We start from the raw sequence: 55,896 nt of genomic DNA, 5'->3' as shown, positions 1-55,896 counted from the left end.
CGGCGCCGCCGCCAAGGACACGCTGAACCAGCAGGTGGCGGTCTGCATGGAGGTCAATGAACAGGCCAAGCAGCTCGCCAGCATCATCGGCAGCATCGCCGAGCGCGTGGTGCGGCCATGAGCAGCCCCGTCCCCCCGTCGCCGCTCAGCCTGGAGGAGCGGCAGGCGCTGAACTGGTTTCGCCTCAACGCCCCCGCCGAGGCGGACGGCGGCCCGGAGGGCTATGTCCGCGTCGCCCTGGTGCGCCGCGGGCTCGTCGGCACCCCCCCGGCGCGCCGCCGGTTCGACCCGATCCGTTACGTCATCACCGAGCGCGGCCGGGAGGTCATCAAGCATGGCTGAGCGCACCGAGGCCCCGTGGACCGACGCCCAGGTGGAGGCGCTCAACCGCTTCCAGGCCCTGCGCCTGTTCCACCCGTTCACCTGCCCGAACCACAGCGGCATGCGCGACAAGGACCGCGCTCTGGTCGCCACCCGCCATGGCTGGCGCTGCCCGCACTGCTCCTACACCCAGGGCTGGGCGCACCGCTGGATGCTGACCGTGGCCGACGAGGCCGAGCGCCTCGACAGCATGGTCCGCATCGGTGATCTGCGCGCCCTCCGAAAGAAGAACAAACAGGAGGCCGACAATGACTGACGTGCAGGAAATCGTGCGCGAGATGCTCACCGCCGAGCAGGTGCTCGCGCTCATCCCCATCAGCCGTTCGACCCTGTTCCGGCTGGAACGGGACGGACTGTTTCCGCAGGGAGAGGCGATCACGCCTCACCGCAAGCTGTGGTTCAAGGACGAAGTGATCGCGTGGCAGCGGGATTTGCGCGACCCGAAGTCGGCGCTGGCGCAAGCGGTGCGGGCTCGCGCAGCAACTCGAAAGCCGGGCCGCCCGCGTTCGCTGAAGGCGGTCTAGTTTTTCTCTCCGTTCCTGCCACCTCGTTAGCCCACGGTTAGCCCGAGACAAGACGCCCGAAAAAAGATAGATTGAAATCAAATAGTTACGGCGTTTGACTACATCAGGAGCCAAAAGTTAGGCATAATCGCGGCCGGCAAGGGCCCGTCAAGGCATCCCAAGGTATCCTATGACCGATCCTTTCGATCTAGAGCGCTTCGTCCGAGCCCAGGACCCGGTTTTTCGCGCCGTCCGGGAGGAGCTGGCCCGGGGGCGGAAGCAGAGCCACTGGATGTGGTTCGTCTTCCCGCAAATCGCCGGCCTCGGCTTCAGTGCCATGTCGCAGCGCTATGCGATCGGCTCGCGGGCGGAGGCCGAGGCCTATCTCGCCCACCCCACTCTCGGCCCGCGCCTGATCGAATGCACGCGCCTCGTCCTCGCCGTCGAGGGGCGCACCATCAACGCCATCCTCGGCGCGCCGGATGATGCCAAATTCCGCTCCTCGATGACGCTGTTCGGCGCGGTGTCCGATCAGCCCGTTTTCGGCGAGGCGCTCGGGCGGTATTTCGCAGGCCAGCGCGACGGCGCAACGCTTGAGATCCTGTCGAAGCTCGACCGGCCGGCGTAGCCGCCTGCGATCAGCGGCCCTGGAAGACGGCCGCGCGACGCTCGATGAAGGACTGGATGCCTTCCCTCGCATCGGCGCTGCCGAGCACGCGGTCGCGGATTTTCGGGATGTAGGCGATCGCAGCCGCTTCGCCGCCTTCGATATATTTCGCCGCCGCTTCCTTGGTCACCTGGATGCCGAGCGGTGCGTTGCGCGAGATGATGGCAGCGAGCGCCATCGCCCGCTCGACCTGTTCTCCCGGCGCCACGATCTCCTGGACGAGGCCGATCGCGTGGGCGCGCTCGGCCGAAAACTCGTCGCACAGGAACAGATGATACATCGCATTGCCCCAGCCGGCGCGAGAGAGGAAGCGGAAATGCGCGCCGCCCAGCGGCGCGATGCCGCGCTTCGCCTCCATCTGGCAGAAGCGCGCATCGCCGGCCGCGACCACGATGTCGCCGGCGAGCATCAGCTCGATGCCGATGGTGAAGACGATGCCCTGCACGGCTGTCACGATCGGCTTGCGGCAGCGCTTGGCCAGCCCGAACGGATCGACGTTGCCCTCTTTGATGTTGCGCTTCTCCGCGGTCGGTCCAAAGAATCTGGGCATGTCGAGACCAGCCGTAAAATCCCTCCCTTCGGCGCAGATCACGCCGACGCGGTAGGCCTCGTTGTCGTGCAGCTCGGTGAGCGCATCGGACAATTGCTCCATCATCACCGGGGTGAACGCGTTCTTCTTCGCAGCGTTGTCGATGATGATCTTGAAGACGTGGCCGTGCACCTCGGTGCGGATCTGACCTTCGCTCATGTGCTTCTCTCCGGATTGTTGATGTTGGCAGCAAGTCAGGCCGGCGACTGAATCGCCGCGCGGATCGCCTCGATCCGCGCCGGCGTGAACACGCCGGAGTCGAGGAGCTGGAGGATCGACAGCACCCCGCCCCGCGATCCCCAGCTGCCCTCGTCGATGATCTCGAAATTGACCCACCAGGTCGGCGATGGCGCCGGCATCCCGCAGGCTTCCGCAAGCCGCGCCAGCACGTTGCGGATCACCTCCGCACGCACCTCTGCAGGCCAGGCCGCATTCATCACCGCGATATTGACGGTGATGATGTCGCGCGGTTGGTCCTGGTCGGACAGCAGTCGGCCGCCGATTGCCATGCAGTCGGGCGGCAGGTCGTGGAAATGCACCTGAAAACCCATTCGCGCCGCCGGCGCGTGCTGACCGACTTCGGGCTCAAGCACGGCGTCGGTCAGGCTTTCCGCAAGAAGCCGGCGTTGCGGCAGGCCAAGCCGTCCGGCCGACGCGGTCACGGTGATGATGGTCAAGCTGGCACCTCTGCACGACTATGACGATCGTCATATTTCAGCGCGGCTTGCCTATGTCAAGCGTCATAGTCTAGATGGTGGGCAGCCAATTGTGGAACTCCCGATGACCACCGCCACCACCCGCGACAAGATGATCGCCGGCGCCGCCGACCTGATGAGCCGCCGCGGCGTCAACGCCACCAGCATGCGCGACGTCGTGCGCCATACCGCCACGCCGCGCGGATCGATCAGCCACCATTTTCCGGACGGCAAACGGCAATTGATCGCCGAGGCCGTGACCTTCGCGGGCAAGCAGGTGTCCATTCCCCTGGAGAAGGCCATGAACCAGCACGGCGTGATCGGTGGCCTCAAGGCTTTCGTCGCATCGTGGCGCCGCCGGCTGGAAGCGACCGGGTTCGAGGCCGGCTGCCCGGTGCTCGCCGTCGCCGTCGACCGCTATGTCGGCGAAGCCTCCGACAAGGACGACGAGGCGGCGCAGCAGCATCTGCTCGGTCTCGCCGACGGCGTGTTCGTCGAGTGGCGGCAGATCATGCGCGCGGCCTTGCTGCGCGAAGGGCTGGCTGCGGAGCGGGCGGAGCGGCTTGCCACGCTCGTCGTGACCTCGATCGAAGGCACGGTCGCGATGTGCCGCGCCAATCGCAGTGCTGAGGCGCTCGATCAGGTTCAGGACGAACTGGAGACAGTGCTGTCGACCGCACTCGCCCGCACAGCCGGATAGAATGGAGACGCACCGATGGATCTGTCCCGCGAACGCGAGCTCGCACGCCGTCTCGCCAGCCTGCGACGCGAGAGCCGGCAGCAAAGCGGCCTCGATGCGCATCTTGTGCCGCCGGATCCCGACACGGCGTACCGCGTCGCGCAGATGGTGGAAGAGGAGTTGGGCTGGGCCGTCGTCGGCTGGAAGATCGCCGGCATGAAGCCCGGGCTCCAGCGCCAGCTTCGCACCTCCTCGCCGATCTATGGGCGGGTGTTCGCGCCGCTGATCAAGACCTCGCCCGCGAGCGTCGCGCATGCCAGGCAGTGCAGCCCGATTCCGGAGGTCGAGTATCAGGCACGCCTCGGCGCCGACCTGCCGCCACGCTCCAAGCCCTACACTGTCGAAGAGATCGGCGATGCCGTCGCCTCGCTGCATCCCGGCATCGAGCTCGCCGAATGCCGCTTCGTCCATGACGCGGCGTTTCCACCGATGCCGGCGATCCTGGCCGACGGCGCGGGATCGGGAACGATCGTGCTCGGAGAGCCCATCGCCGACTGGCGCAGCCGCGACATCGCGAATCAGGGGGTCGTGCTCAATTGCAATGGCGTGGAAAGGCGCCGCGGCAGCGCGGCGGAGGCGATCGATCATCCGCTGGTGCCGCTAACCTGGCTCGCCAACGAGCTGTCGCGAAGCAGAATTGGTCTCAAGGCCGGACAGACCATCAGCACCGGCACACTCACCGGCATGCTGCGGCCGAAGGCGGGCGAGACGTACGTCGCCGATTTCGGCCCGTTCGGAACCGTGAGCGCGACCTACGCCTAGAGCGTTGCCATCGGAAGGGCGCATTGGACGAATGGACGCATGCGGGCCGAGCATGGCGGCCGCCAGCGTAAACCGGCGATTAAGACGGCCCGCCTATTTTTCGGAGAATATCTTTCTCCCGCTGTGCAATTGCCGGAATGCCCATGAAAATCGGTACGCTGCTGACCACCGCCATCGTCTCGTTGTCGACCGTCGGCGGCGGCCTCGCCGTCTACGTTGCCGTGACCAAATACCAGACCATGGAGCGGATCACCGAGGCGCAGGGCCGGCTTGCGATCGTCCGGGCCGTCAGCGACATCCCGCGCTATCTCAACCCCGAACGGGGCTATTCCACCAACATCCTCTACGGGCCCGCGACCATCGATCCCGCGCTGCTTGCCGAGCAGGACAAGTTGCGCAAGTCGACCGATGGGGCGCGCGACAAGATGAACGCGCTGCGCAAGGAGCTGCCCGGCCCGTTCGACGACGGCGCCACCATCGGCAGCAATATCGACGGCATCAATGCGAAGTTCACGGCACTGCGTGAGGCCATCGACAAGGCGCTGGCCGGCCCGGCCGAGGCGCGCAAGGACGCAGCCAAGAAGATCGTCGCCGACAATGCCGTGCTCAACGGCGGCGTGACTGCGCTGCTCAACGAGCAGGTCCGCCGCATGGCGATCCTCAACGGCGACGCCTATCGGCAGGCCAGCTACGCCAACATCGCCATGACGCTGCGCGACGTCGGCGGCTTCAATTCCAGCCTGCACAAGAACCTCGTCGGCGGCAAGAAGCCGGCGACCGACGCCGAGAAGGCGGACATCGGCCGCTCGCAAGGGCGCAACGACCAGATCGTGATATCGCTGCTGGAATTGCGCGGCAATCCAGCTACACCGGCGAACGTCGCCGCGGCGCTGGAGAAGTTCAACACGATCTATGTCGAGGAGTTCGGCCGCGAGCTCAAGCTGGCCAAGGAAGGTGCGGTTACCGGCAAGTACGAACACGATGTGGACACCTATTACACCGCCACCCAGCGCGGCCTCAGCACCATTATCGAGGTCCGCGATGCCTTCTACGACAACGCCGAGCAGATCCTCGCCGGCGCATCTTCCGCGGCGCGCACCAGCTTCACCATCGCCCTCGTGGGCCTCCTCGCCGTGCTGATCGCCAGCGCCGGCCTCATCGTGACGGTCCGACGCCGCGTCTGCGCCCCGATCGTCAATCTGACGACGCGGATGTCGCGGCTGGCCGACGGCGAGGTTGCCGAAGAGATCCCCGGCGCCGCGCGCTCCGACGAGATCGGGGCGATGGCGGCGGCCGTCCAGGTCTTCAAGGACAACATGATCCGCGCTGACCGCCTCGCCGCCGAGAAGCAGGCCGAGAACGACGGCAAGATGCGCCGCGCGCAGGCGCTCGACGAGCTCACGCGCTCTTTCGAGGCCAAGGTCACCGAACTCGTCGGCGGCCTCTCGCGTGCCTCCTCCACCATGGAAAGCACGGCGCAGTCGATGACCTCGACCGCAGCCCAGACCAACAGCCAGGCCGCCGTTGTCGCCGCTGCGTCGCAGCAGACCTCGACCAACGTGCAGACGGTCGCCAGCGCCACCGAAGAGCTGACCTCCTCGATCACCGAGATCGGCCGTCAGGTCGCGCAGAGCACCGAGATCGCGGCCCGCGCCGTCGACAATGCCCGCCGCACCGGCGACACCGCGCGTGCGCTCGCCGAGGGCGCGCAAAAGATCGGCGACGTCGTCACGCTGATCCAGAGCATCGCCGAGCAGACCAATCTGCTTGCTCTCAACGCCACGATCGAGGCCGCCCGCGCCGGCGATGCCGGCCGCGGCTTTGCCGTGGTAGCGTCCGAGGTGAAATCCCTGGCCGGCCAGACTGCCAAGGCGACGACCGAGATCTCCGAGCAGATCACGGCGATCCAGGCCGCGAGCGACGAGACCGTGGCCGCGATCCGCAACGTCGCCGACGTCATCGCCGAGATCGACCAGATCGGCACCGCGATTGCCGCCGCGATCGAGGAACAGGGCTCTGCGACCAAGGAGATCGCCCGCAGCGTCCAGGAGGCCGCTCGCGGCACCCAGGAGGTCAACACCAACATTTCAGGCGTGCAGCGCGCCGCCGACGACACCGGCGCGGCCGCCAGCGAAGTGCTGGGCGCCGCCGAGCAACTCTCGACCCAGTCGCGCGACCTCGCCGGCCAGTTCGACCGCTTCCTCAGCGAGGTCCGTGCGGCTTAGTAAGGCGGCGCCTTCCGAGCCCGCTGCGCTTTCGCCGCCTCGATCCACCATGTGAGATCGTCGGCAAAGCGCGGGAACGACCGTTCCAGCGCCTTGCCGCCCTCGCCGATCGGCTCGCTCTCGGCCGACAGCGTCTGCGCGATCGGGCCTACGCCGATGGTGCTCGAGATCACTACCATGCCCATCTCCGACAGCGTGCCGTGCCAGGCGGTCGAGGCGCGCGCGCCGGACAATCGGCCGGCGGAATAGCTCACGATCGCGGCCGGCCGCCAGAACCACTCCTCCAGGAAATGATCGGTGAGGTTCTTCAGGCCGGGCTGGATGCCCCAATTATACTCGCCGGTCACGAAGACAAAACCGTCGGCGCCGCGGATCTGCCCGGCCAGCTTCTCCAGCGCCTCCGGAGCCGAGCCCTTGGGATACTCCTTGTACATGCGGTCGAGCATCGGCAGGCCGATCGCCTTGGCGTCGATGAATTCGACCTCCTCGCCGCGCCCGCGCAGGCCTTCGATGACGAAATTCGCAAGGCGGACGCCCATGCGGTCGGAACGGTAGGACCCGTAGAGGACGAGAATGCGGTTGCTCATGACCGGCACGTTAGCACGAAACGGCGCGGCGGCCGCCTATCGTTTTCGTCGGAGCTCCAGCGTCTGTGACGGCGTCTCGCCGAACTGGTTGCGATAGCTTCTGGAGAAGTCGCTGAGATGCCAGAAGCCGAAGGCGAGCGCGACGGCCTTGACGCTGTCGGCTCCGCCCAGCAGCCGCTGGCGCACCAGCCACAGCCGGCGCAGGCGCAAATAGCGATGCAGGCTCATGCCGCGATAGCGGCGGACGACGTCATGCATGGTGCGGACCGGCACGCCGAGCTTGCGCGCGAGGTCCTCGGTGTAGATGGGTTGAGACAGATCGCCGGAGAGCAGCGCGCGGATATCCTGGAAGATCTTGAAGTTGCGCGTGTCATTCGGCCACACCGTCCATCGCGCCGGAACGATGTCGGCGATGGCCGCATCGACGGCAGCGAGCAAGGACTCCCTCATCGCGGCCGCCTTCATCGGCACCTCGGCGGCATCGACGGGCTCCGATGCAGCGGCGACCACCTCTGTGACGGTTCGCCGCAGCCGATGCAGGGCGCGATCACTGGTCTCGAACAGCTTGAAATTCGACTTCGCTTCCGGCCAGCCACGATCCTTCACCTCCGGCCTGAACACGACAGAGCCGATCTGACGCTGAACCTCCTCGATCGTGGTGTAGGCCGCACCGCTGCTGCCGACGACGATGACCGCGCGATCGCGCTGCGCGCCGTTGAAACGAATGGGCACGTCGAGATCGTCCATCGCGAAACCGATCGCGGTGCAATCGCCAACGAGCTGCGCATCGACGACGCGCGGAAACGCGCGCGTGACGTTCACGTCGCAGCCGGGCAGGTGCAGGATGATCTGCTCGGTCGCAATCCTTCGCACGAATGGCGTGAACTCGATGTTCAGCCCGCGTATCGAACTGCGAAACTCGTCGACGTCGAAAAACCGAAATATCTTTGGCGCTAGCAATGGCGCATCATCAATGCTGCTCATGACAAATGAAAAGTCGCGTCCTGACCGACGCGCGTCCGGCAATACCGCCGATCTGAGTTCCCCCTTTCGGTTCCCCAGTTAGAAGCGAAGGAATCATCCTACTCGTCACGCTTCAATTGGCGAGTGTCCCATCTCAAAGGACAAGTCGTCGCAACTCGCCTCGCCGAATTTCGATAGCGATTCCGGTTGCATCGACGGTGCATTAATACCCCAGCGTTCAACGTCTAAATTTCAAATTAACCGCTGTGCGGCGCAATCAGGGGCGTTGAATAGTCGAAGTTCATTTTGAGTACAGGCTCCTGCCATGATGGCAAATTCGCCTGCAGATATTCTGGTTGAATTGGAACAGGCGGTCGAAACGTGTCCGCTTGACCGTTGCGGCCGTATCCTCGCCGGCATTGTGCAGTTGCTCACTGGCAGCTGCGACCGGTCGCAGGAAGTGCTCGCCCACGTGGTCGACGGCGTTCTGCTCCGATTGACGGAGCGGGTCGAGGCCCGCGCATTGGCCGAGCTCAGCACCACGCTTGCCGAGCTGAAGGTGGCGCCGCCCGAGACGTTGCGGCGCCTTGCCGCGCACAATGATCCGGACGTGGCATGTCCCGTTCTGCTCAAATCACAGATGCTCGGCTCCTCCGATCTTGCGGCCGTCGCGGCTTCCGGCGGCGAGCGGCAGCAACGCGCGATCGCCGCCCGGGACGACATCGAGCCGGTCGTGACCGAAGCACTTGTGCAGCGCGGTGGCCCGATCTGCCTCGCGCTGATCAAGAACCCCGGAACCAAATTCTCCGACGCTGCCTACGCCGCGCTGATCGCCAAGGCTGAAGAGGACGGCGAGATTGCGAAGGCGCTGGTGCTGCGGCCCGGCACGCCCGACCTCGTCGTGCGGAAGCTGCTCTCCGCCCCACCCGGCCAGAAGGCGTCGGCCAAGCCCAACGCGTCCGCCGCGCCGCCCGCCCAAACAGCCGCGCCAGCGCGACCCTGCCCGGCCGACTATGCCGGCGCACGGCCGGAGATCGTCGCGCTCAACCGCGTCGGCAAGCTCAACGATTCCACGGTGAACCGCTTCGCGATCCGCGGCGAGACCGCCAGCCTGTTCACGGCGCTGTCGGTGCTGTCAGGCGCTCCGATCGAGGTCGTCGAGCGCATCATGGCCGACGGCGATTGCGAGGGCCTGGTGATGGCCTGCCGGGCGTCGCGGCTGAACTGGGCGACTACGCTTGCGATCCTGAGCAACCGCAACGGCACGCGGCTCTCCTTCGCCGAGCGCGAGCGCGCACACCACATCTACGAGACACTGCTTCTGTCGACCAGCCAATGGACGGTGCGCTGGGGGGAAATTGCGGCAAGCGCCAAAGCGAACGGTCGGTGAGATCGCGGCGCGACAATGGGGGAAAGCCAATGAAGTTCGACGGTCGAAAGGCGGCTCGCGTAAGGATGGATCACAAGCAACCCGTCAACCTGATGGGCTCGGATGGTACGTGGCGACGCAGCTGCGTCCTGCTCGACGTGTCGCAAACCGGCGCAAAGGTCGAGGTCGAAGGTACGCTCGACGTGCTCCAGGCCAAGGAGTTCTTCATGCTGCTGTCGTCGACCGGATTGGCTTACCGGCGCTGCGAGCTGATCTGGATCGACGGCACCACGGCCGGCGTTCACTTCATCACCGCAGATGGCAAAAGGAAGCAGAAGGCGAAGGCCGAGAGCGCGGCCCAGAGCAAGTAACCCAATCATTCATCCAGCGATTTGAAGCAAATGCGGTAACGTCCAGGTCAGACCGTGCAGAACGCGCGAACCATACAAAACCCCGTCAATCGAGACGGTATCCGGGAAACGGAGGCCGCGCGCCCTCTCGTGCAAGTGCTGGCCGACACGTCCGACAAACTGTCGGGCATTCGCTCGATCCTCGAAGAGAGATTTACCGTCGCCGGTGAACGGCTCGATGCCGACGCCAAGCTGTCGCAGGTGCCGTCCGCCATCGTCATCCGCGCGGAGCTACGCGACGTCGACAATATCGCCGCCATCAAGAAGCGCGCCGGCAAGCTCGCCAAGGCGAAGAAGCGCATCTTCCTGCTCGAGCACACCTCTCACGTCGGCATTTCACAGGCCTATGCGCTCGGCGCCACTCTCGTGCTTCCGGCGATGGTCACCCGGACCAGACTGCTGGCGGCGCTGTCCGATCCTGCCGACCCGGCCTCGGCCTTGTCGAATGATCCGGCCGGGCCGGACAACGCGGTCGAGGCCGCGGCGACCGCCATCGCCTCGATGTTCACCGCCGTCACGCTTGGCCAGCCGCTCGACGTGGACGGCACCAAGGAAGCCGGTCGCCAGATCGCCGATCGCATCACCCAGCACGGCCTGTCCGAATGGCTCACGACGGTACGTCGCCACCACGAGGGAACCTACCAGCATTGCCTGCTGGTCACCGGCGTCGCCATCGACTTCGGCTTGAGCCTCGGCGTCCGCCCCGCAGACCTCGAGCGCCTGTACACGGCGGCGATGTTCCACGACATCGGCAAGGCCCAGATTCCCCTCGCCATCCTCGACAAGCCCGGCCGGCTCGATCCGGAAGAGCGCGCCATGATCGAGACCCATCCTGCCGCCGGCTACGATTTTCTGAAAAACCACGACAAGATCACGCCGGAGATCCTCGATGCCGTCAGGCATCATCACGAATATCTCGACGGCAGTGGCTATCCGGACGCGCTCTGCGCCGAGAACATCAGCGACATCGTCCGTATTCTCACCATCTCCGACATCTTTGCGGCGCTGATCGAGCACCGCCACTACAAGCCGACCATGCCACGCACGGAGGCCTACAACATTCTCTGCGGGATGAATGGGAAGCTTGAGAAGGTGCTGGTGAGCTCATTCAAGCAGGTCGCGCTCACGCGATGAGCGCGTCGATCTCGTCTTCGCGATGACGCTTCATCGCGCCTTAGTGCGTGGCCCGGAATTTGGCCCGCTGCGGCATCGACCGGCAAGCCAGGCCTTCCGCAAGCAGCCTCATGTCCTCGCGTCTGCCGCTGCGTATGAGCCTGCTGAACTCTTCAGGTGTGAAGGGAAGACTTGGATCCTCATCGATCGGGCGCCGCACTCGCGGACCGAAGAACCACCGAACCAGGCTAGCCAGCCGCCGCATATCAATTCCCTCGCGCCAGCAACAAACCCTTTAGCCCGCATATTGTTCCTCCTGCACGATCGAGATTGCAAGAGGCCGTAACGACTCCGCACCAAAAATTTCCGCGAGAGAATATTCTCCTCCCCATGAATCGTCGTGCTAATCGGCAAAACCGACGTAGCGCACGAACTCCGCGTTGTGCTCGCGATCCGAGCGCACCGCGTTCGCGGCAAAGTTGTCGTCGGGATAGCCCATCGCCACGCAGGTCATGATGACCTCGTCCTCTGGAATTCTGGCGACTTCGCGCACGATGTCGGAACGCATGATGCCCTGCCCGTTGATGACGGACCCGAGACCGCGGTCCCAGGCCGCGAGCACGATGCCGTAGCAGAGCGCGCCGAGATCGAAATGGCAGACCGCGCCGGGATCGAGCACGCGGTCATAGGTGAGGACCAGCGAGACCGGCGCGTCGAATTGGCGGAAGCCGCGCAGCACCCAGTCCTGCCGCATCGGCTTGTCGTCGCGCGCAATGCCCATTGCGCCGAACAGTTTCTTGGCGATGTCGACCTGCCGGGTGCGGTGCACGCCCTGGTACTCGCCATGGCTGACGATGTCGCGCTTGACCTTGGCGCCGCCAACCATCTCCTCCATGTTGCGTCGGCGCACCTCTTCCAGCGGCGCGCCAGTCAGCACGTGGACATGCCAAGGCTGGGTGTTCATCGACGACGGCGCGCGCTTGGCGCTGTCGATGATCGCCTCGATCACAGAACGGGCTACCTGCTGCTGCTTGAAACCGCGTACACTGCGGCGCGACTGGATCAGCGTCTCGAATTCCACCCTAGAACCTCCCTGCCCCTGCGTTCGCGCGCATTGCAATCGTAACGCGTCTGCGGTTGCCGATGCGGCGCGCCAAATCTATGCTAGCGCGCAAGCAAGACCAAGAACCCTTATGAGGATCATCATGCCTGCACCGCTCGATCCCGTCATCGCCCAGATCATTCCGCTGCTGCCGCTGCGCGATCCCACCACGATGACGCCACAGAGCGCTCGCGATTCCTTGCGCGAACTGGCTGCCTCGCGCGCGGCGGTGCCGCCGCCGCCCGTCGCCAGCGTGCAGGATATCAAGGTGAAGGGCGGCGCCGGGCCGCTCGATGCGCGTGTCTACCGGGTCGGCACCACGCCGGCGCCGACGGTGGTGTTCTTCCATGGCGGCGGCTGGGTCGCGGGCGATCTCGAAACGCATGACCGCCAGGCGCGCAATCTCGCGATCGAGACCGGCGCCGTCGTCGTCTCCGTCGATTATCGCCGCCCGCCGGAAACCCGCTTTCCCGGCGCCTTCGAGGACGCCTTCGCAGCGGTCAGCGACGTGTTTGGCCGCGTCGCGGAATTTGGCGGCGATGCCAAGCGCTTCGGCGTTGCCGGCGACAGCGCCGGCGGCAATCTCGCGGCCACCACCGCGATCGCCTGCCGCGATGCCGGCATCAGGCTTGCCGCGCAGCTGCTGGTCTATCCCGTGACCGATACGGTCGGCCTCTATGCCGACGTCAGCGAGAACGCGCGCTTTCCCTCACGCGCGGAAAATGCGGACGGCTACTTCCTCACGCGTGCCACGATGCAATGGTTTTGCGGCCACTACCTTGCCGACTCCACTCACGCCGCCGATTGGCGCGTCTCCCCGCTCCGCGTCACCTCGTTCAAAGGTCTCGCGCCGGCGGTCGTGACCACCGCCTGGTTCGATCCGCTGCGTGACGAAGGCGCCGCCTATGCGCGGGCGCTGGAAGGTGCCGGCGTGCCGGTGAGGCAGCATGAGGGCCCCGGCCTGATCCACGGCTATTTCGGCCTCGGTGATGCTTCCGAGGCGGCGCGCGCCGAGGCGCAGCGCGCACGGGCCGATTTCAAGGCGTTGCTCGCGCGCGGAATCTGAACCGCAGATGAATGGCAACAGCTGCGATTGAGCATGTGGCGCGCGATCCTGCTTGATTGCGCCACGATTCGCGGCTCCAATCCGCATGCCATTTCTGGTTTAGGGAGACACCCATGATGAAGCGGATTTTCCTCGCAGCAATCGTTGCCACCTTTGCAGCAGGCTCGGCCTTCGCGGACGACACCTGCGAGAGCAAGGCCGTCGGCAAGGACGGCAAGCCGCTGGCCGGCGCCGCCAAGACCTCGTTCCTGAAGAAGTGCAAGGCGGACGCCTGCGCGCCCAAGGCCGTCAGCGCCGATGGCAAGCCGCTCGCCGGCGCCGCCAAGAGCAGCTTCATGAAGAAGTGCGAAGTCAGCGCGTAGCGCCCGCGGAGCTGCGGCTTCTCTGAACTTACTGCCGCTTTAGCGAGCAATCGCTCGTGCCACGAACTCGATGCCCGGGCTTGTCCCGCCTGCGAGGCCGAAGCCTCTTCGGCGAGGCGAAGGCCCGGGCATTCGCGTTCTGGTTTCCGAATGGAGATAGAGGGTGGGAGAATCGTCGCCGCCACCCCGCGGGCGCCGCGCACTCCAGCCAGCCAACTCATCCGGCGATACTACAACCCTAGACAGAAAGCTCCGGCTGACGGATCATGCAGTGCTGAGCGAAACGGGGCGCATTGACGAAGGTTTCCAGGAAAGGGACGTCAAGATGTGGCAACTTCGAGTGCGTCATCAGATCATGGCGACAGTGAGCTTGCTGTTCGCGCTGCTCATCAGTCTTGAAGCTGCGAACGCGAGGGGTCCCGGTCTACCCAACGTCATGGTTCTGGCCACCGGCGGTACGATCGCCGGCAGCGGCGCGAGCAGCACCACCGTGGTCGGCTACACCGCAGCCACGGTGGGCATAGAGACCCTCCTGAACGCCGTCCCCGAACTGAAAACGGTGGCTAACGTCAAGGGCGAGCAGGTCTTCCAGATCGCCAGCGAGAACATGAACAATGACTACTGGCTCAAGCTTGCAAAGCGCGTCAACACGCTCCTCGCGCAGGATGACGTGGACGGGATCGTGATCACGCACGGCACCGATACGATCGAGGAGACCAGCTATTTCCTGAACCTGGTCGTCAAGAGCAGGAAGCCCGTCGTCATCGTCGGCGCGATGCGGCCGTCGACGGCGATCAGCGCCGACGGGCCGATCAACCTCTTCAATGCGGTGATCCTCGCAGGCAGTGACGAGGCCGTCGGCAAGGGCGTGCTCGTGGCTCTCAACGATCAGATCAACGCGGCGCGCGACGTCACCAAGAACAACACCTCGACGGCCGACACCTTCCGCACCCCGGAACTCGGCTTTCTCGGCTACATGCAGGGCAACAAGCCGTACTTCTATCGCCAATCGACGCGCCGGCACACCGCGGACTCCGAATTCGACATCTCCAACCTCGATGCCCTGCCGCAAGTCGATATCGTCTACGGCTACGCCAACATGAACCGCGTCGCGGTCGACGCCTTCGTCGCCGCCGGGGCCAAGGGCATCGTGCATGCCGGCGTGGGTGACGGCAGTCTTGCCCGGCCCGCGGTCGAGCCGGCTCTCGATGAGGCCCGCAAGAAGGGGGTCGTGATCGTCAGAAGCAGCCGTGTCGGCAACGGCATCGTCGCGCGCAACGGGGAAGCCAAGGACGACGAACACGACTTCGTCGTCTCTGATACGCTCAATCCGCAGAAGGCGCGGATCCTGCTGATGCTGGCGCTGACCAAGACGACCGACACCAAGGAAATTCAGCGGATGTTCTTCACGTATTAGATCGTCCGACGCGCGGTCGCTCCACGAACTCGTCATGCCCGGGCAGAAGCGCGTCTTCGCGCTAGATGTCCCGGGCATTCACGTTCTTGTTTCCGTGTAGCAAAGGCCGTCATGGCCGGGACAGGCCCGGCCATGACGGCGATCACTCCCGCCTGAACCGATAATCGAACGCGGCTCCGAACGGCTTGATCAGCCCCACCGTCGGCGCCGGGAAATGCACCGGCAGGATCAGCGTGTCCGTGTCCGCGACGGAGGCGAAGAACGTCCGCCGCGACACCGCCGACTGTTTTGGATCCCAATCCGGCTTCGCCGACCAGTCCGGCTCGCGGCATTGGATCTGGTGATGCATCAGATCGCCCGCGACCACCGCGCGCTGACCTCTCGAAAAGATGTTCACGCAGCAATGACAGGGCGAATGCCCCGGCGTCGGCGTCAGCGTGACGGTGTCGTCGAGCGCGTAGTCGTCATCGACCAGGAGCGCCTGCCCGGCCTCGACGATCGGCAGGCAATTGTCACGAAACACGGTGCCCGGCGGATTATTGCCCTTGGCGTGCTCGGCTTCCCAGGCCGCATACTCGTCCTTGTGAAAGACGTATGTCGCGTTCGGAAACGTCGGCACCCAGCGGCCGTCGCGCAAGGTCGTGTTCCAGCCGGTGTGATCGATGTGCAGATGCGTGCAGAACACGTAGTCGATCTGCTCGAAGCCGATCCTGAGCGCGAACAATTCGTTGCGCCAACGCTCCTTGCCGGGGAAGTCGAACGGCGGCGGATGGCCCTTGTCCTCGCCAGTGCAAGTATCGACCAGGATCGTGTAGCGCGGCGTGCGCATCACAAAGGTCTGATAGGTGATCACCATCATGCCGCGCGCAGCATCGAACACCTCCGGCTCCATCGTCGGCAGATGCCGGGCGAACACGCCCTCGTCATAGGCCGGGAAAAAATCCTGCGGCCGCCGCCATGGCCCTTCCCGCTCAATCACCGCATCGATCGTGACGTCGCCGATCCGCAGTTGCTTCATCACTGTTTCGCTCTCCTGCTCTCCATTTACGCCTCAGGAAGGCCTGCCTTGCGTAGACCCTCGGCGACGCGAATTCGCTGTTTCAGGCAGATTGGGTTATCGGTTGGAGAGCTCACGTCGTATTGCGCGATGCTGAACCCGGGCGTGAGGCTGAGCCCCGCCTGCACGACGTCCCGTGCTTCGTCGTTCCGCCCGAGATGAGCTAACGCGGCTGCGAGAAAGAAATGTACGAACGGAGCGATGTTCCGGTTGATCGCGATCGATCGCTTGAACCATCGCGCGGCAGCTTCGTCCGCTCCGAGATAGGATTGTGCGACGCCTGCCGTATTCATCCAGGACGAGGCCTTTGTGTCGCGAGGCGAAAGCCTGAATGCTTCCATGATGTGGGCTTCGGTCTCCTCGGCTCGGCCGAGATAGCATTTACCGAGCCCTATCCACCCATGGGCGGTCGCCAGGTTTCGATCCAGCACCAAGGCCCGCTCGCATTCGGCAATGCCCTGGGCGGCGCGCCTGGTGAAGATCTGGACGACACCCATCAGGCAATGCGCTCTCGCGTGATTGGGCGCCCGGGCAAGTATCGGCACCAAGGACTCCTCGACCGCCCGCAGGGGCACCGTCCGGTCTATCAATCTGGACGTCGCTCGCATGGCATCGACGTCGGCGATGCCCACCATGGCCTCGACGTTGGTGGCGTCGAGGCGGAGCGCCTGTTCGAAGAACGGACGAGCCTGCGACAGGGTTGCAGGATCGGTTCCGCGATTCAGATAGGCCATGCCCTGGAAGTACAGGTCCATCGAGTCAGGGTTCGGCATCGTCGCCGCGCGCCGGGCCTCCACCACGACCAGCTCGGTTCCAAGTTGATTGGCAAGGCGGGCGCCGATCTCGTCCTGCATGTCAAAGAGGTCGGCGACCTCCTTATCGAACCGTTCGCCCCACAAATGATTGCCGGTCTCGGCGTCAATGAGCTGGACGTTGATGCGCATCCGGCTTCCCGCCCGCTGCACCGAGCCAGCGAGCACGTAGCGAACGCCGAGCTCGCGGCCGATCTGCTTCAAATCGGCCTGCGCCTTCTTGAACGTGAAGGCGGTGTTCCGGCCGATTACGTAGATGCCGGCCATCCGCGACAGGTCCGTGGTGAGGCTCTCCGTCACGCCATCGACGAAATAGTCCTGCGCGGGATCGGGGCTCACATTGGCAAAGGGCAGGACCACGAGCGACGGCTTGCCCGCGGCGGGAGTGGGCGGTCTGCTGGCGGCTGCTGTTGCCGGCCCGAGCGCCTCGCGCACAGTCGCGACGAAGCGGATACCCCTGCGTGGAAAGGTCTTGATAAGCCGCTGCTCGTCTCCGGAATCGCCGATCGCCTTCCGCGCTGCATTGAGCCGGGTGGTCAGAGCGACGTCAGATACGGCGCGGCCTTGCCAGATCGCGTCGATCAAATCGTCCTTGCTGACGACGCGCTCGCGATTGGCGATCAGATATCCCAGCAGGTCGAACACCTGGGGCGCGATGGCGATGACGTCGGCACCACGGCAAAGTTCGCGCCGATCGGTGTCGAGAGAGAAATCGTCGAACGAATAGCGCAAGCCAAGTCCCCGCCGCGTTCCATGGCCGATATTCCGTTGCTCGCGCTCAAGAATAAGCGGCCGGTAAGGAAAAAGTAAGCCGCCGGGAAAGCCTGTTTCGTTCATTCCTGAAATGCTACACCCGCAGGTAGAGCCTGCACGGACGCATTGGATCGGGTCGTGGAGACAGGTGATGATCACACGTCGTGACGTATTGACCGCATCGGCCGGCATCGTGCTCGCTGTCGCGGATCGCGTAGCGCCGGTGCTCGCGCAGCCGCTCGCGAAGACCGTGCATGTCCTGACAGGCTTCACGCCGGGACTGCAGGACGCCCTGGCGCGGCTCGTGACCGGCCAGATGAGCGACTATGCGGAAATCATCGTCGTCGAGACCCGGCCGGGCGCAGGCGGCCGCATCGCGGTCGAGGCGGTGAAGAATGCCGACGCCGACGGATCGGTCATGCTACTGGCGCCGCTGGGCTTCATGATGTTCTTTCCGCACGTCTATCGGAGCTTGCGATACCAGCCGAGCGATTTCACGCCGGTGTCGACCGTCGCCTCGACCCCGACATTGCTGATGGTCGGCCCAAAGGTGCCGGCCGATGTCAAGACGCTGGCAGATTTCGTGGCCTGGTGCCGCGCCAATCCGAAGCTCGCCACTTTCGGCACGCCGGGCGCCGGAACCACGCTGCATTTTCTCGGTACGACACTTGGCCGCAGCGCCGGCTTCGATTTTCTTCACGTACCCTATCAGGGCGGTGGCGCGATCCAGGATCTGGTCAAGGGCGTGATTGCGGCGGCCGTCATGCCGATCGGCAGCGCGCTCGGGCTGGTCCAGTCCGGCGATCTTCGTGCGCTGGCGACCACCGGGCCACGCCGCAGCCCGTTCGTACCCGCGGTGCCGACGATGCGGGAAGCCGGCTACCCGGCGCTCGAGGACCTCACATGGTTTGCATTCTTCGTTCCGGCGAAGACGCCGGCGCCGATCGTCGAAAAGCTCAATGCCTCGATCCAGGCGGCCGTGCGCACCGACGAGGTCCGATCCGGAATGGCGAAGCTGGCCTTCGAGCCCGACGTGATCGCGATGGGAGACTTCGCCCGGCTGATCGCATCCGAATCCGACCGCTGGAAGGCGATCGTGCAGGCAACCGGGTTCGTGCCGACCGATTGACGCGGGTTTGCCAGGGAGGCAACACATGAACCAGCCGGCATCCGTCCACGATCTGGTGCAGTCGCATCGCATCACAGCGGTGATCTATACCGCCGCGAAGCTCAATCTCGCCGAGGCCATCGGCGACGCGACGAAATCGGTGGCCGAGCTCGCCCGTCTGGTATCCGCCGACGAGAGCGCATTGCGCAGATTGCTGATCGGCCTGACGACGCTTGGCCTGTGCAGGCAGGCCGACCACGACCGCTTCGCCATGACCGAGCTCGGCCGGCAGCTCGACGAGCGCGCCGAGCCGTCCTTCAAGGATTGGGTGCTGTTCGAGGGCGAGATGCTCGCGCAAGCCTGGAGCGGACTGCTCGATTCGGTTCGCACCGGAAAGACTGCGACGCAGCTGCGTGGCGATGGTGACGACCGCTATGCCGTGACAGGCCACGCGACGGAGTGGAACCGTCGATTCAACGCGGCAATGGTCAGCCTCACCCGAAGCATCGTGCCGAAAATCGTTGCGGCCCACGACTTTACCGCCGCACGCGTCGTCATGGATGTCGGCGGCGGCACCGGCGAATTGATTGGCGGCGTGCTCGAGCGCAATCCCCATCTTCAAGGCATTACCCTCGACCTCGCGCGCTGCGAGGCGGACGCGCGCGCACGCTTCGGCCGGCTCGGCATTGCCGGCCGCTGCAGGTTCGTCGCCGGCAGCTTCTTCGAAATCGTCCCAAGCGGGGCCGACACCATTTTGATGAAAAGCATCCTGCACAATTGGAAGGACGACCGCTGCGAGGCCATTCTGCGCAACTGCCGCCAGGCGTTGCCGTCGAGCGGCACGCTGATCCTCGTCGAGCGGATCATGCCGGAGCGTGCCACCACAGAGCCCAAGGACCGCTCCTGCATCATGAGCGACCTCAATATGCTGCGTGGCCCCGGCGGCTGCGAGCGCACTGAAGCCGAGTACCGCGGGCTCGCTGTCCTGGCCGGCTTCGCTTTCGTGGGGACGACCGATATCGGTTCGTTCAGCTTGATCAAATTCAGGAAGGTCGATGAGTGAGGCGGCCAGGGTCGTGCCGACCCGTGCGCCGTCACGAATGCTGTCGGTGCGCTAACAAATGTGGTGCGACTTGATCGCCGGGTTGCGAGTGACCCAGGACGGGCCACGTCGAGGTCAGTAAGCCGCATCAGTATGGGGCAGAAGGACGCAGGCGGCCCCCTGACAGCCTCGGCTGCGGTCGCCGCCAGTAAGGGTTCTCCAGGCACATCGCGGCAAGTCCGATCGCCGCCACCCGGCACTGATCCCATGTCGTATAGGCGCATTCGAAATAGGTGCTGCCACCCCACTCCCATTTCTGCAGGCAGACAGGGGACCTGGGATCGAAAGTTTGAGCAGTAGCCGAGGTGATCACCAGGATCATCGCACTGCTCAGGATTAGCCAACGGAGCATCCGCATCGCCACCTCCTCGAATGGGTCATCCAGGTTACCGGTTCTACCGCCGCTCGCGTGTCGAACGGAGACGCTTTGCGGCGTTTCCATCCACCTGCATTGCTCGCAAAGTTACGTGAGAGCATCACGATAGCCGCTTTGGCTCATCGGCGAATTAGCGATGCCTCTCAATTAGATTCGCCGGATGGGGAACTCTTCACATTCGACCGGCACCGGAGACCATTGATCTGGATCAAAGGGCCGGACGATTTATGCAATCTCAACTTGCGTGACGTTGGGAACCATCGACGTCTGTCACATCGAACTATGGGGGCAGCCAACACACCTGCAACGTAGTGGAGAGACCGCCATGGCCGTCAATCTCATTTCAGCTGCACAACAGCTCTTGACCCCTGAAGTCATCGCGAAGATCGCCTCCTTTCTCGGCATGGACCAAAGCACTGCGCAGAAGGCCGCTGTAGCGGCCATCCCGACAATACTCGCCAGCCTGTCCGATCTGGTTGGAACCCCGGCTGGCGCCAATCAACTGTCAAAACTGCTGTCCCAACAGCAAGGCAACAATCCCATCGATCTGCTGCACAGCTCCGGCGCTCCGGGCCTTGCTCAGATGGGTTCGAGCATGTTGTCCGGACTGCTTGGAGGCCGAACCATGGACACCATGGGCCAAGCGATCGGCAACTTCGCGGGAACGGGTGATGCCGGCGGCAAGTCGTTGCTCGCCGTGGTGGGCCCGTTGGTCCTGGGTATGCTCGGTCGGCAGCAGCGTGACGCCGGGGTAGATGCAAACGGACTGGCATCACTTCTGCGATCGCAGAAAGATCAGTTCATGGCGGCGATCCCCTCGGGGCTCGGTGATCAACTCAGCGCCTTGGGCCTGATCGACCAAACGCGCAGTGGAATGGCGACGGCCGCCGCCACAGGGAGCCGGATCGCCGGCGCTTCCGGCGCCACTGCCGCGAGCCAGGCCGCCATCGCCGCCGGCCGGACGCAATGGCCGTATTGGCTTGTCGCGCTGGCTATCCTTGGTGGTTTTGCCTTCTTATATGCGCTTCAACGTCCGACCGAGCAGACGGTCGCTCAGAGTACAACTGCCACGCGGCCCTCGACCGCAACCGTCGGCATGGCACCCGCGGATTTGACCGTTGACGGGGTGAACCTGGCGAACCAGGTCAATTCGTCCCTTGGTACGCTGAAGGCTCAACTGCCAACCATCACCGATGAAGCCAGCGCGCAGGCGGCCATGCCGAAGATCAACGACGCCATCTCACAACTGGATGGCATCACGGCGCGGGCGGCCAAGCTTTCGCCAGAAGCACGACGCGCGCTAGCCAAGCTGATCGTCGCGGCCGCGCCGGCCATCAATGAGATGTGCGACAAGGTCTCGGCGACGCCGGCCGGCACGATCGCAAAGCCTGTGATCGACAATCTTCGTGCCAAGCTCGACGAGCTGGCGAAAGTCTGAGACGCTACACGCAACAAGACTCGCCACACCTCAAGCGACGGGAGGTGTTTCGCAGCCTCCCGTCCGGCAGGTTGAAAGGAGAAGACTCATGGCCGACAAGACCAATTTCACGAGGGATGAATGGGCGCTCCTCTTGAGAAGCCCGATGAATGCGGGCATGGCGATCACGGCTGCCGCACCGAGCGGATTGTTCGGCCTTCTGAAGGAATCGTTTGCCGGCGGCACCGCGCTCGCCCAGGCGGCCACCGATCCCAATGCCAACCCTTTGGTAAAGGCTGTGGTCGCCGACTTCCAGACGAGCGATGGCCGGGCCGTCGCTCATGACGGGTTGAAGGCAGAACTCGGCCAGAGCGCACCGGCCGAGATCAAGAGCAAAACGATCAACTCGTTGCGCGAGGTTGCCACGAAGCTTGCTGCAAAAGCGCCAGGTGATGCCGCGGCCTTCAAGGACTGGCTGCGTCAAATCAGTCAAAAGACGGCTGAGGCTGCATCGGAAGGCGGAGGCTGGTTCGGTGGAGGCGTTCAGGTCAGCGACGCCGAGAAAGCAACCCTCGGCGAAATCTCCAGCGCGCTCGACATCTGATCTCGGAGGACCGCACAGCCAACCGCTCCGCACTCTGCGCGCTTGGTTTTAGCGCGGACAACGCCCATGCGCGGCGACCGCCCCAAATCAACCTCAAACGCCGTCGACGATGACCGCGGAATGGGGAATCTCTAGTGGGCCGGAAAGTCAGATTCGCAGCGGCAGCCCTGATCGCTGTTGCGACAGGCGTCTACCTCAACAACACCAGCCTTCTGGCACCGCATCGCGACGGCAAGCCGGTGCTGCTCGCTCATCGCGGCATGGCCCAGCGCTTCGACGAGCGCGACGTGAAGAACGACACCTGCACCGCGACGAGGATGCTGCCGCCGGTCCACGATTATCTCGAAAACACCCTGCGTTCGATGCGGGCCAGCTTCGAGGCTGGTGCCGACGTCGTCGAGCTCGACGTGCACCCGACCACCGACGGCGAATTCGCCGTCTTCCACGACTGGACGCTCGATTGCCGCACCGACGGCCAGGGCGTCACGCGCGCGCAAAGCATGGCGAAGCTGAAGAAGCTCGATATCGGCTACGGCTACACCGCCGACGGCGGCAAGACCTTCCCGTTTCGCGGCAAGGGCATCGGAATGATGCCGACATTGGCAGAAGTTTTCGCGGCCTTCCCCGACAAGAAACTCCTCATCAACGTGAAGAGCCGGGACGCCAGTGAAGGCGAGAAACTTGCCGGCGTACTGAATGCGCTGCCGGTCGCGCGGCGCCGGGCGATCATGGTCTATGGCGGTGATGAGCCCATCGCGGAGGTCCGCCGCCTCACCCCCGATGTCCGCACGATTTCGCGCGCGGCCATCCGCAGCTGCCTGATCCGCTATATCGGCTATGGCTGGACCGGCCTGGTGCCCGCCGCCTGCCACAACGCGATGGTGCTCGTGCCGGTCAACGTCGCCCCCTGGCTGTGGGGCTGGCCCGATCGCTTCCTTGGCCGCATGACCGGCGCCAACAGCGCGGTGTTCGTGCTCGGCCCCTACAGCGGCGGCGAATTCTCCACCGGCATCGATACGCCCGAATTGTTCGCCCGGCTCCCGCGCGGCTATTCCGGCGGGATATGGACCAACGAGATCGAGGCCATCGCCACGATTGCGGGCAAGAGCAAGGACTAGCTCCGCAACCCCGGCGCTTCCCTAGTGCGAAACGAACGGCATCACATGCCTTGGCAAACTCTGCACGAAAGTTACTATGGCTGCTCCTCGGAGAGATGCTGCGGTGACGACAGTCGAATTGCTGGCGGAGATGATCGGTACGCTGCCAGCGGACGAAGATACCGAGGCAGCTCTTGATTTCCTGGGTCAGCCTGACCTGATCAGGATCGTTCCGGCGGCAGAGGAAGCGAACGTTGCGTCGGCACAGCATTGGCTTCGAATTTACAAAATACGACAGGCGACCACGACGGAGGCCGGCATTGTCACACGCGGCTTCCCTTTGTTGCTGTCCGCACTGGAGAAGTTGCATCCCACGGAGCTGGTTGCCGTGACAGTCTTCGCCGCCCCCCAATGGTACGGCAGCTTCTGGTCAGATCAGGATGAGCGCCTCGTGGGCTTCGTGCTCGTGGAACGTCGATCTCCCGAAGAAGAGCAAAAGCGCCTGGAGTGGTTTCGGCGAAACCTGACGTAGCTCGCTACGATCGCAACCCCGGCGCTTCCTGCCCGGTGCGCGCGACATATTCCGTGTAGCCGCCGCCGTACTGGTGGATCCCCTCCGGCGTCAGCTCCAGCACGCGGTTCGACAGCGTCGCCAGGAAGTGGCGGTCATGCGAGACGAACAGCATGGTGCCCTCGAAATCCGACAGCGCCGTGATCAGCATCTCCTTGGTGGCGAGGTCGAGATGGTTGGTCGGCTCGTCCAGCACCAGGAAATTCGGTGGATCGAACAGCATCTTGGCCATCACGAGGCGCGCCTTCTCGCCGCCTGAGAGCACGCGGCAGCGCTTCTCGACGTCGTCGCCGGAGAAGCCGAAGCAGCCGGCGAGCGCGCGCAAGGAGCCCTGCCCCGCGGTCGGAAACTGGTCTTCCAGCGACTGGAACACGGTGCGTTCGCCGTCGAGCAGGTCCATCGCGTGCTGGGCGAAATAGCCCATCTTGACGCTGCCGCCGAGCGCCACCGTGCCCTCGTCCGGCTCGCTCGCACCCGCGATGAGCTTGAGCAGCGTGGACTTGCCGGCGCCGTTGACGCCCATCACGCACCAGCGCTCCCTGCGGCGGATCATGAAATCGAGGCCGTCATAGATGCGCTTGCTGCCGTACCCCTTGTGCACGTTCTTGAGCGCGACGACGTCCTCGCCCGAGCGTGGCGCCGGCGGGAAGTCGAAGGCCACCGTCTGGCGACGGCGCGGCGGCTCGACACGCTCGATCTTGTCGAGCTTCTTCACCCGGCTCTGCACCTGCGCGGCATGCGATGCGCGCGCCTTGAAGCGCTCGATGAACTTGATCTCCTTGGCTAGCATGGCCTGCTGGCGCTCGAACTGGGCCTGCTGCTGCTTCTCGTTCTGCGCGCGCTGCTGCTCGTAGAACTCGTAATCGCCTGTATAGGTGGTGAGCGAGCCGGAATCGATCTCGATCACCTTGGAGATCACGCGGTTGATGAACTCGCGGTCGTGCGATGTCATCAGCAGCGTGCCTTCGTAGTCGTGCAGGAATTTCTCCAGCCAGATCAAGCTTTCGAGGTCGAGATGGTTGCTCGGCTCGTCGAGCAGCATGACGTCGGGCCGCATCAGGAGAATACGCGCCAGCGCCACGCGCATCTTCCAACCGCCCGAGAGCTTGCCGACGTCGCCGTCCATCATCTCCTGGCTGAAGCCGAGGCCGGACAGCGCCTCGCGCGCACGGCCGTCCAGCGCATAACCGTCGAGCTCCTCGAAGCGGTGCTGCACCTCGCCATAGCGCGCGATGATCTCCTCCATCTGGTCGGCCTTGTCAGGATCGGCCATATCGGCCTCGAGCGCGCGCAGCTCGGCCGCGACCTCGCTGACGGGACCCGCGCCATTCATCACCTCGGCCACGGCGCTGTGGCCAGACATCTCGCCGACGTCCTGGTTGAAATAGCCGATGGTGATGCCGCGATCGGTCGAGACCTGCCCTTCGTCCGGCAGTTCCTCGCCGGCGATCATGCGGAACAGCGTGGTCTTGCCGGCGCCGTTCGGCCCGACGAGGCCGATCTTCTCGCCCTTGTTGAGGGCCGCGGAGGCTTCGATGAACAGGATCTGGTGGCCGGCTTGCTTGCTGACGTTGTCGAGGCGGATCATGGGGTCTTTTTGGGGATTTTTGCGTTGCAGCGTGATAGTCCATGCCGCGCCCCAGGGGAAGCCCGGCGAGGTACGGATTTCACCGCCAGGCCGACCTCCGACCATCGGTCCCGACGCTCTCAGGCGCCGTTCTGGCCGGGCTGACTGCTGGCCCGGCGTCCGCTTCTGGCCTGAAGCGAGCCCTCGTCCCTGCCGTCACCAGCAAACATCAGCGTCGAGCGCTGCAAATGACGCTCGCTCGATCATCGCGCGACATTGCCGCCACGACCGTGACGGTATTCATCGCGGGCATCATTTCAGGGTTGCAGCAGCGAGAGCAGGCGTTGCCGGTCCTGATCGCGGCATCGCTGCTCTTCCCGCATTCGTTCAAGCTCGGCCTCTGCTTTGGCCGTGTCCTCATTCTGCTGCTTCATTTCGACAATGAGCGCCTCTTGCTCTGCGAGCCGCCGTTCGCCTTCGACGACTTCGCGCTCCACCTGCTGCAGTTCATCGTATATCGCAGTCCTGTACATCCTGATCCTCGAGCGGCTGTGCTGCGAATCCGCCGCAGAGTCATTTCCCTCAGGCCATCAGCCGTGCCGCAACGTCCATGATTTTCAACTCAATCATCTCCGCGAACGTTCCGGCTGATGCCATTTTTTCCCAATCATTGCAGCGCGCCGGGAGCAATCATCTCGCGGATAACCGCTGCAGCCGATCGCTCATTGCTTGATGGGCTCCGGGCCGATGACACTGCCGGTCCTGGTTGTCATTCGGCAATCGGAAGCCCTTCACCAGCCCGAAGATCGCCGGGATCACGATCAGGGTGAGCAAGGTCGACGAGATCATGCCGCCGATCATGGGAACGGCAATGCGCTGCATGATTTCGGAGCCGGTGCCGGTGCTCCACATGATCGGCAGCAATCCCGCCATGATGGCGACGACCGTCATCATCTTTGGCCGGACCCGTTCGACCGCTCCCACCATGATCGCCTCCCGCAGGTCGGCCCGGCTCAGGCTCCGCGCCTCGGCGGCGCGGCGCTGCTCGATCTCCGCAAGCGCATGGTTGAGGTAGATCAGCATCACGACGCCGGTCTCGGCGGCGACGCCGGCGAGCGCGATGAACCCGACGGCAACTGCGACGGAGAGATTGAACCCCAGCCACCACATCAGCCAGAGCCCGCCGACCAGCGCGAATGGCAGCGACAGCATGACGATCAGCGTCTCGGTAACCGACCTGAAATTCAGGTACAGCAGCAGGAAGATGATCAGCAGCGTCGCCGGCACGACGATCTTCAGACGGGCGGCGGCCCGCGCCAGATATTCGTACTGACCGCTCCAGACCACGTAATATCCCGGCGGAAACTGGATGCCGGCCTGGACCGCCCTTTGGGCATCGGCGACATAGCCGCCGAGATCGCGGTCGCGGATGTCGACATAGACGTACGTGGCGAGCTGGGCGTTCTCGGTGCGGATCGATGTCGGGCCGCGGGCGAGCTGCACGGTCGCGACCTCCGCGAGCGGTACGGCGCCGCCTGCCGGCATGGGAACGAGAATGTCGCCGGCGATCTTGTTCGGGTTGTCCCTGAGATCGCGCGGGTAGCGCATGTTGACGGTGAAGCGCTGCCGACCCTCGACGGTGGTGGTGACGGTCTGACCGCCGAGCGCCGCGGCGATGGTGTCCTGAACGTCCTGGACCATGATCCCGTAGCGCGCGAGCGCCGATCGGTCGGGCGTGATCTCGAGGTAGTAGCCGCCGACGCCACGTTCCGCGTAGGCGGACGAGGTCCCGGGCACCGCCCGCAGCACCTGCTCCACCTGCTTGGCCAGCCTGTCGATCTCGACAAGATCGGTGCCGATGACCTTGACGCCCACCGGCGTCCGGATGCCGGTCGAAAGCATGTCGATGCGCGCCTTGATTGGCATCGTCCAGGCGTTCGACACGCCCGGGAACTGCAGCGCCCGATCCATCTCGGCGATCAGTCCGTCGATGGTGGTCCCTGCCCGCCACTGCTCCTTGGGCTTAAGATTGACCACGGTCTCGAACATTTCGGTCGGCGCCGGATCCGTCGACGTCGAGGCGCGGCCGGCCTTGCCGTAGACCGACGCGACTTCCGGAAACGACTTGATGATCCGGTCCTGCGTCTGTATCAGCTCGGCCGCCTTGGTGACCGAGATGCCCGGCAGCGTCGTCGGCATGTAGAGCAGCGTGCCCTCGTTGAGGTTGGGCATGAACTCGGTGCCGAGCTGGCGCGCGGGCCAGATCGTCACCGCGAGCGCCGCGATGGCGAGCAGCACGACGAGTGTTTTCGCCCGCAGCACGCCCTTGATGACGGGGCGATAGATCCAGATCAGGACGCGGTTGATCGGGTTTCGGTGCTCCGGAACGATCCGCCCCCGCACGAAGATCACCATCAGCGCCGGCACCAGGGTCACCGAGAGCAGCGCGGCGGCGGCCATCGCGAAGGTCTTGGTGAAGGCAAGCGGGCTGAACAGCCGCCCTTCCTGCGATTCCAGCGTGAAGATCGGCATGAACGACACGGTGATGATCAGCAGACTGAAGAACAGCGCCGGTCCCACCTCCGAGGCGGCCTCGACCAGGATGGCGATGCGAGACTTGCCCGGCCGCGCGCGTTCGAGGTGCTTGTGGGCGTTCTCGATCATCACGATCGCCGCGTCCACCATGGCACCGATCGCGATGGCGATGCCGCCGAGGCTCATGATGTTGGAGCCGATCCCGAGCAGCTTCATCGCCCCGAATGCCATCAGCACGCCGACGGGCAGCATCAGGATGGCGACGAGCGCGCTGCGGACATGCAGCAGGAACACGACACACACCAGCGCGACGACGAGGCTCTCCTCGAGAAGCGTGTGCTTGAGCGTATCGATCGCCGCGTAGATCAGGTTCGACCGGTCGTAGACCGGAACGATCTCGACCGATTTCGGCAGGCTGGTCGCGATCTCCTTGAACCGCTTCTTGACGTTCTCGATGACGTCGAGCGCGTTCATGCCGAAGCGTTGGAGCACGATGCCGCTGGCGACTTCTCCCTCGCCGTTCAGCTCGGTGATGCCGCGCCGCTCGTCAGGGCCGAGCTCGACCCGGGAGACGTCCCGCAACAGCACGGGCGTGCCCCTGTCCGTCTTCAGGACGATGTTGCCGAGATCGTCGATGCTCTTGAGATAGCCGCGCCCCCGGATCATGTATTCGAACTCGGACAGCTCGACGGTCCGCCCGCCGACGTCGGCGTTGCTTGCGCGGATCGCGTCCCGCACCTTCTGCATGGTGATGCCGAGGTCGCGCATCCGCTGCGCATCGAGAACAACGTTGTACTGCTTGACGAAGCCGCCGACGCTCGCCACCTCGGCGACGCCCTCCGCCTTGGCGAGCGCGAATTTGAGATTCCAGTCCTGAATGGTCCGCGTCTCCGCGAGATTGAGCTCCTTGGACATCACGGCGTATTGGTAGACCCATCCGACGCCGGTCGCGTCCGGACCGATGGTCGGCGTCACTCCGGCCGGCAACCGCGACGCCGCGCCGTTCAGGAACTCGAGCACCCGCGAGCGTGCCCAGTAGATGTCGGTGCCGTCCTCGAAGATCACGTAGACGAACGAGACCCCGAAGAAGGAGAAGCCGCGGACGACCTTGGATTTCGGCACCGTCAGCATCGCGGTCGCGAGCGGATATGTGACTTGATCTTCGATCACCTGTGGCGCCTGGCCCGGATACTCCGTGTAGACGATGACCTGTGTGTCGGAGAGGTCTGGAATGGCATCGAGCGGCAGGTGGACCAGCGCGTAGAGTCCTGCGGCGGCGGCGAAGCCGGTGCCGAACAGCACCAGCAGCAGGTTGCGCGCCGACCAGGCGATGACGCGGGCGATCATGGCCGCGCTCCCATGCCACCGGCCGCCGGCTCGGCCGGCTTGTCGCCGCGCGTCTCGGCAAACCCCTTCAGCGCGGCCTTCAGATTGCTCTCGGCATCGATCAGGAAATTGGCCGAGGTGACGACGGCTTCGCCCTCCGACACGCCCTGGGTCACCTCAATGAGCCCGCCGCCGCGACGGCCGAGCTTCACGTCCCGCGGCTCGAAGCGTCCCTCGCCCTTGTCGACCAGAACCGCCTGGCGGCTTCCGCTGTCGAGCACAGCGCTCTCCGGCACCGTCAGTACCGGTCCCGGCGTGCCGGCCTGGATCTCGGCATCGACATACATCTCCGGCCGCAGCACCTCGTCGGGATTGGGCACCTCGATCCGGATGCGCGCGGTTCGCGTCGCGGCGTTGAGATGGGGATAGATCAGCGCCACGGTGCCGTCGAAGCTCTGGCCGGCGAGCGCGCGCGGCCTGATGCTCACTTGCGTGCCGACCGCAACCTGCGTCAGATCGCGCTCGGCGACATCGATGAGCGCCCAGACCAGGCGGTGGTCGGCGATCCGGAACAGAACGTCCCCTGGTCCGGCGCGCATCCCGTTCACCGCGTTTCGCTCCAGGATTTCGCCGTCCTGCGGTGCGAGCCACGGAATCGACAGCGAGATGTCCCGGGTGCGCTCGAGCTCCCTGATGGCCGGCTCGGGCGTCGCGAGATTTTCCAATCTGCGACGCGCGCCCTTGAGCTCCTTTCCGGTCGCGCCGGCGCTGATGGCGGAGAGATATTCCGCGGCGGCGCTCGACAGCGCCGGGCTGTACACGTTGAGGAGCGGCTGGCCCTTGTGAACATGATCGCCGGTCGTGACGTTCGCGACGCTCTCGACGAAGCCCTCGAACCGCAGCGCCACTACCGAGACGCGCCGTTCGTCCTCCTGGATGGTCCCCGGCGCCCGGATGATCGACCTGACAGGCCGCCGCACCACCGGCTCCGATTTCGCACCGGTGCGCTGAATCTTGCCGGGTGAAAGCTTCACCGAGCCGTCGTCGCTGTCCTCGCCCTCGTACACGGGGATGTAGTCCATCCCCATCTGGTCCTTCTTCGGCACCGGCGAGGTATCCGGCAGCCCCATCGGGTTGCGATAGTACTTGATCTTCCGCTCGGCCTTCGCGTCGGCAGCCCTGGTGTCCACCGGCGCGTCCTCGGGATCGTCGAAGCTCACGTCGGCGCCCGCCGGCACACCGCGCCAAGCGCGGCCATCGGGCGTCGTCTTCGGCGTGAGTGAGTAGAACGGCTTGCCGTCCGGATCCCAGTAATAGATCGGCTCGCCGCGCTCGGCGGCTGCCGCGGCTGAAACGATTGGCTGGGCGGCGAACGAGCCTCCTCGCGGCATTCCGCCGACGAGAAAGGCGGCGCCGGCCGCTGCGCAAATCGCAGCGGCCGCGCCCGTCGCGATGGCGCGGTTCATTTCTGCGCCGTGACGACGAGCTTGCTTTCGACCGTGCCGGTCTCGCCCTGCACCTTGGCGCCAAGCGAGAGCTGCCAGCGCCCCGCCATGCCAAAGCTGGCCTTGAAGCGGTACGTCCCCGGCTCCGTGCCCGGCATGGCGGTCACCTTGGTGGCCATCTCCTGCATGCCGTCCGGAGCCATGTCGAGGCGAGAGGCGAAGATGACGGCGTCCGGCACCGCCTTCCCCGTCGTCTTGTTCACCAGCCTGACCGTGACGATCCTGTCGGCGCCGGCCTGGACGGACGGCTCGACGAGCTGGAATTCGTAGTCCTTGATGCCGGCAAAGGCGAGCTTCGGCGCTCCCATGATGGTGAGGCCGAGCAGCGCGGCGGCAAACGCACGCGCAGCAGAGATAGTCTTCATGATGTCATGTCCTCGAAACGTCTGATGGACCGCCGAAGCGGCAAGCTTCGACGCGCGTCCTCAACGGCCGCGCGTCAACAGTCCGGCGCCGGGGCGCCGGTCAGACGTTGGTTCGAGGTGGGTGATCCGGAGGATGTTCGCCGAGCCCATCGATCAGCAGATCGTCAGGCAGAGCGAAAGTACCTCGCGAGACCATGCGATCGATCAGCGCGCCGTCTCCGCGAGGCGGCATGGTGATCGTCAGCATGCAAAGCGCGACGAAGGGACAGGACCCGCAATCCCGGGCTTTCTGGTCCTGCTGATCGGGGCAGCATGGCATATCGTCCGCCATCGCCTGCATCTCGTCGGTGACGGCCGCCATCTGCGATGCCGCCATCGCCGGCGCCGACAGGGGCGCCGCAAGGAGCCCCGCCGCCACGGCGAGTGCGATCAGCCAGTTGAAGACCTTCCTCGGATGCATGGCCCCTTTTGTCACGACAAGAGCAACCGTGCAAATCGTCCGGCCATCACGATTGCGCCAGATTCGCAGGCGGATGTCGGCAAACTATTAACGACAGGTTTGCCGTGGACGGGGTTTCTGCAAGTGCACGGTCCCGGATGACCTGATCTGCGCCCCGAACTCGCCCTCACCTCGCGCGGGTCGCCAAAAGCTGCTGAAGGTCGACCACAACCGCCGACACTCTCTCCAACTCCGCGGATCCCGGATTTGGACCCGACTGGAGCATTCCATCGGGCCGCACCACCAGCTCGGAATGTGGTGACACGGCAGCCCGCTCGAGCAGCTCGCGCAGCTTCGGATCCAGGCCATCCCCCCGCGCGGCCGCAATCGCATTGAAATCTCTCAGCGACATCGTTTCTCGACTCCCTTGCTGACCAAGGACAGGGAGCCTGGACCGACCGTCGCGGGCGGCCACTCCGGATCGTGCTCCCAAATCGAATTCGTCCGGAATTTGAAGCGAAGAAGCGGAGTGCCGACGACGCGTCGGCGCGCTACGCGCCGCGGGAGGAAAGAGGCGCGACATGACAACCGACATCGAGATTCAGAAACTGGTCAACTTCGAGACTGCAACCGACGGCACTGCGGTCAGGCTCATCGTAGCCGACATCGCGAACCGCGAGATCGGCATCATCCTGAAGATCGAGACAGTCACGGCGTTGCTGATGACGCTGCCCGCGATGGCATCCAGCGCCGTCAAGCGCGCCCACAACGACCCGAGCATGCGGATCACGTATCCGCTCCGGGAATTCGAGATCGAGTTCGCTCCCGACAATCTCCGCATCCTGACGATCGGAACTCCGGATGGTTTCAAGGTTTCGTTCAGCCTCACCGAAGACCTCTCGCTGGAGCTCGGCAAGGCCCATCTCGACGGCGCGGGACAGCGCGCCAAGACCCACTAGCAACAACGCCGGCGGAGACTGCCAAATGAGCTTCTCGCCCCTCAATCTCTACACGTTCGCTGCCGCACGCGGACAATTCCTGCGAGCCGATGTGCAGACGCTCCTGAAGGAGGCGCCGGTCAGCCTCTTCGCCGATTTTCTTGCCCCGAACGACCCGGATGTCCGCCGACAAGCCGAGGCACTGAGGGCGCGGCTGGACTTGCTGCTGTTTGCAGAGCCCCGGCCTCACGCCGATGCCACCCCTCCGCTCCCCGCCAACGTCGTTCAGCTCCGCCGATAGATCGGCCTCGCCAAATCGCCCTCTAAGGACTTCTCCCTATGTGGAACGAAAACACGTCCTACCGCTCTGTCGGCAACGACTATTTCCACTACGTCACGGCCAGGTGCTCGCTGGGCTTCGTTCTGACCGCGGTCTCGCCGAACGGGATCTGCGCCATTTTGCTCGGCAACACCCGCGAGGAGCTGGACCAGGCGATACGATCCGAGTTTCCCGACAAGGAGCCGGCCTATGGCGGCTGCGAGCTCGAAGGAATCGGCGCCCAGACGGTGAACGCCGTCGAGATACCTCGCGCGCATATCAGCGTGCCGCTCCATCTGGTCGGAACGGCCGCGGAGGTCCGCGTCTGGCAGGTCCTCCAGAGCGTCCCTGCCGGCGATCTCATCACCTATGAGCAGATCGCGCAGCGACTGGGCGCGCCGCATACGCCTGAAACAGTCACTCTCGCGTGCCTCGCAAACAGGATCGCTGTCGGGATTCCCTGCCATCGTGCCGTGACCAGTCGCGGCGATATCGGCGCGTATCGATGGGGCGTGGAGCGAAAGCGCGCGCTTCTCGTGCGCGAGCTCCGCCTCCCCGTGGAGCTGTGAAAGCGCCCTCGTCTACGAGGGATGGCGCCGCTGTTCGATCGATCGGAAGTCGATCACCCTGACGGTCTCGTCTGCCGCGGACTGCCGCACGGCTTCATCCCCCGGCGGCAGCGCGAAATGCCGTTGCATGGTGTGCCAGCCAGTCGGATCATGCCGTTCGACGCCCTCGATATCCGTCACCTCGATGGCAATGATCGGATTGGCCGTGCTCGCCGTGCCCGTGGCGTCGACAAGAGGCTGCAAGACGAGACGAGGCGTGTCGGGATTCGCCAGGGCGATGCTTTGCAGCCTCTTCAGCGGCCAGCGCAGATGGACCCAATGCTTGACGATGACAGACCAATCGCAACCGCCTTTCAGCGCACCATTGAGAAGACCGTTCGACAGCGGATCGTGAGGAAACACGCCGAGACTGTTCGCGATATCGATGGCATGCGGCCCCTTCGGCAGCAGCACGAAAAGACCAACCCTGTCGTCATCCAGCCTGACGAGTTTCATGCCTCGGCCTCCTTTCGAAGCAGCTCGCGCTTGCGCGCGATGCCCCAGCGGTAACCCGCAAGCTCGCCATCGGCGCGGATGACACGGTGACACGGGACCGCAAGCGCGATCGGGTTGGCGGCGCAGGCGTTCGCCACCACGCGGGCGGCGACGCGCGGGTAGACGCAGTTGATCAGCCGCGCCAGGTGCATGTAGCTCATCGTCCTGCCCAAGGGAATCGCTCGGATCTGCTCCCAGATGCGGCGTTGAAGCGGAGTGCCGCGCATGTCGAGCGTCAGGTCGAAACCGTCGGACGGCTTCTCCGCGTAACGGACCACCTTCGCAAGGTCATCGCGGACCATCGCTTCGTTCGCAATCAGAGTGGCCTCGGGAAAGCGCGCCGCGAGATCGGTCTCAAGGGCGGTCGTGTCGTCGCCAAGCAGGATGGCACAGACGCCCTTGGCGCTGCGGGCGAGCAGAACCTTGCCTAGAACCGTGTCGGCGCCCCCGAAAAAGAGAACGTCGGTTACCGTGCTGTCGGGCTCGACTGCGGGCAGCAACCGCAAGGCGGCTTCGGATGTCATGAGGTTCATGGTGTGGCTCCTTGTTTGTCCTCATGATCGAAGCTACGCGCACGTGCTCCTGCTCAAACTCCGATGCTTGCTTTCAAATTGAGAAAAGCTCCGGTCGAGCTTCCGCGCGAGGTAGACACGGGCGATGCGCGATGGCACCTGGCCGCGTAGCGCGTTCAGCCGGCGCGCGAGGTTTCCCTGTCGAGCAGGGCCCGCTTGCGTTCCACGCCCCAGGCATATCCGGAGGTCGACCCGTCGTTGCGGATCACGCGGTGGCACGGAATGGCGACCGCGATCTTGTTGGCCGCACATGCGCCGGCAACGGCGCGCACAGCGTTGGGAGTCCCGATCCGCTGCGCGAGCTCGGCGTAGCAGACGGTCGCGCCGACAGGAATCTCCCGAAGCGCCTGCCAGACCCGCTGCTGGAACGCAGTGCCCCGAATGTCGAGCGGCAGATCGAGACCGATCTCCGGCGCCTCCACGAGGCCGACCACGCGCGCGACCATCGCCTCATAGTCCCGGTCGGCGCCGATCAGGCGCGCCTTGGGGAAGCGATCCTGAAGATCGCGGACCAGCTCATCCGCGTCATTACCGAGAAGAATCGCAACGACGCCCTTCCGGCTCGACGCGGCCAGGATGGGCCCGAGACAACTTTGACCAACCGCGAACCTGATCTCCTCGTTCGCTCCTCCGGCACGATATTGCGACGGCGTCATGCCGAGCATCCCCGTCGACTTTTCGTAGAACCTCCCGCTTGAATTGAAGCCGGCGTCGTACATCGCCTCGGTGACGGAATTGCACGACGCCAGACCTTCCCGAACCTTCCTGGCGCGGAATTCAGCTGCGTAGCACTTCGGTGTCAGCCCGGTGGCGGCCTTGAAGATTCGATGAAAATAACCGGGGCTCAAGCCGGCTGCCGCGGCGAGATCCTCCAGCGACGGCTCCTCCTCGCTCGTCTCGATGATGCGGCAAACCCTGGTGACCAGCGCGGCATTCCCGGCTTCGACCGAAGGCCCGTCCGGATTGCAACGCCTGCACGGCCGAAATCCGGTCGCCTTGGCATCCGCCAGGCTGTCGTGAAGCTGGACGTTCTCAGGGTTCGCCGCGCGCGAAGGGCATGACGGCCGGCAATAGACCCCCGTCGTCGAAACGGAATACCAGAAATGACCATCCGCGGCCTTGTCGCGCGCAAGCACGCGGGCCCATCGCGGATCATCCGCGACCGGCAAGGGCATCTGCCTTCGGAACTGAACGGACGCTGCAGTCATAGGCATTAGTTTCCACCATGCCGGAGACGCCGCCACCCGATTTCCGACAATGTGCAAGCGATCACATGCGCCTGGCGCGCAACAGCAGACGAGGCCCGCACAACGTGCGAGCCTCGTTCAACGACATCGGATATGCCGATGGTGCAGAAGCGTTCCGATCAGGCCGCCGCCTTGAGCAACCCGAGCTGGGTCAGTGCGGTGACGCCGTCATCGAGACCGATCTCCTCGACGATCTTGCCGTCGATGACCTTGAGCACCGTGGTACCCGTGAAGCGCATCTTGCGGCCCGTCGCTGCCGGCAGGCCGCCGATTAGGAAATCGTTGAAGGCCGGGCCGGTGTGGGTACCACCGCCCTCCCATTGACCGACAACATAGTCGCCCTCGGCGATCAGCTCCGCGGTGCCCCAGAAGTTGAGATCGGGGAACGCGGCGCGGAAGTCGGTCATGAACGCCTTGATGTCGGCGCGGCCACGCCTCGGCTCATGCAGCGAATATTTGAGCAGCATGTCGGGAGCCGCGATCTCGTCGATGACGCCGAGATTGACGGACTCGCCCCAGAACTCTGTGAACCAACGGCCAACGACGGCCTTGTTGTCATCTAGCTTGCTCATCGAAAAACACCCTTCATTTGCAGGACTCATGATTTGCAGGACTCATGGATCGACTGGCGATCGCCGCAATGTCTAGGCGTCGCCTCCGCGCATCGAACTCCGGTTCTTGTCCTGAAATCGGAGAATGCCCGATCAAGCCCGCCGCATCAGCTTGCGCCAGGCTGCAAGGCGCAGGCTGCGCTTGCAGTTCCCCGAATGACGGCCAGAGCGGCCTCCTCCGCGTCGTAAGAAAATATCCACTCCGCCGACGACATCCAGCCGCGCATCCTCTGGGCCTGCTCCGCGGGATCGCCGCCGGCGGATCGGTAGAACCGACCGGCAAGGCGTGAGGCTGCCTGCACGCGGCTGGTCCGCTCCAGCCTTAGATCCTGGTAAGCTTTCAGGCGCGCCGGGATCTCGTCGCGCCCGGCGTGCTCCAGCAGGACGGCAAGTACGAAGCCGTCCTCAATGGCTTGTCCCGCGCCCTGGCCGAAATGCGGCACCATCGGATGGACGGCATCACCGAGAAGCGTGACATGCCCGCGCGACCAATACGGCAATGGCGGCCGATCGTAGATGCCCCAGCGAAAGGTGTGATCGAGCGCCGCAATCAGGTCCTGGACCGGCGCATCCCACCCCTCGTACTCCCCCGCGAGCGCCCTGACATCGCCCGGTGCAAACCAGGTCTCCTCCATGTCACGCATGCTCGGGACGAACGCGACGATGTTGATCAATCGCCCCTGCGACACCGGAAAGCAGATGAAGCTGCGACCATCCCCCATCCACATGTTGAGGCCTCGCAGCTCCAGGCCCGACGCGAGCTCTTCCGCCGGCACCAGGCCGCGATACGCCACGACGCCTTCGCTGGTCGGGCGCGCCACGAGGCCGATCTGCCGCTGGACCACCGAATGGATGCCGTCAGCACCGATCACCACGTCCGCATCGCAGACCACGCCATTGGCAAAGGTCAATCGCGCTCCGCGCTCGGTGTCAGCAACGGCGATGCAGCGATGTCCGAACCGGACCGGTCCTTTCACCGCACCAAGCAGCAGCTCGAGCAGCTCGACGCGGTGAATCTGATAGCTCAGCGCCATCGGCGCACCCGGCCTCGAAACGGGCTGTCCCTGCGACGTTCGCAGCGTCAGCCCCTGGCTCCTCGTGGTGATCTGCTCGATCGCCTCGCAAAGCGAGGTACGTTTGAGCAAGGTCAGCGCATTCGGAGGAATGGAGAGCCCTGCCCCGGCCTCGCGCGGCGACTCTGCTCCCTCGAAGACGGTGACGTTCAGGGCCCGCGCGTTCAGCGCGAGCGCCGCAGACAATCCGCCGATCCCTGCGCCGACAATCGCGACATTCAGCCGGCCGGTCATGACCCGATCACCTCGAACAGTGTCATTTCCGGATTCGATCTGTGGTCAGTTGCCGACGAAATCATCGAGCAGCACCCATCGGGTGCCGTTGAAGCGCGCCATCCTGGCCTTTGTCCAGCCGATCCGGCTCGACGGGGTGATGTTGATGGTCAGGCCGGGCAGAAATGTCGGCAGCTGGAGCCCTTGGACGCTGGTGGCCTGCCTGATCAGATTTTCCCGCGACAGGTCGTCGCCGCACTTCTTCAGGACCTCGACGATCATTTGAGCGGTCGCATAGGGGAAGATCGATTCCTCGATATCGTCGTTCGGTGCCCATTGCTTCATGAAGACCCTAAACTCTCGCATGCCGGCATCGTCATCCCACATGGGATCCTCTGACGTCTTCAGCCAGAACGCGCTAACCGCCCCCGTCGATGCGGTAAGTCCGGCCGGCCGCAGGACGGCCGAAATGCTGCTGACGCCAGACAGCAGCACATGCTGGACCTTCCAGTTGAGCTCATGCGCCTTGCGGATCGCTTGCGCCGCGAAGCGTGCATTGGAGGCATGGAATAACGTATCGGCGCCGGACGCCTTGAGGACCACGACTTGTGAATCGACCGTGGGCTCCATGATGTCGTAGGCCGCCTCTGCCACCACCATGGTCGAGGCTCTCGATCCCAGGGCGGCCTTGAACCCAGCCAAATTGCCTTTCCCGAGATCATCGTTTTGATAGATCACGGCGACCTTCGCGTCAGGCTTGGTCTTCAGCAAATACTCGGCATAGATCTTGGTCTCGACCGGTTGCGGCATCATGAACGTGGTCGTCCATGGCAGGTTCTCGGGATCGTCGAGCTTCGGGGTACTGGCAAGCACCAATATCTGCGGAACCTGCTTGCCGTTGAGATATTTCGCCACGGCAAGGTTGGTCGGTGTGCCGATCGATCCAACGATCGCGAGCACATTGTCGTCCTCGACGAGCTTTCGCGTCTGTTGCACCGTCTTGGTCGGCGAAAAGGCGTCGTCGAGCGAAACGAGCGTCACCTTGCGGCCGTTGATGCCGCCAGTCGCGTTGATCATGTTCAGATAGGCGGCTTCGATCCGGCCGAAGCGGCTCAGCGACGAGAGCGGCCCGCTGTAAGGAGCGGTCTGCCCGATCCTGATCTCGGTGTCGCTAACGCCGGGACCGTATTTCTTGTCGGCCGCAGCGACGGGTGAAGGGCCGACGATCGAAAGGCTTAACGCAGCAAGGATCAGAGGCCGGATCATGGAGGCTACCTCATACTGGCGGCCGTGAGGGCGGCGTTTTGCCACCCCGAGCTGCAACATAATGCTGTACAATCGTCCCAGCGTCCCGAAACTCCGCCGAAATTTTCCGAAAGCAAGTTCCACGAGGCGTTCTTGTTGAGATCGTCGCAGCCCCCGATCCTCGTCGGCGACCGGATGGTGGATCTGGCCCGTGAAACCCTGTGCGACGGACGCGGCGACGTCGTCCCCTTACGCCCCCGCGCCTGGGCGGTGCTGCGGCTGCTTGCGACACGGCCTGGGCAACTGGTCAGCAAGGACGAAATCATGGACGAGGTCTGGTCAGACTGCGAGGTCACGGAGGATTCTCTCGTCCAGGCGATCGGCGACATCAGGCGCGCTTTGGGAGACGCCGGCCGCTCGGCTCTGAAGACAATGCCGCGCCGCGGCTACATGCTTGTTGTCGATGCAAAGCCGATCGATGCCACCGTCGTTTCCGGCGACACGCCGCGGCCATCCGATACCGCAGAGCTGCCGGCGGCTTCGATGCCGCATTTGTCGATCGTCGTTCTGCCTTTCGCCAACATCGGCGGCGATCCCGCGCAGGACGATTTCGTCGATGGTGTGACCGAAAGCCTGACGACGGATTTGTCGCGCATCGCCGGCTCGTTCGTGATTGGCCGCAACACCGCGTTCACCTTCAAGGGAAAGGCCGTCGACACCAGGCAAATCGGCCGCGATCTCAACGTGCGCTACGTGCTGGAAGGCTCGGTGCAACGCGGCGGCAACCGTTTTCGCCTGAATGCGCAACTGACCGACACCGAGACCGGAAGCCATGTCTGGGCCGACCGCTTCGACAAGCGCGCGGCCGAACTGCTGGACATGCAGGACGAGATCGTGTCGCGCCTCGCCAACACCCTGAATGCCGAGCTCATTGCCGCCGAAGCGCGGCGCGCGGAGCGATCGCCCCGTCCGGACGCGATGGATCTGTATTTCCAGGGCCGCGCGCTCCAAAACAGAGGCGTCACTCGCGCGCTCCTGACGCAGGCCAAGGATTTCTTCGCGCGATCGCTGGTGCTTGATCCTGGAAACATCGAAGCAGCGGTCGCCGCGGCTCAGGTCGAGGTGTCCGTGGGATCGGCGTTTATGGCCGACGACGTCAACACTCATTTTCAAGTCGCGGAAACGGCCTTGAACGGCGTGTTGCTCCATGCCCCCGATCACCCCAGAGCCCACATGCTGCTCGGCGCCGTGCAGATTCAGACGAACCGTATCGAGAACGGCATCGCCCAATGCCTGAGATCTCTGGCGCTCGACCGGAATCTGGCCGATGCCCACGGGTTCATCGGCCTCGGCAAATATCAGTCCGCCCGTTGCGAGGAAGTCGAGGGTCACATTCAGGAGGCGCTTCGGCTGTCCCCGCGCGATACGCGCGCCTTTCTGTGGTACATGTTTGTCGGCCTAGCCAAGCTGGGCATCAAGCAAGACCATGAAGCCATCGGCTGGTTTCGCCGCAGCCTCGAACTCAACCGCAATCACGCGCTGTCGCACTTTCACTTTGCGACCGCCCTGGCGCTGGTGGGGGAATTGAAGGAGGCGCGATCGATCGCCGAAGCGGGACTTGCCCTGGATTCCGGCTTCACGATCCGCCGCTACCGCATCAACGCCAAGGGTGACAATCCGGTATATCTCGCTCGGCGCCAGCGCTACTTCGAGGGCTTGCGCCTCGCCGGCGTGCCGGAGGGATAACTAGAAGCGCACGATAGGATCGGCGGCGGCGTGTGCGCGCGAGGTCGGACCAAAGCGATTACTGCCGGCCTTGTTTCGAAGGGCCAGTCTGGCTGCCAGAACCAGTCGTTTGCTCACTCCCCGGTTGGCCCGGGGGATGCGCAGAGGCGCCCGGCTTGTCTTGGTCGGCGACGTATCCGGACGCGCCTGAATTGCGTGTCTTGGCTCCTTTATCTGCGTCGCGCTGCATCTGCTCGTTGGGCTCGCTCGTCTTGAGCCCTTTGTCTACGTCAGTGCGCATCTCGTCTTTGGTTTGGTCACTAGGCGCGGCCTTTTGCTGTTGCGCCGTTGCTTGGAAGGCAATTGTGCTTGCGGCAGCCACAATCATCGCGAGAGTTACGATTCGCATGCTTCTTCTCCAGTGCGGTGCCCTACCCCGCTCAACGCGCCACTTTTCCTAACGTTCGTTGTCCCGATCGCTATTTTCAAAAGGGGGCGATCAGATAGCTCTCGCGGACGCCTCGCGGAACTCCAGGGCGCTTATCACGCGGGGGCTTTCTGGCCGGCACGGTTATTCGGGCAGCCCAGCCTGCCGCAGTCCTTCTTCATATCGCGCGACGTCCTCGGCACGTCGATAAGGGCCGAGCACGTCCTTGAGATTGGACAGGCGTAGCGTGGGGCTCAGGTCTCGCAGCCGGGCCATTGCCTTGTTTGCTTGCTCCGGCCGACCCGCCATTGCGTTGCTTGCGGCAGCGATACGTAATCCAGGTCGATAGTCCGGACTGCACTGCAATGCCATTGCCGCCCATGATGCCGCTTCGTCATAGCGGTCCAAGAAGAAATGTGCGTACGCGGTTCCGGCCCGCATTCCCATCAGCCACGGATCAAGTGGGCTGAGGCGAATGGCACGTGCAAAGCGTTCGATTGCCGCTTCCGGCTCGCCGAGCCAGATCTTGACCCAGCCGCCGAAATGCCATGCCTCAGCCAGATTGGAATTGAGCGCAAGCGCGCGATCGACCAGGCCTGCGCCGACCCCGACATCCCCGACAACGAAGGCTAAGGCATTCCCGCTAGCGGAGAGCGCGATCGCGTCATCCTTGCCCAACTCGACTGCCCGTTGGGTCAGTCTCTTCACTTCGGCAATCGCTTTCGCCGTGTCCGGAATCCAGCCATTGATCCTGGCAGTGAGGTAGCAAGAGGCTGCACGACCGTAGGCGGTGGCAAATTCCGGGTCGAGCTCGATCGCGCTGTTGAACAGGCGCAATGCCTCACCGTTTGCCTGCCGGTTACCAAACTGATGAAGCCGGGCCAGACCGCGCAAATAGAGGGAATAGGCGTCGAGACTGGCGGTCGGCTTGCGCTTGGCGCGCTCGATCTCGGCTTTTTCCACCGCAGGCGCGATCGCCCCGACGACGCTCTCAGTCACCTGGTCCTGCAAATCGAAGATGTCGCCGAGCTCACCGTCAAACCGATCGGCCCAAATATGTGCTCCGGTAGCGGCATCGACGAGTTGTCCCGTAATGCGCACTCGGTTTGCCGCCTTGCGAACGCTCCCTTCCAGGACGTAGCGCACCCCAAGCTCGCGCCCGACCTGCTTCACGTCGACGGCCCGCGCCTTGTAGGTGAAGCTGGAGTTTCGGGCGATGACGAATGGCGCCTTGAAACGGGACAGCGCCGTGATGATGTCCTCGGCCATTCCATCGGCGAAGTATTCCTGTTCCGGGTCGCCGCTCATGTTCTGAAACGGGAGCACGGCGATGGACGGCCTGTCGGAGGGAGGCAGGACCTGAGGTTGGCTTGCCGCGGAAGGGTCTTGATCAGTCAACCGGACCCGCCACGCTTGCATCGGCTCAGCGATATTCTTGAGGGACTGCTGTCCGATATCATCGCAGGCGATCTCGACCTTGCCTCGAACCTGCCGATAGGCATCATCGGACATGCAGACCCCGCCCGGTTCCGCGAGGCCTTCAAGCCGGGCAGCAATATTGACGCCGTCGCCGAAAATATCATCGTCGTCAAAAATGACGTCACCGACGTGAATGCCGATGCGGAATTCGATCCTTTGATCCTGCGGCTCGGCGGCGTTTTGCTCGGCCAGGCTGCGCTGGATTTCAATAGCATAGCGCACCGCATCGACGGCACTGGCAAACTCGATCAGCATCCCGTCGCCCGTGGTCTTGACGATGTTACCGCGATGCGCCGCGATGGTGGGATCGACAAGCGCTGTCCTAATCGACTTGACCTGGGCAAGGGTACCTTCTTCGTCGGCACCCATCAGCCGACTATATCCCGCGATGTCCGCCGCAAGAATAGCCGCCAGTCGCCGCTCCACGCGCTCTTTGCTCAAGACGCACCTCGGCCAGCAAACAAACCAACCATCTAGCAGAAAAACGGGCCGATGTCCGATTGCTCAATGTCCGAGATGGATCACTGCAGACAAACGCAGCCCGGTTCGGTGTACGCATTGTTTTGGAAGCGGACGCTGTTTCCATGAGCACCCTACGCCCTTCGCATCAGCTCGAGCGATGCGGCTACGCGCAGGCCGCGCCTGCCGGCGCGCGCGATCAGCCGCGCGGCAAGAGGCCAGCCCGACTTCAAGAAGACCCGCGCGCAGTATTGATCTTGATCAATGGCCTGCCAGGCAATCGCTGAACTCGATGGCCTTCCAGCCCATGAGGTCCTGCTGCGACGCAGCAGAGTCGCAGCGAACGTCACAGCGGCTGCAACGTGGCCTGCCGGAGGGAGCGTTGATGAAGCACTGGCTGCCCGGACTCGAGACACTTCGCCGGTATGAGGCAGCCTGGCTTCCGCACGACGTCTTTGCAGGTCTCGTCCTCGCGACAATGCTGGTCCCGGTCGGCATTGCCTATGCAGCCGCATCGGGCCTGCCCGGCATCTATGGCCTTTACGCAACCATCGTGCCGCTGCTGGCCTACGCGTTGTTCGGCCCAAGCCGCATTCTCGTCCTCGGACCAGACTCGGCACTGGCAGCAATCCTCCTGGGCGTCATTGCTCCGCTCGCTCAGGGCGATCCCATGCGCGCCGTGACCCTCGCCGGCATGATGGCGATCGTCTCGGGGACGGTTTGCATCCTGGCAGGCATCGCGCGTCTCGGCTTCGTCACCGAGCTTCTCTCCAAGCCGATCCGCTACGGATATATGAACGGAATTGCGCTGACGGTCTTGATCAGCCAGTTGCCGAAGCTGTTCGGCTTTTCCATTGACAGCGAAGGACCGTTGCGGAGCCTTTGGGCGATCGCCAGCGCGATCCTTGCCGGAGAGATAAACTGGGTCGCGTTCGCGATCGGGCTCGCCACGTTGGTCGTGATCCTGCTTCTCAAGAACAGCAAGCTGCCGGGCATCCTGATTGCGGTCGTCGGGGCCACGATCATCGTTGGGGCGCTGGATCTTGGAACGCAGCATGGCGTCAAGGTGCTGGGTCCCCTTCCTCAGGGGCTGCCGGCTTTCGTCATCCCGTGGATCACCACAGGCGACATCGTTTCAGTGCTGCTCGGCGGCTGTGCAGTCGCGATGGTCTCGTTTGCCGATACCAGCGTACTTTCACGTGCCTTCGCCGCGCGATTGGGAGATCGGGTCGATTCCAACCAGGAAATGGTCGGGCTTGGGGCCGCCAATCTGGCGGCCGGATTTTTCCAGGGGTTTCCGATCAGCAGCAGCAGTTCGCGGACCCCTGTCGCCGAAGCCGCCGGCGCCCGCACGCAACTCACCAGCGTCGTCGGCGCACTTGCCATCGCCTTGCTGCTGCTTGTCGCGCCGAATCTGCTTCAGCATTTGCCGACCGCCGCATTGGCCGCGGTCGTCATTGCGGCGGCGCTCGGCCTTTTTGAGATTGCCGACCTCAAGCGGATCTATCGCATCCAGCGCTGGGAATTCTGGCTGGCGATCGTCTGCTTTGTCGGTGTCGCCGTGCTCGGAGTGATCCAGGGAATCGGTCTTGCGATCGTCCTCGCGATTATCGAATTCCTGTGGGATGGTTGGCGCCCTCATTCTGCGATATTGGGGCGTGCCTACGGCGTGAAGGGCTATCACGACATCACGCGATATCCGGATGCACGGCTGATCCCCGGGCTCGTGCTGTTTCGCTGGGATGCGCCGTTGTTTTTCGCCAACGCCGAGTTCTTCAGGGAACGCATCCTGCATGCAGTTGCGACCTCACCGACGCCGGTGCGCTGGCTGGTCGTCGCCGCAGAGCCGGTGACCAGCGTCGATGTAACCGCCTGCGACGTGGTGGCCGAACTGGACCAGACGTTACACGCGGATGGTATCGAGCTCTGCTTCGCCGAGTTGAAGGATCCCGTGAAGGACAAGCTGAAGAGATTTGGCTTGTTCGCGCAATTGGGAGAGCATTACTTCTTCCCGACCATCGGCGTCGCCGTCTCCCGTTATCTCGAGATCAACAACGTCGAGTGGGAGGACTGGGAAGACCAGGCTGTGCAGGCCTCGGAGCCAGTCGCGAGCCGAAATGCCAAATCCGGCCCTTAGCCGAGAGTTTGAGCCCTTTCGTGCGGCGATGGGCAGACCCGGCTTCAATGTCGTCCTCCGAAAACAAGGCGGGGTAGAAATCACGCAATCTTGCGACTTCAGCGGCAGACCGGTATTTGAAGTCCCGTGGGATTTTGCGACCAATGTGCATGCCGTGCCGTCGTACGAACTTGCCTTCACAACGACAGCTGCCTTTCACAATCACGAAGGACCCCATCATGCCGGACAAGTCTGCAAAAGGCATTGATCGCCGCGATCTCATGATGGCATCCGTTGCCACGGTCGGCGCCGCGGCCGCCATCGTCGTCAACGCTGGTGCCGCGAATGCCCAGGGCGCGGCGACACCCCCTGCAAATCCGGCATCAAGAACGGTCTATACCGGCGATGTTATCGAAGGCAAAAAGGTCGTCAGCGCGCTCGACGTCAACGACCTGGAGCCCGGCAAGAAACACCTTCTGTATTTTCAGGGCGTTGAGATGCCAACCGGACAGCACTGGTATGTGTCTGTGACGGTCGCCAAGGGAGCAAAGCCAGGCAAACGCGGCGTCCTGACCAGTGGCGTGCATGGCGACGAGATGAGTTCTGTGCATACGGTCCAGACCGTGATGAGCCAACTCGACCCGGCGCAGATGTCGGGCACGGTCATGGCGGTCACGGACGTGTCCCGCCCGGCCCTGGAAAGCATGCAGCGCAGATGGCCCAATCAGGGCCGAGGCGTCGATCTGATCGATATGAACCGGGAGTGGCCAGGGAACGAGAACGGCGCCACCGCACCCAGCCGACACGCCGGCCTTCTGTTCAACCGGCTGCTGCGGCCGAACGCCGACTTCGCGATCGACTTCCACACAGGGACAACCGGATTCGAAGTCACCGCATTCAATATTGGCGGGATGGATGTGCCCGAGGTCAAGGCGATGGTGGAACTCTATCCCGTCAGCCAGATTTTCGACAATCATGTCTATCCCGGCGTCCTGCACAACGCGTTTATGGACGTGGGCATCCCGTCCTTCACGCCGGAAATCGGCGCTGCGCGCGTCCTGGATCCCGAGATGATCTCGCTCTTCGTCGAAGGCACGATGAACGTCCTCAAGCATCACGGCATCGTTGCCGGGCCAATGGGACGTACAGGAAAGAACGTGACCGTCTTTGTCGGAGACAGCGCATACCCGATCCTGGCCACCGCGGGCGGTCTCGTTGAGCATCTGGTCAAACTCAACGACAAGGTCAAAGCCGGACAGAAGGTTGCCATCCAGCGCAATAGCTTCGGCGAGGTGGTTGCGGAGTACATAAGTGCCGTAGCCGGAGAGATAACGGGCCAGCGCAGCGACGCAATGTCCGAGCCGGGCAACCCCTTGGTATTCATCCTTTTCAACAAGCCGGGGCCGAAGGACGTTCAGGTCTATCCCGAGTAGTTGCTGCATCGACCTCGGGCACAGTGACGCGACCTTCACTGTGGCCGCTCACGAGGCTCATTCGTCCCTGGTCAATGCGCCTATTGGCCCCACAGCCGACCTTTTAGGAAAGCCCGCCGACTGTCAGCTATTGACCCGAATGTATGGTCCGGCCGTGGGGTGCAAGAAGATTTCGACGATCCGGTAGATGCGGTCTTGCATCAATGTATCCGGCCTCTGTTTGGAGCGCAGTGCTCCGGGCCATCATGGATATCAGCGCGCATGTGATCTGGTTAGCGGACAGGCCTCGACCGGGCCATTTGGGTCACCAGGGTTCACATGTGCCGGGAAGACCGATTCTCCATCGTCGTCTCATCCTCTCGCAGACCTCGGCGGGTAAGGGTTGTTACGTCATCGATAGCTCCTCACTTCGCGCTGTTCCTTCGTTCGTGCCTGGCGGCCGTTCCTTCGTCCCGGCCTGCGCGCGCAGACGCGCCGCGCGCAAGGGGCCGTCAAAGCCGGCCGTCGTGCTGTCCTGACGTCTTGCTCTCCTGCTGCCAGGCTGCGCCTTGACGGCCCCGCGCACGGCGCGAGGATCAAGCAGGTCGGGACACCGTCTCCTCCATCTTGACGCACGCGAAGGCGCGTCCCTTGTTGAGGACCGCCCAGGCGATCCGGGCGAGCTTGTTGGCGAGCGCAATCGCCAGCACGTTGTGGTGCAATCGCTTCTTGGCGGCTTCGATCCAAGAGTTGAGGCCATAGCGCTCCCAGCACTTGACCTTTACCAGAACAACCCACGCGGCTTGCACGAACAGCGCGCGCAGGTAGCGATTACCGCGCCTTGATATACTGCCGAGGATCGTGCGGTCGCCGGTCGATATCTGCTTCGGAACAAGTCCAAGCCAGGCGCCGAAGTCGCGGCCTTTCGAGAACACGTCTCCGGTGCCGATCGCAGCCACCATTGCGCTCGAGATGATTGGGCCAATGCCAGGCACCGTCATCAGTCGCTGGCAGGCCCTATCTTGACGGGCTAGTGTTTCGATCTCGCCAGATAGACCCTCGATACGCTCATCCAGCCGGCGCCAGTCTTCCGCCAGACCCTCGATGATGGGCAACATGCGAGGCGAGAGCACATCAGTGCGTGTTGCCAAGATACCTGGCAACTCGAACCGCAGGGAATGCGGGCCTTGCCGCACGGCGATGCCCCGTTCCAGCAGGAACGCACGGATCTGATTGATCGCGCCGGTACGCTGACCGACCAATCGATCGCGGACGCGGTGCAGTGCCTGAAGGTCGAGCTGATCGGCGGTCTTGGTCGCGACGAACTTCATGGTCGGGCGTTGGACAGCCTCGGCGATGGCTTCCGCATCTCGGAAGTCATTCTTCTGTCCCTTCGAATACGGGCGCACGTATTTCGCTGGCATCAGGCGGGCGTCGTGGCCAAGTACTTGGAGTTTGCGGCTGAGATGATGGGCGCCTACGCAGGCCTCCATACCGATCAAGCACGGCGGCAGGTTGGCGAGCCGCGTTTCCACCTGGCCGCGCGACCACTTCTGCCGCAGCACGATGGCACCGCGGTGATCCTGACCCACGATGTGGAACGAGTTTTTGCCGATGTCGATGCCGATCACGGCGATCGCCGCGTTGAGTTTCTGAGACATGGCGTGCTCCTTGTCTTGAGCGCCCCTTGCCAGCTTCTCGTGCTGGCAGGGCCGGAGCACGGCCGGACCATCCCATTAGCGGACCTCCAAGGTGACGCACGCTCATTCTCTCCCGCAATTATCGCTCACGGTCCTCTGCAAAGTGCTAGACTTTTCCCGTCTACCGCCGTGGCAAGTCTGGCCGTTCGGAGGGCGTTGTGACCGAGCAGCGGGTTCAAAGGCGACTAGCGGCGATTTTGGCTGCCGACGTGGTCGGTTACTCTGCGTTGATGCAACGCGCTGAGGAAGCCACCTACGCCGAGTTCGAGCGGCTGAAGCGCGAAGTAATCGAGCCTGGCCTCTCCCGCCACGACGGGCGACTGATCAAGACCACGGGCGACGGCGCCTTGGCCGAGTTCGCAAGTCCGTCGGCTGCGGTGCGATGTGCGGTGGAGATTCAGGAAAGGATCGCGTCGGGCCGAAGCTCCCTTAAGCTGCGCATTGGGGTCAATCTCGGGGAGGTTATCGTCGGGGCTGACGGCGACCTTTTTGGCGACGGGATCAACATCGCGGTCCGGCTGGAGGGGGGCGCCGATCCGAGCGGCATCCTGATCTCCGAAAAGGTGTATAGCGAAGTCGAAGGCAAGCTGGACGTTGGCTTCGAGGACCGGGGCGAACAGCCTCTCAAGAACATCGCCAGGCCGGTCCGCGCTTTTGCTATACGCGCGGGAGCGCATAGCCCGCTAAGCGATAGGCTGAGTGCTGCCCCACCACTTCCGGACATACCCTCCATCGCCGTGCTGCCGTTCGAGAACATGAGCGGCGACCCCGAGCAGGAGTATTTTGCGGACGGGATGGTTGAGGATATCACTACGGCGCTTTCGCGGTTCAAATGGCTGTTCGTGATCGCCCGCAATTCCAGCTTTACCTACAGGGGCAAGGCGGTGAACGTGAAGCAGGTGGGACGCGAGCTTGGCGTCCGCTATGTCCTTGAGGGGTCTGTGCGCAAGGCCTCAGGGAAAGTTCGCATTGCAGGGCAGTTGATCGACGCGACTACAGGGGCGCACATCTGGGCGGATCGGTTCGAGCGCGACCTGACAGACGTTTTCGCGCTTCAGGACGAAGTGACGGTCGCCGTCGTCTCGGCCATTCAGCCAAAGATTATTCAAACAGAAATCGCATTGGCGGCGCGGCGGCGGCCGGAGAATCTCACTGCGTATGATTATTATCTCCGCGCTCTGCCGCAGTCTTACATGGCGACCCGCGAAGGGTTGGCCGAGGCGATCAGGTTGGCTCACCGCGCCTTGGAACTGCACCCTCGGTTCGGCGGTGCCGCGACTCTGGCAGGTCTCTGTTACATGCGAAACGTCATTATCGGCTATGCTGACGATCCCCAATTCGACCGCAGGGAAGCCGTTCGGCTTTCTCGCTTGGCATTGAGCTTCGACGATAGTGATCCAGACACGTTAGCAGCGGCTGCTGTAATCTCGGCGTTCATGGTCAGCGATACTGAAAGTGCGCCCGAAATGGCAGACCGGGCGGTCGCGCTCAATCCCAATTCATTTGGCGCATGGTCGGCCAGAGGCTGGGTCTGTAGAGCTGCGGGACTACCGCAGGAAGCGGTCCAGAGCTTCGAACGTGCCATTCGCATGAACCCAATAGATCCGCTGCTACATCCGTCGTTTGTCGGGATGGGCATAGCCTTGATCGAGCTTCGTCGCTTTGACGAGGCCATCGTCGCAGGCAAGAAAGCCCAACGCCAGAAATCCTCCTTTTGGCCAGCTTACTGCTGTCTCGCGTCCGCTTTCGCCCATCTCGGGCGCGAGACAGAGGCCCATGAGGCGGTGGCGCGTCTGCTTGAGTTCGATCCCGCCTTTACAATATCAGCGTTCATCGCGCGGGGCGGGCAATCAAACGCGAAGCTGATGATTGAGGGGCTTCGGAAAGCGGGGTTGCCCGAGTAGCTCTCCAACTGCGATGAGGTGATGGAAGAGCGGTTAATTTGCGGCGGTGCACGTTGCTGACCTTCGCTCGGAGAGCCGAAAAGTCTTCTTCCGGGAGATGAGCCGACCAAGGTGAAGCAGCCCGCCAAGGGCAGCTTATGACCCATAGCTGCGTTGGCGTTCGTTCCCGCGACGCCTGCAAGGGACCCGAAACATACGATCCAGTCCATTGGTCGAGAACGGTTGGCGGTCGTCAGATGAACCAACTGAGCAAGATTGCTGGTCGTGCATTTGCGCGCCAAAGGCGGCATCCATGCGCTACGGGGAAGCCGACCGCCTGCCTCGAAAGCACAGACATCCGCCTGCCGGGTCGGCGTCAAGCGTGCGAGTTAACCATCGACTTCGATCCAATTTTAATAAGACAACAGGACTGCTTGTTAATGCGAGCCGGGCAAATCAACGTTGCAGATGTTGCCGTTTTCCGGACGTCGGCGGGACCGGGAAGCTGACTCATGGAGCGCGAACGCAATCGCTGCGGTCGTTCGATGGGAAGTAGCCTTCTCACCCGGAGCATCTCGCCATGATGATCGAACGTCGAGCAATGGAGCGCATACCGATCAACCGGGCCGCGCGGCTGTCATTCGATGGAATTCGTGGGACGCCTCCATGCGTGGTGCGCGACATAAGCGCCCTGGGGGCCTGTATCTCCACGCCGTACTACATATTTGCGAATGAGTTTGTGCTGTCGTTCGAAGGCCATTCCGGAATTTTCATCTGCCGCGTCGTGTGGAGAAAGGCGACGCTTTGCGGCGTTTCCTTTCTCCTGCGTCGTCGCTCGCCGAAATTGGCGAACGATTCTGGCGAACCCGCAAACGTGGTGCGACTTGTTCGCCAGATCGTGTGACGTTAGGACGGGCCTGGCTTGGAGGTGTCGGCGCCCCCCTTCTTGCGTGCTGACGAGCCGTCGATTGGACCGGCGCCTTCCGCTGTTGGCCCGTTGCAGACCAAGCTGCCGGGCTCTCCGACGGTCAACTTCTGACCCGTAGCGGAAATTCGTGGGACGCCTCCCAAGCTACGGCGCCGTACCAAGTGCTCTTATTGATGCGATGACCGTCCTAGCGCGCTCGGGATCGAACCGGCCAAGGCCCATGTGTACGGACTCAGCCCATTCGAGATACTTCATCAGAGCCTCATCGGTCGTATTGTCGCGAACCACGGCAGCGATAGTACCAACATAGCCATCGCATTCATCGGCAGGGCACCCGCCAATCGGATCCCACTGCTGGTTCAGAATATCTCTGACCCGACCGCGCCAGACACGAGAAGCTCCTTTGTCTATCGCCATAGACCGATCCTCAAGTTGAGTGTGGCATCTTTCTTATCAGAGCAAGTTTGCCAAGTCCGCTCTTCGCCCCGTTTGCAGCGGGCCGAGACGGTCTGATCATGTCTGGAGGTGCAAGCTGGAAAGAGCGGCGCTTGCCCAAAGTCAGGCGATTGAGCCAAAGCAGACGACGTGCGCATCGGCTGCGGTTACGGATATCAACCAGTACCGCGATTGATAAACTTCGATCTGCTCGGCAAGCCTTTCTTTGGAGCCGGCCAGTAAAACGGCAACGCGCGAAGGATAATGTCCATGTACCTCCTCACCGCCTGTCTTGTCGTGATTGTCCTGAGTGCCGCGGTATCGTTTCGTCGCTCCAGGTCTCTATCGCGCGACGCGCGAGGACGCTTAGCAGCAATTTGGCCCGTATTCTGCGCGGGAGTTTTTGCGCTGGGACTGATCGGCTTTGAACGTGCTCAAGGCAGTCAAGGCGTCGGTCCCTCCACCACGACCGATCTCCTCTTGCTTGTCGTTTCTTTCTTTAGTGGTTGGTTTCTTGGCGCCCTCGCGGGATGGATTTGACGACCGATTGGCCGTCCCGACCGTGGCATCAGCTTGTTCACGTCCGCTTGTGGCCCGTGCTGACCTTGGCTCAGAGCGCTGGAGGCCTGCTTCCTGAAGGTGACCCCAACAGTGGCATGCATGCTGGCCAGAGCAGCCAATGACCCTGAGGACGCCGATACAGCGGAACCGCCATCGCAATGATCGGTACTGTGGTGCGGATGCGGCTTGCAGCTCAACTGACACGGCGTTCGCTTACCAAGGCAAACAGACGGAAAAATCGTTCCGAAGTTGGTCAGCAGCGCTGTCGAGTGCGTCTTTGCCGCAACAGCCAATGAGAAATGCGAGCCGTCTGGCCTCACGCCTTCGTTGTGGCAAATCCAAAAGATAAATCGATCCAGGGCCCGGGCTGAACATTGGGGATCTGTGGTTGGATCGATTGGGGGAACCGTGGCCGCGCGGCTCGCGACACTGAAGATTTGGCAAGCAGGCTGTATCGCTGGTGCGTTGACAGCGACTTCGCTTGCCGCGATTGGTCAACTCGCGGTACCGCGCCCAAGCGCCGCAACGCCGAATGCAAGAGTGGCTGATGCATTCAGCGGCATCCCGCCGAATGTGACGACGGTCCTGACAAATGCCGGCGCCGCGTTTCCGGCCCCGGCCATCGAAACGAAATTCGATACAGGATTATCGGCTAATGCGATCGTTGCGGCGGGATTCAGCGCCGCGGCCCGGGACTCGGTGCCGCCATCCGATGTAACCACTTCTCAAGAGCCAATGTTGCAGGTCGCCAGCCTTGAGGCAGCGCCGCCCGAGAACTCGGCAAAGCTACAGCAGGACGGGCCGCCCGTTGCTTCGCCCAATCCGGCCGAAGGCAAACCGTCGTATCTCAAATACTACGTCTACTCGGAAATTCCGCCGCCGGAGAAACCCGCGAAGATCGCCTTGTCGGCGTTGAGCGGCGTTCCGCTCGGAACGCCCGTCCAGGAGATCGAACGTGCAGCCGAAGCGTTCGATGTCGATGTCAATTTCATGAAGGCGGTCGCCAAAATCGAATCCGATTTCAATCCCAAGCAACGCACCGGCTCCTATATCGGCCTGTTCCAGCTGAGCAAGTATGAGTTCAACAAATACGGATCGGGCGACATTCTCAATCCTCGCGACAACGCTATGGGTGCGGCCTACAAGTTTCTCACCGAGGCTGCGCTATTCGAAATAATGACGCACAAGAAGCCGACCTTTTCCGACCTTTACCTGATCCACCAGCAGGGCTGGGAAGGAGCCGCCCAACACATCAGCAGTCCGCAGCGGATTGCCTGGAAGTCGATGTGCGCAACCCGGGAGGGCTCCGCGAAGGGCGAGCGATGGTGCAAGCGCGCTATCTGGGGGAACACGCTGCCTGCGGTCAAACGCGAATGGAAGTCGGTCGATAGTCTCACCTCGGGTGCGTTCGTGGCAATGTGGCGGGACCGCGTCGACACGCTCTATGCCCGCTATCCTGTGCTAACTGCGGCGGCCGAACGCGCGAGATAGGACGGCTGGCGACTACCCACACGCACACCTCTGGGTCCACATTCGTTTCGTCGAGATGCTGTGTCGGCAATCTAGTTTCCGGCGCCGGGTAAGTTCGCGCTCCGCTACGAGACTGGGTGGTTGTTCGGCTCCGGCGGCCGGACCGACCCAACACCTCGACCAGTGCCGCTCCACGGCCCGGACTCTTAGATTATTCACAGGCAATCACGCCCGCTTCTGGCCCGTTGCTGACGTTGCAGCGAAGCTCGCCAGCAGTCAGCTTTTGACCGAGGCTGTGCAGCTTGATGCAAACACAAAAGCCATGCGCCAACGTCGCGTCGGTCCATCGAAGCGACACTGGGCTGACCTTGTTTGCGGAGGGTATTCCGAGAGGCACTGGGACTTCGCCTTCTGGCCCTCAGCCGACCTTTTAGGAAAGCCCGCCGACTGTCGGCGATTGCCCCGGAGCGGACATCACGTTCGCCGCCTACACGATTGAAGTTCACCGCGCAGCGAAGATCCGCACCCCTTCGGCCAGTCCCTTGAGCGCATGAACGCCACGATCCTCGAAGGAGAGACCAGAACCCGCAACCAGATCCCTGAGCACACTCGACGTTAGGATCTCCCCCGGGGCAGCCAGTTGAGCAACGCGAGCTGCGACGTGTACGGCAATCCCGCCAATATCATTCGGTAAAATCTCTATCTCTCCGGTGTGCAGACCGGCCCGGACTTCCAGGCCCAGGTCGCGCACGGTTTGACGGACAGCCTCGGCGCAACGTACTGCACGGGCGGGACCGTCGAACGTTGCAATAAATCCATCGCCGGTCGTCCTGATTTCCTTGCCACGAAATCGAGCGATCTCGCGACGCACGCTCGAGTCGTGCCTGACCAAAAGGTGGCGCCATTCGCGGTCGCCAAGGGAGCACACGCGCTCTGTCGAACCAACAATATCGGTGATCAATACAGTCGCTAAACAACGTTCCATTTCGGAATGAGAGCGCGACCCGGTCAAGAACTCTTCTATCTCGTCGAGAATGCGTTGTGAGTCTCCTGCGCAGAACAGGTGATCACTTCCCGACAACTCGACGTAGCGCGCACCGGCAATGTGTGTGGCCAGATAACGGCTCGCCTCGACATTCACCCGCGGGTCATCTGTTCTGTGCATTATCAACGTGGGTACGTGAATGACGGGTAAGACGCCGCGGATATCAATTTCGCTGTTCATCCGCATGAGTGTCTTCACGTCCGACGGGCTTGCGCCGAGGCGCTCGAACCGCGCCCACCAGTTGCGAAACGCCCTGTCTTGGGCAAGGCTCGGTGCAAACCCGGGAACAAGCGCTCCGCTCCCCCATGACCGTTCAACCTCTTCCAAGAAACTGGCAAGTTTATCCGGCGACATCACGGCCGTCGAAAATAGCCCATAAGAGCCATAGAGCATCAGAGCAAGGGTGCGGTCAGGATGTGTGGCAGCGAACAGCAGTGACATCGGACCGCCCTCGGAAATGCCGAGGAATGCTGCGCGTTTCGAACCGACCGCGTCCATCACCACACGCGCGTCATCCATTCGCTCCTCAAGCGTAGGAATTGCCGTAACCCGATCTGATAACCCGGTTCCGCGCTTATCAAAGCAGATCAAGCGAGCGAAGGAGGCGAGCCGTTCCATGAAGCCGGCCCAGCGAGGTTCATCCCAAACATGATCGACATGCGAGATAAATCCCGGTACCCAGACAAGATCGAATGGACCGTTCCCAATGACCTGATACGCGATATGGACCTCGCCGCTTCTGGCGTATCGGGTTTCGGGAAGCATCACTAACCACTCTGGCTGATGCGATCGGAATTGAAGCTTTCACTATTTAGCACACGTCGCTAGTCGGCGCCCTCATTTCTCGACCAAGAGCGGGACATTCCGACGGCTCGTTCCACGTCGGATTTTGGCCCTTAGCGGACCAATCGCGGCATGGTGCGCCACGTTGGCTTTTGAACCATTACCATCGCAGTTGCGTTCTCGGCTCTGTTGTGTAGAAGGACGACGGGTGCTTACTGCATGAAGCAGTGACAGGTTAAGCGATGGTCGGGCCGCCACGCAGGATGCGTGTGCCCATGACAGATCAGCGGCCCGGCAGAAACCCTTCAGGGTCCCAATCTCTCGCTGAGCGAGCGCTCGCGACACTCCAGCACTTCCTACATGTCGAGGCGATCAGCGGGATTGTGCTGCTCGCGGCCGCGGCGGCTGCATTGCTGTGGGCCAATTCGCCATTTGCTCGTTCGTATCATGATCTCTGGAACTTGCCGATTCCACTTCGCTTCGGCGCATTTGCCTTCGAAGAGCCGCTGCATTTCTGGGTCAACGACGCGCTGATGACGGTGTTCTTCCTCGTCGTCGGCATGGAGAT

55 protein-coding genes (2 of these 55 cut by a window edge) are annotated in these 55,896 nt (G+C 63.3%); 32 read left to right on the top strand and 23 right to left on the bottom strand.

Translation table 11 applies throughout. The annotated features are described in order from the left end of the window. The 5 genes from WN72_RS22330 to WN72_RS22310 all read left to right on the top strand — a co-directional run. Positions 1-121, top strand: the 3' end of a protein-coding gene (locus tag WN72_RS22330; RefSeq protein WP_092220044.1) for a hypothetical protein. 245 nt of this gene lie to the left of the window's left edge; 121 of the gene's 366 nt are visible here — the last part of the coding sequence; the start codon falls outside the window, past its left edge; it ends in the stop codon at positions 119-121. Then, positions 118-342 carry a hypothetical protein gene (locus tag WN72_RS22325; RefSeq protein WP_092220047.1) on the top strand — a complete coding sequence of 75 codons (225 nt, stop codon included), beginning with the start codon at positions 118-120 and terminating at the stop codon, positions 340-342. Before WN72_RS22330 ends, WN72_RS22325 begins: the two co-directional genes overlap by 4 nt. Further along, positions 335-637: a hypothetical protein gene (locus WN72_RS22320; RefSeq protein ID WP_092220049.1), complete on the top strand. Its 303-nt coding sequence runs from the start codon at positions 335-337 to the stop codon at positions 635-637. Before WN72_RS22325 ends, WN72_RS22320 begins: the two co-directional genes overlap by 8 nt. Next, positions 630-905, top strand: coding sequence for a helix-turn-helix transcriptional regulator (locus tag WN72_RS22315; protein WP_092220052.1), 276 nt, complete (start codon positions 630-632; stop codon positions 903-905). The genes WN72_RS22320 and WN72_RS22315 overlap by 8 nt, the downstream gene beginning before the upstream one ends. Before the next feature lie 169 nt (positions 906-1,074). Beyond that, complete coding sequence (locus WN72_RS22310; protein WP_027557721.1) at positions 1,075-1,512, top strand: DUF1810 domain-containing protein; 438 nt, start codon at positions 1,075-1,077, stop codon at positions 1,510-1,512. A 10-nt stretch (positions 1,513-1,522) separates the two neighbouring features. Here WN72_RS22310 and WN72_RS22305 read toward each other — a convergent pair whose 3' ends face one another. Together WN72_RS22305 and WN72_RS22300 are read right to left on the bottom strand one after the other, a co-directional pair. Next, positions 1,523-2,299, bottom strand: a complete 777-nt coding sequence (locus WN72_RS22305) for a crotonase/enoyl-CoA hydratase family protein (RefSeq protein WP_092220055.1) — start codon at positions 2,297-2,299, stop codon at positions 1,523-1,525. A gap of 35 nt (positions 2,300-2,334) precedes the next feature. Beyond that, positions 2,335-2,817 carry a tautomerase family protein gene (locus WN72_RS22300; RefSeq protein ID WP_027557719.1) on the bottom strand — a complete coding sequence of 161 codons (483 nt, stop codon included), beginning with the start codon at positions 2,815-2,817 and terminating at the stop codon, positions 2,335-2,337. On the opposite strand from WN72_RS22300, the gene WN72_RS22295 reads away from it, so the two are divergent. The 3 genes from WN72_RS22295 to WN72_RS22285 all read left to right on the top strand — a co-directional run bounded on the left by WN72_RS22295 (position 2,807) and on the right by WN72_RS22285 (position 6,561). Further along, positions 2,807-3,535, top strand: a complete 729-nt coding sequence (locus WN72_RS22295; protein WP_231164354.1) for a TetR/AcrR family transcriptional regulator — start codon at positions 2,807-2,809, stop codon at positions 3,533-3,535. The two genes, WN72_RS22300 and WN72_RS22295, sit on opposite strands and share 11 nt — an antisense overlap. Before the next feature lie 15 nt (positions 3,536-3,550). After that, on the top strand, positions 3,551-4,336 hold the full coding sequence (locus tag WN72_RS22290; RefSeq protein ID WP_027557717.1) for a 2-keto-4-pentenoate hydratase: 786 nt from the start codon (positions 3,551-3,553) through the stop codon (positions 4,334-4,336). Positions 4,337-4,479: 143 nt separating this feature from the next. Continuing rightward, positions 4,480-6,561, top strand: a complete 2,082-nt coding sequence (locus WN72_RS22285; RefSeq protein WP_092220058.1) for a methyl-accepting chemotaxis protein — start codon at positions 4,480-4,482, stop codon at positions 6,559-6,561. Here the strand turns inward: WN72_RS22285 and WN72_RS22280 are convergent. Both WN72_RS22280 and WN72_RS22275 read right to left on the bottom strand, forming a co-directional pair. Next, complete coding sequence (locus WN72_RS22280; RefSeq protein WP_027557715.1) at positions 6,558-7,148, bottom strand: NADPH-dependent FMN reductase; 591 nt, start codon at positions 7,146-7,148, stop codon at positions 6,558-6,560. The two genes, WN72_RS22285 and WN72_RS22280, sit on opposite strands and share 4 nt — an antisense overlap. Before the next feature lie 36 nt (positions 7,149-7,184). Continuing rightward, positions 7,185-8,132, bottom strand: coding sequence for a helix-turn-helix domain-containing protein (locus tag WN72_RS22275; protein WP_027557714.1), 948 nt, complete (start codon positions 8,130-8,132; stop codon positions 7,185-7,187). Positions 8,133-8,436: 304 nt separating this feature from the next. Between WN72_RS22275 and WN72_RS22270 the strand changes: the two genes are divergently transcribed. The 3 genes from WN72_RS22270 to WN72_RS22260 are packed head-to-tail and all read left to right on the top strand — an operon-like array spanning position 8,437 to position 11,024. Beyond that, on the top strand, positions 8,437-9,501 hold the full coding sequence (locus WN72_RS22270; RefSeq protein ID WP_092220061.1) for a DUF2336 domain-containing protein: 1,065 nt from the start codon (positions 8,437-8,439) through the stop codon (positions 9,499-9,501). Between the two features lie 29 nt (positions 9,502-9,530). Next, positions 9,531-9,851 (top strand): PilZ domain-containing protein, encoded by a 321-nt coding sequence (locus tag WN72_RS22265; protein WP_027557712.1) that lies wholly within the window; start codon positions 9,531-9,533, stop codon positions 9,849-9,851. A gap of 54 nt (positions 9,852-9,905) precedes the next feature. Further along, positions 9,906-11,024: an HD-GYP domain-containing protein gene (locus WN72_RS22260; protein WP_027557711.1), complete on the top strand. Its 1,119-nt coding sequence runs from the start codon at positions 9,906-9,908 to the stop codon at positions 11,022-11,024. Positions 11,025-11,406: 382 nt separating this feature from the next. On the opposite strand, the gene WN72_RS22255 is transcribed toward WN72_RS22260, so the two are convergent. Continuing rightward, positions 11,407-12,084: a nitroreductase gene (locus WN72_RS22255; protein ID WP_027557709.1), complete on the bottom strand. Its 678-nt coding sequence runs from the start codon at positions 12,082-12,084 to the stop codon at positions 11,407-11,409. A gap of 124 nt (positions 12,085-12,208) precedes the next feature. Between WN72_RS22255 and WN72_RS22250 the strand changes: the two genes are divergently transcribed. The 3 genes from WN72_RS22250 (at position 12,209) to WN72_RS22240 (ending at position 14,950) form a co-directional block, all read left to right on the top strand. Further along, complete coding sequence (locus WN72_RS22250; protein WP_092220117.1) at positions 12,209-13,171, top strand: alpha/beta hydrolase; 963 nt, start codon at positions 12,209-12,211, stop codon at positions 13,169-13,171. A 113-nt stretch (positions 13,172-13,284) separates the two neighbouring features. Then, positions 13,285-13,533 carry a hypothetical protein gene (locus WN72_RS22245; RefSeq protein ID WP_035729798.1) on the top strand — a complete coding sequence of 83 codons (249 nt, stop codon included), beginning with the start codon at positions 13,285-13,287 and terminating at the stop codon, positions 13,531-13,533. 325 nt (positions 13,534-13,858) lie between these two features. After that, positions 13,859-14,950: a type II asparaginase gene (locus WN72_RS22240; RefSeq protein WP_092220063.1), complete on the top strand. Its 1,092-nt coding sequence runs from the start codon at positions 13,859-13,861 to the stop codon at positions 14,948-14,950. A 142-nt stretch (positions 14,951-15,092) separates the two neighbouring features. On the opposite strand, the gene WN72_RS22235 is transcribed toward WN72_RS22240, so the two are convergent. After that, positions 15,093-15,968, bottom strand: coding sequence for an MBL fold metallo-hydrolase (locus tag WN72_RS22235; RefSeq protein WP_092220065.1), 876 nt, complete (start codon positions 15,966-15,968; stop codon positions 15,093-15,095). A gap of 26 nt (positions 15,969-15,994) precedes the next feature. Then, positions 15,995-17,551 (bottom strand): winged helix-turn-helix domain-containing protein, encoded by a 1,557-nt coding sequence (locus WN72_RS22230; RefSeq protein ID WP_027557704.1) that lies wholly within the window; start codon positions 17,549-17,551, stop codon positions 15,995-15,997. Between the two features lie 172 nt (positions 17,552-17,723). Here WN72_RS22230 and WN72_RS22225 point away from each other — a divergent pair, with 172 nt between their 5' ends. Both WN72_RS22225 and WN72_RS22220 read left to right on the top strand, forming a co-directional pair. Continuing rightward, on the top strand, positions 17,724-18,701 hold the full coding sequence (locus tag WN72_RS22225; protein ID WP_092220067.1) for a Bug family tripartite tricarboxylate transporter substrate binding protein: 978 nt from the start codon (positions 17,724-17,726) through the stop codon (positions 18,699-18,701). Between the two features lie 25 nt (positions 18,702-18,726). Then, positions 18,727-19,743 carry a methyltransferase gene (locus WN72_RS22220; protein WP_027557702.1) on the top strand — a complete coding sequence of 339 codons (1,017 nt, stop codon included), beginning with the start codon at positions 18,727-18,729 and terminating at the stop codon, positions 19,741-19,743. A gap of 127 nt (positions 19,744-19,870) precedes the next feature. Here WN72_RS22220 and WN72_RS22215 read toward each other — a convergent pair whose 3' ends face one another. After that, the gene (locus WN72_RS22215; RefSeq protein WP_231164379.1) at positions 19,871-20,104 is read right to left on the bottom strand and encodes a DUF3551 domain-containing protein; all 234 of its coding nucleotides are present in this window, start codon (positions 20,102-20,104) and stop codon (positions 19,871-19,873) included. Between the two features lie 379 nt (positions 20,105-20,483). Between WN72_RS22215 and WN72_RS22210 the strand changes: the two genes are divergently transcribed. From WN72_RS22210 to WN72_RS22195, 4 genes are all read left to right on the top strand, one after another. Further along, positions 20,484-21,596, top strand: a complete 1,113-nt coding sequence (locus WN72_RS22210; protein ID WP_092220069.1) for a DUF937 domain-containing protein — start codon at positions 20,484-20,486, stop codon at positions 21,594-21,596. 88 nt (positions 21,597-21,684) lie between these two features. Next, the gene (locus WN72_RS22205; RefSeq protein ID WP_092220071.1) at positions 21,685-22,179 is read left to right on the top strand and encodes a hypothetical protein; all 495 of its coding nucleotides are present in this window, start codon (positions 21,685-21,687) and stop codon (positions 22,177-22,179) included. Positions 22,180-22,313: 134 nt separating this feature from the next. Continuing rightward, positions 22,314-23,297: a glycerophosphodiester phosphodiesterase family protein gene (locus tag WN72_RS22200; protein ID WP_092220073.1), complete on the top strand. Its 984-nt coding sequence runs from the start codon at positions 22,314-22,316 to the stop codon at positions 23,295-23,297. Positions 23,298-23,400: 103 nt separating this feature from the next. Continuing rightward, positions 23,401-23,808, top strand: a complete 408-nt coding sequence (locus WN72_RS22195; RefSeq protein ID WP_143130828.1) for a hypothetical protein — start codon at positions 23,401-23,403, stop codon at positions 23,806-23,808. A gap of 4 nt (positions 23,809-23,812) precedes the next feature. Here the strand turns inward: WN72_RS22195 and WN72_RS22190 are convergent, their stop codons facing one another. After that, positions 23,813-25,435 (bottom strand): ABC-F family ATP-binding cassette domain-containing protein, encoded by a 1,623-nt coding sequence (locus WN72_RS22190; protein WP_027557696.1) that lies wholly within the window; start codon positions 25,433-25,435, stop codon positions 23,813-23,815. Between the two features lie 227 nt (positions 25,436-25,662). Between WN72_RS22190 and WN72_RS22185 the strand changes: the two genes are divergently transcribed. After that, on the top strand, positions 25,663-26,028 hold the full coding sequence (locus WN72_RS22185; protein ID WP_194483030.1) for a hypothetical protein: 366 nt from the start codon (positions 25,663-25,665) through the stop codon (positions 26,026-26,028). A gap of 76 nt (positions 26,029-26,104) precedes the next feature. Here the strand turns inward: WN72_RS22185 and WN72_RS22180 are convergent, their stop codons facing one another. The 4 genes from WN72_RS22180 to WN72_RS22165 form a co-directional block, all read right to left on the bottom strand. Beyond that, complete coding sequence (locus WN72_RS22180; RefSeq protein ID WP_244553992.1) at positions 26,105-29,296, bottom strand: efflux RND transporter permease subunit; 3,192 nt, start codon at positions 29,294-29,296, stop codon at positions 26,105-26,107. Continuing rightward, positions 29,293-30,741 (bottom strand): efflux RND transporter periplasmic adaptor subunit, encoded by a 1,449-nt coding sequence (locus WN72_RS22175; RefSeq protein ID WP_092220079.1) that lies wholly within the window; start codon positions 30,739-30,741, stop codon positions 29,293-29,295. The genes WN72_RS22180 and WN72_RS22175 overlap by 4 nt, the downstream gene beginning before the upstream one ends. Then, entirely contained in the window at positions 30,738-31,145 is a 408-nt protein-coding gene (locus WN72_RS22170; protein WP_092220081.1) for a FixH family protein, read from the bottom strand. Before WN72_RS22170 ends, WN72_RS22175 begins: the two co-directional genes overlap by 4 nt. A 100-nt stretch (positions 31,146-31,245) precedes the next feature. Then, on the bottom strand, positions 31,246-31,605 hold the full coding sequence (locus tag WN72_RS22165; RefSeq protein ID WP_092220083.1) for a hypothetical protein: 360 nt from the start codon (positions 31,603-31,605) through the stop codon (positions 31,246-31,248). Between the two features lie 560 nt (positions 31,606-32,165). Between WN72_RS22165 and WN72_RS22160 the strand changes: the two genes are divergently transcribed. Genes WN72_RS22160 through WN72_RS22150 form a run of 3 tightly spaced genes read left to right on the top strand, consistent with a single transcriptional unit; the run spans position 32,166 to position 33,410 of the window. After that, positions 32,166-32,543 carry a hypothetical protein gene (locus WN72_RS22160; protein ID WP_092220087.1) on the top strand — a complete coding sequence of 126 codons (378 nt, stop codon included), beginning with the start codon at positions 32,166-32,168 and terminating at the stop codon, positions 32,541-32,543. A 25-nt stretch (positions 32,544-32,568) separates the two neighbouring features. Then, a complete protein-coding gene (locus WN72_RS22155; RefSeq protein ID WP_092220089.1) occupies positions 32,569-32,823 on the top strand; it encodes a hypothetical protein in 255 nt (84 codons plus the stop codon). Positions 32,824-32,861: 38 nt separating this feature from the next. After that, on the top strand, positions 32,862-33,410 hold the full coding sequence (locus tag WN72_RS22150) for a methylated-DNA--[protein]-cysteine S-methyltransferase (RefSeq protein ID WP_092220091.1): 549 nt from the start codon (positions 32,862-32,864) through the stop codon (positions 33,408-33,410). A gap of 12 nt (positions 33,411-33,422) precedes the next feature. Here WN72_RS22150 and WN72_RS22145 read toward each other — a convergent pair whose 3' ends face one another. From WN72_RS22145 to WN72_RS22120, 6 genes are all read right to left on the bottom strand, one after another. Then, on the bottom strand, positions 33,423-33,863 hold the full coding sequence (locus WN72_RS22145; protein WP_143130829.1) for a hypothetical protein: 441 nt from the start codon (positions 33,861-33,863) through the stop codon (positions 33,423-33,425). 38 nt (positions 33,864-33,901) lie between these two features. Then, entirely contained in the window at positions 33,902-34,477 is a 576-nt protein-coding gene (locus WN72_RS22140; RefSeq protein WP_092220096.1) for a methylated-DNA--[protein]-cysteine S-methyltransferase, read from the bottom strand. A 155-nt stretch (positions 34,478-34,632) separates the two neighbouring features. Further along, positions 34,633-35,724: a bifunctional DNA-binding transcriptional regulator/O6-methylguanine-DNA methyltransferase Ada gene (gene ada, locus WN72_RS22135; protein WP_244553993.1), complete on the bottom strand. Its 1,092-nt coding sequence runs from the start codon at positions 35,722-35,724 to the stop codon at positions 34,633-34,635. Between the two features lie 158 nt (positions 35,725-35,882). Then, a complete protein-coding gene (locus WN72_RS22130) occupies positions 35,883-36,335 on the bottom strand; it encodes an ester cyclase (protein WP_092220099.1) in 453 nt (150 codons plus the stop codon). Positions 36,336-36,481: 146 nt separating this feature from the next. Further along, positions 36,482-37,681, bottom strand: coding sequence for an FAD-dependent monooxygenase (locus WN72_RS22125; RefSeq protein ID WP_092220101.1), 1,200 nt, complete (start codon positions 37,679-37,681; stop codon positions 36,482-36,484). Between the two features lie 45 nt (positions 37,682-37,726). Next, complete coding sequence (locus tag WN72_RS22120) at positions 37,727-38,926, bottom strand: ABC transporter substrate-binding protein (RefSeq protein ID WP_092220103.1); 1,200 nt, start codon at positions 38,924-38,926, stop codon at positions 37,727-37,729. A 174-nt stretch (positions 38,927-39,100) separates the two neighbouring features. Between WN72_RS22120 and WN72_RS22115 the strand changes: the two genes are divergently transcribed. Continuing rightward, entirely contained in the window at positions 39,101-40,651 is a 1,551-nt protein-coding gene (locus WN72_RS22115; protein WP_092220105.1) for a winged helix-turn-helix domain-containing protein, read from the top strand. Between the two features lie 58 nt (positions 40,652-40,709). On the opposite strand, the gene WN72_RS22110 is transcribed toward WN72_RS22115, so the two are convergent. After that, entirely contained in the window at positions 40,710-41,039 is a 330-nt protein-coding gene (locus WN72_RS22110; protein WP_143130830.1) for a hypothetical protein, read from the bottom strand. 162 nt (positions 41,040-41,201) lie between these two features. Next, positions 41,202-42,977 carry an adenylate/guanylate cyclase domain-containing protein gene (locus WN72_RS22105; protein ID WP_092220111.1) on the bottom strand — a complete coding sequence of 592 codons (1,776 nt, stop codon included), beginning with the start codon at positions 42,975-42,977 and terminating at the stop codon, positions 41,202-41,204. A 403-nt stretch (positions 42,978-43,380) separates the two neighbouring features. On the opposite strand from WN72_RS22105, the gene WN72_RS22100 reads away from it, so the two are divergent. Both WN72_RS22100 and WN72_RS22095 read left to right on the top strand, forming a co-directional pair. Continuing rightward, positions 43,381-45,132, top strand: a complete 1,752-nt coding sequence (locus tag WN72_RS22100; RefSeq protein ID WP_092220113.1) for a SulP family inorganic anion transporter — start codon at positions 43,381-43,383, stop codon at positions 45,130-45,132. A gap of 218 nt (positions 45,133-45,350) precedes the next feature. Continuing rightward, on the top strand, positions 45,351-46,544 hold the full coding sequence (locus tag WN72_RS22095) for a M14 family metallopeptidase (RefSeq protein WP_027557677.1): 1,194 nt from the start codon (positions 45,351-45,353) through the stop codon (positions 46,542-46,544). 575 nt (positions 46,545-47,119) lie between these two features. Here WN72_RS22095 and WN72_RS22090 read toward each other — a convergent pair. Beyond that, positions 47,120-48,184 carry an IS110 family RNA-guided transposase gene (locus WN72_RS22090; RefSeq protein ID WP_194482925.1) on the bottom strand — a complete coding sequence of 355 codons (1,065 nt, stop codon included), beginning with the start codon at positions 48,182-48,184 and terminating at the stop codon, positions 47,120-47,122. Between the two features lie 197 nt (positions 48,185-48,381). On the opposite strand from WN72_RS22090, the gene WN72_RS22085 reads away from it, so the two are divergent. The 4 genes from WN72_RS22085 (at position 48,382) to WN72_RS22070 (ending at position 53,521) form a co-directional block, all read left to right on the top strand. After that, positions 48,382-50,127, top strand: coding sequence for an adenylate/guanylate cyclase domain-containing protein (locus WN72_RS22085; RefSeq protein ID WP_092219218.1), 1,746 nt, complete (start codon positions 48,382-48,384; stop codon positions 50,125-50,127). A 559-nt stretch (positions 50,128-50,686) separates the two neighbouring features. After that, a complete protein-coding gene (locus tag WN72_RS22080; RefSeq protein ID WP_231164352.1) occupies positions 50,687-51,010 on the top strand; it encodes a PilZ domain-containing protein in 324 nt (107 codons plus the stop codon). Between the two features lie 729 nt (positions 51,011-51,739). Further along, positions 51,740-52,009 (top strand): hypothetical protein, encoded by a 270-nt coding sequence (locus tag WN72_RS22075; RefSeq protein ID WP_092219232.1) that lies wholly within the window; start codon positions 51,740-51,742, stop codon positions 52,007-52,009. A 429-nt stretch (positions 52,010-52,438) separates the two neighbouring features. Beyond that, the gene (locus WN72_RS22070; RefSeq protein ID WP_244553939.1) at positions 52,439-53,521 is read left to right on the top strand and encodes a transglycosylase SLT domain-containing protein; all 1,083 of its coding nucleotides are present in this window, start codon (positions 52,439-52,441) and stop codon (positions 53,519-53,521) included. 481 nt (positions 53,522-54,002) lie between these two features. On the opposite strand, the gene WN72_RS22065 is transcribed toward WN72_RS22070, so the two are convergent. Next, positions 54,003-55,310: an adenylate/guanylate cyclase domain-containing protein gene (locus WN72_RS22065; RefSeq protein WP_092219214.1), complete on the bottom strand. Its 1,308-nt coding sequence runs from the start codon at positions 55,308-55,310 to the stop codon at positions 54,003-54,005. Between the two features lie 293 nt (positions 55,311-55,603). Here WN72_RS22065 and nhaA point away from each other — a divergent pair, with 293 nt between their 5' ends. After that, positions 55,604-55,896 carry the 5' portion of a Na+/H+ antiporter NhaA gene (gene nhaA / locus WN72_RS22060; protein ID WP_092219212.1) on the top strand. The gene runs 940 nt beyond the window's last position, so only the first 293 of its 1,233 coding nucleotides appear in the window; it begins with the start codon at positions 55,604-55,606; its stop codon lies beyond the right edge, outside the window.

This window comes from Bradyrhizobium arachidis, from assembly GCF_015291705.1.
Taxonomy (GTDB): domain Bacteria; phylum Pseudomonadota; class Alphaproteobacteria; order Rhizobiales; family Xanthobacteraceae; genus Bradyrhizobium; species Bradyrhizobium arachidis.
This window is presented reverse-complemented; position numbering and strand designations above follow the sequence as displayed.

What these genes read in the sequence shown, in the direction of transcription:
- WN72_RS22325 (WP_092220047.1), top strand. Translation starts at nt 118, where the DNA reads ATGAGCAGCCCCGTCCCCCCGTCGCCGCTCAGCCTGGAGGAGCGGCAG.
- WN72_RS22320 (WP_092220049.1), top strand. Translation starts at nt 335, where the DNA reads ATGGCTGAGCGCACCGAGGCCCCGTGGACCGACGCCCAGGTGGAGGCG.
- WN72_RS22315 (WP_092220052.1), top strand. Translation starts at nt 630, where the DNA reads ATGACTGACGTGCAGGAAATCGTGCGCGAGATGCTCACCGCCGAGCAG.
- WN72_RS22310 (WP_027557721.1), top strand. Translation starts at nt 1,075, where the DNA reads ATGACCGATCCTTTCGATCTAGAGCGCTTCGTCCGAGCCCAGGACCCG.
- WN72_RS22305 (WP_092220055.1), bottom strand. Translation starts at nt 2,299, where the DNA reads ATGAGCGAAGGTCAGATCCGCACCGAGGTGCACGGCCACGTCTTCAAG.
- WN72_RS22295 (WP_231164354.1), top strand. Translation starts at nt 2,807, where the DNA reads ATGATGGTCAAGCTGGCACCTCTGCACGACTATGACGATCGTCATATT.
- WN72_RS22290 (WP_027557717.1), top strand. Translation starts at nt 3,551, where the DNA reads ATGGATCTGTCCCGCGAACGCGAGCTCGCACGCCGTCTCGCCAGCCTG.
- WN72_RS22285 (WP_092220058.1), top strand. Translation starts at nt 4,480, where the DNA reads ATGAAAATCGGTACGCTGCTGACCACCGCCATCGTCTCGTTGTCGACC.
- WN72_RS22280 (WP_027557715.1), bottom strand. Translation starts at nt 7,148, where the DNA reads ATGAGCAACCGCATTCTCGTCCTCTACGGGTCCTACCGTTCCGACCGC.
- WN72_RS22275 (WP_027557714.1), bottom strand. Translation starts at nt 8,132, where the DNA reads ATGAGCAGCATTGATGATGCGCCATTGCTAGCGCCAAAGATATTTCGG.
- WN72_RS22270 (WP_092220061.1), top strand. Translation starts at nt 8,437, where the DNA reads ATGATGGCAAATTCGCCTGCAGATATTCTGGTTGAATTGGAACAGGCG.
- WN72_RS22265 (WP_027557712.1), top strand. Translation starts at nt 9,531, where the DNA reads ATGAAGTTCGACGGTCGAAAGGCGGCTCGCGTAAGGATGGATCACAAG.
- WN72_RS22250 (WP_092220117.1), top strand. Translation starts at nt 12,209, where the DNA reads ATGCCTGCACCGCTCGATCCCGTCATCGCCCAGATCATTCCGCTGCTG.
- WN72_RS22245 (WP_035729798.1), top strand. Translation starts at nt 13,285, where the DNA reads ATGATGAAGCGGATTTTCCTCGCAGCAATCGTTGCCACCTTTGCAGCA.
- WN72_RS22240 (WP_092220063.1), top strand. Translation starts at nt 13,859, where the DNA reads ATGTGGCAACTTCGAGTGCGTCATCAGATCATGGCGACAGTGAGCTTG.
- WN72_RS22235 (WP_092220065.1), bottom strand. Translation starts at nt 15,968, where the DNA reads ATGAAGCAACTGCGGATCGGCGACGTCACGATCGATGCGGTGATTGAG.
- WN72_RS22225 (WP_092220067.1), top strand. Translation starts at nt 17,724, where the DNA reads ATGATCACACGTCGTGACGTATTGACCGCATCGGCCGGCATCGTGCTC.
- WN72_RS22220 (WP_027557702.1), top strand. Translation starts at nt 18,727, where the DNA reads ATGAACCAGCCGGCATCCGTCCACGATCTGGTGCAGTCGCATCGCATC.
- WN72_RS22215 (WP_231164379.1), bottom strand. Translation starts at nt 20,104, where the DNA reads ATGATCCTGGTGATCACCTCGGCTACTGCTCAAACTTTCGATCCCAGG.
- WN72_RS22210 (WP_092220069.1), top strand. Translation starts at nt 20,484, where the DNA reads ATGGCCGTCAATCTCATTTCAGCTGCACAACAGCTCTTGACCCCTGAA.
- WN72_RS22205 (WP_092220071.1), top strand. Translation starts at nt 21,685, where the DNA reads ATGGCCGACAAGACCAATTTCACGAGGGATGAATGGGCGCTCCTCTTG.
- WN72_RS22190 (WP_027557696.1), bottom strand. Translation starts at nt 25,435, where the DNA reads ATGATCCGCCTCGACAACGTCAGCAAGCAAGCCGGCCACCAGATCCTG.
- WN72_RS22185 (WP_194483030.1), top strand. Translation starts at nt 25,663, where the DNA reads ATGACGCTCGCTCGATCATCGCGCGACATTGCCGCCACGACCGTGACG.
- WN72_RS22180 (WP_244553992.1), bottom strand. Translation starts at nt 29,296, where the DNA reads ATGATCGCCCGCGTCATCGCCTGGTCGGCGCGCAACCTGCTGCTGGTG.
- WN72_RS22175 (WP_092220079.1), bottom strand. Translation starts at nt 30,741, where the DNA reads ATGAACCGCGCCATCGCGACGGGCGCGGCCGCTGCGATTTGCGCAGCG.
- WN72_RS22170 (WP_092220081.1), bottom strand. Translation starts at nt 31,145, where the DNA reads ATGAAGACTATCTCTGCTGCGCGTGCGTTTGCCGCCGCGCTGCTCGGC.
- WN72_RS22165 (WP_092220083.1), bottom strand. Translation starts at nt 31,605, where the DNA reads ATGCATCCGAGGAAGGTCTTCAACTGGCTGATCGCACTCGCCGTGGCG.
- WN72_RS22160 (WP_092220087.1), top strand. Translation starts at nt 32,166, where the DNA reads ATGACAACCGACATCGAGATTCAGAAACTGGTCAACTTCGAGACTGCA.
- WN72_RS22155 (WP_092220089.1), top strand. Translation starts at nt 32,569, where the DNA reads ATGAGCTTCTCGCCCCTCAATCTCTACACGTTCGCTGCCGCACGCGGA.
- WN72_RS22150 (WP_092220091.1), top strand. Translation starts at nt 32,862, where the DNA reads ATGTGGAACGAAAACACGTCCTACCGCTCTGTCGGCAACGACTATTTC.
- WN72_RS22140 (WP_092220096.1), bottom strand. Translation starts at nt 34,477, where the DNA reads ATGAACCTCATGACATCCGAAGCCGCCTTGCGGTTGCTGCCCGCAGTC.
- ada (WP_244553993.1), bottom strand. Translation starts at nt 35,724, where the DNA reads ATGACTGCAGCGTCCGTTCAGTTCCGAAGGCAGATGCCCTTGCCGGTC.
- WN72_RS22130 (WP_092220099.1), bottom strand. Translation starts at nt 36,335, where the DNA reads ATGAGCAAGCTAGATGACAACAAGGCCGTCGTTGGCCGTTGGTTCACA.
- WN72_RS22125 (WP_092220101.1), bottom strand. Translation starts at nt 37,681, where the DNA reads ATGACCGGCCGGCTGAATGTCGCGATTGTCGGCGCAGGGATCGGCGGA.
- WN72_RS22120 (WP_092220103.1), bottom strand. Translation starts at nt 38,926, where the DNA reads ATGATCCGGCCTCTGATCCTTGCTGCGTTAAGCCTTTCGATCGTCGGC.
- WN72_RS22115 (WP_092220105.1), top strand. Translation starts at nt 39,101, where the DNA reads ATGGTGGATCTGGCCCGTGAAACCCTGTGCGACGGACGCGGCGACGTC.
- WN72_RS22110 (WP_143130830.1), bottom strand. Translation starts at nt 41,039, where the DNA reads ATGCGAATCGTAACTCTCGCGATGATTGTGGCTGCCGCAAGCACAATT.
- WN72_RS22100 (WP_092220113.1), top strand. Translation starts at nt 43,381, where the DNA reads ATGAAGCACTGGCTGCCCGGACTCGAGACACTTCGCCGGTATGAGGCA.
- WN72_RS22095 (WP_027557677.1), top strand. Translation starts at nt 45,351, where the DNA reads ATGCCGGACAAGTCTGCAAAAGGCATTGATCGCCGCGATCTCATGATG.
- WN72_RS22090 (WP_194482925.1), bottom strand. Translation starts at nt 48,184, where the DNA reads ATGTCTCAGAAACTCAACGCGGCGATCGCCGTGATCGGCATCGACATC.
- WN72_RS22080 (WP_231164352.1), top strand. Translation starts at nt 50,687, where the DNA reads ATGATGATCGAACGTCGAGCAATGGAGCGCATACCGATCAACCGGGCC.
- WN72_RS22075 (WP_092219232.1), top strand. Translation starts at nt 51,740, where the DNA reads ATGTACCTCCTCACCGCCTGTCTTGTCGTGATTGTCCTGAGTGCCGCG.
- WN72_RS22065 (WP_092219214.1), bottom strand. Translation starts at nt 55,310, where the DNA reads ATGCTTCCCGAAACCCGATACGCCAGAAGCGGCGAGGTCCATATCGCG.